Origin of the sequence: Serratia sp. ME47, assembly GCF_903970925.1 — a bacterium.
In the GTDB taxonomy this organism is placed as follows: Bacteria; Pseudomonadota; Gammaproteobacteria; order Enterobacterales; family Enterobacteriaceae; genus Serratia; species Serratia ureilytica.
The window spans coordinates 165,537-220,614 of record NZ_CAJCKE010000004.1 but is presented as its reverse complement, the minus strand read 5'-3'; the positions used below and the strand labels follow the sequence as shown (position 1 = coordinate 220,614).

At 58.8% G+C, this 55,078-nt stretch carries 60 protein-coding genes (2 of these 60 only partly in view); 35 read left to right on the top strand and 25 right to left on the bottom strand.

The genetic code is table 11. The annotated features are described in order from the left end of the window. The 4 genes in view from H7A77_RS06760 to H7A77_RS06745 are tightly spaced (at most 2 nt apart) and all read left to right on the top strand, a layout consistent with a single transcriptional unit that may run on beyond the window. On the top strand, positions 1–91 hold the final stretch of the coding sequence (locus H7A77_RS06760; RefSeq protein WP_033638023.1) for a helix-turn-helix transcriptional regulator. 227 nt of this gene lie to the left of the window's left edge; the window shows 91 of its 318 coding nt (coding positions 228–318); its start codon lies off the left edge, out of view; the stop codon is at positions 89–91. Next, the gene (locus H7A77_RS06755; protein WP_033642664.1) at positions 81–515 is read left to right on the top strand and encodes a YeeE/YedE family protein; all 435 of its coding nucleotides are present in this window, start codon (positions 81–83) and stop codon (positions 513–515) included. Before H7A77_RS06760 ends, H7A77_RS06755 begins: the two co-directional genes overlap by 11 nt. Before the next feature lie 2 nt (positions 516–517). Next, on the top strand, positions 518–946 hold the full coding sequence (locus tag H7A77_RS06750) for a YeeE/YedE family protein (RefSeq protein WP_033650730.1): 429 nt from the start codon (positions 518–520) through the stop codon (positions 944–946). Beyond that, positions 937–1,335, top strand: a complete 399-nt coding sequence (locus H7A77_RS06745) for a VOC family protein (protein WP_033642666.1) — start codon at positions 937–939, stop codon at positions 1,333–1,335. Before H7A77_RS06750 ends, H7A77_RS06745 begins: the two co-directional genes overlap by 10 nt. A gap of 49 nt (positions 1,336–1,384) precedes the next feature. Here the strand turns inward: H7A77_RS06745 and H7A77_RS06740 are convergent, their stop codons facing one another. The 4 genes from H7A77_RS06740 to H7A77_RS06725 form a co-directional block, all read right to left on the bottom strand. Next, the gene (locus tag H7A77_RS06740) at positions 1,385–2,938 is read right to left on the bottom strand and encodes a peptide MFS transporter (protein ID WP_042784184.1); all 1,554 of its coding nucleotides are present in this window, start codon (positions 2,936–2,938) and stop codon (positions 1,385–1,387) included. A gap of 474 nt (positions 2,939–3,412) precedes the next feature. Beyond that, positions 3,413–4,651 carry a multidrug efflux MFS transporter MdtG gene (mdtG, locus tag H7A77_RS06735; RefSeq protein ID WP_182073964.1) on the bottom strand — a complete coding sequence of 413 codons (1,239 nt, stop codon included), beginning with the start codon at positions 4,649–4,651 and terminating at the stop codon, positions 3,413–3,415. Between the two features lie 199 nt (positions 4,652–4,850). Further along, positions 4,851–5,135, bottom strand: a complete 285-nt coding sequence (locus tag H7A77_RS06730; RefSeq protein WP_033642669.1) for a YciI family protein — start codon at positions 5,133–5,135, stop codon at positions 4,851–4,853. 101 nt (positions 5,136–5,236) lie between these two features. After that, a complete protein-coding gene (locus H7A77_RS06725; protein ID WP_025159951.1) occupies positions 5,237–6,157 on the bottom strand; it encodes a Kdo(2)-lipid IV(A) acyltransferase in 921 nt (306 codons plus the stop codon). 406 nt (positions 6,158–6,563) lie between these two features. On the opposite strand from H7A77_RS06725, the gene H7A77_RS06720 reads away from it, so the two are divergent. Then, on the top strand, positions 6,564–7,631 hold the full coding sequence (locus tag H7A77_RS06720) for a rhodanese-related sulfurtransferase (protein WP_033638032.1): 1,068 nt from the start codon (positions 6,564–6,566) through the stop codon (positions 7,629–7,631). 43 nt (positions 7,632–7,674) lie between these two features. Here H7A77_RS06720 and H7A77_RS06715 read toward each other — a convergent pair whose 3' ends face one another. Both H7A77_RS06715 and H7A77_RS06710 read right to left on the bottom strand, forming a co-directional pair. Further along, positions 7,675–8,253 (bottom strand): YceI family protein, encoded by a 579-nt coding sequence (locus H7A77_RS06715; RefSeq protein ID WP_016928208.1) that lies wholly within the window; start codon positions 8,251–8,253, stop codon positions 7,675–7,677. A 23-nt stretch (positions 8,254–8,276) separates the two neighbouring features. Further along, the gene (locus tag H7A77_RS06710) at positions 8,277–8,831 is read right to left on the bottom strand and encodes a cytochrome b (protein ID WP_033642671.1); all 555 of its coding nucleotides are present in this window, start codon (positions 8,829–8,831) and stop codon (positions 8,277–8,279) included. A 442-nt stretch (positions 8,832–9,273) separates the two neighbouring features. Between H7A77_RS06710 and H7A77_RS06705 the strand changes: the two genes are divergently transcribed. Beyond that, positions 9,274–10,332 carry an AI-2E family transporter gene (locus tag H7A77_RS06705; protein ID WP_182073963.1) on the top strand — a complete coding sequence of 353 codons (1,059 nt, stop codon included), beginning with the start codon at positions 9,274–9,276 and terminating at the stop codon, positions 10,330–10,332. 294 nt (positions 10,333–10,626) lie between these two features. Here H7A77_RS06705 and H7A77_RS06700 read toward each other — a convergent pair whose 3' ends face one another. From H7A77_RS06700 to pyrC, 9 genes are all read right to left on the bottom strand, one after another. Further along, complete coding sequence (locus tag H7A77_RS06700; RefSeq protein WP_042784188.1) at positions 10,627–11,316, bottom strand: hypothetical protein; 690 nt, start codon at positions 11,314–11,316, stop codon at positions 10,627–10,629. A 394-nt stretch (positions 11,317–11,710) separates the two neighbouring features. Further along, positions 11,711–12,730, bottom strand: coding sequence for a zinc-dependent alcohol dehydrogenase family protein (locus H7A77_RS06695; RefSeq protein WP_182073962.1), 1,020 nt, complete (start codon positions 12,728–12,730; stop codon positions 11,711–11,713). A gap of 3 nt (positions 12,731–12,733) precedes the next feature. Then, positions 12,734–12,850: a DUF2770 family protein gene (locus tag H7A77_RS06690; protein WP_004927822.1), complete on the bottom strand. Its 117-nt coding sequence runs from the start codon at positions 12,848–12,850 to the stop codon at positions 12,734–12,736. Between the two features lie 122 nt (positions 12,851–12,972). Then, positions 12,973–13,599, bottom strand: a complete 627-nt coding sequence (locus H7A77_RS06685; RefSeq protein WP_089191509.1) for a LuxR C-terminal-related transcriptional regulator — start codon at positions 13,597–13,599, stop codon at positions 12,973–12,975. Between the two features lie 216 nt (positions 13,600–13,815). Then, a complete protein-coding gene (solA, locus tag H7A77_RS06680; protein WP_089191510.1) occupies positions 13,816–14,931 on the bottom strand; it encodes an N-methyl-L-tryptophan oxidase in 1,116 nt (371 codons plus the stop codon). 139 nt (positions 14,932–15,070) lie between these two features. Further along, complete coding sequence (gene bssS, locus H7A77_RS06675; protein WP_004927812.1) at positions 15,071–15,325, bottom strand: biofilm formation regulator BssS; 255 nt, start codon at positions 15,323–15,325, stop codon at positions 15,071–15,073. A 199-nt stretch (positions 15,326–15,524) separates the two neighbouring features. Beyond that, on the bottom strand, positions 15,525–15,806 hold the full coding sequence (locus tag H7A77_RS06670) for a hypothetical protein (protein ID WP_046686854.1): 282 nt from the start codon (positions 15,804–15,806) through the stop codon (positions 15,525–15,527). Positions 15,807–15,936: 130 nt separating this feature from the next. Next, a complete protein-coding gene (dinI, locus tag H7A77_RS06665; RefSeq protein ID WP_033650738.1) occupies positions 15,937–16,176 on the bottom strand; it encodes a DNA damage-inducible protein I in 240 nt (79 codons plus the stop codon). 75 nt (positions 16,177–16,251) lie between these two features. Beyond that, positions 16,252–17,298, bottom strand: coding sequence for a dihydroorotase (gene pyrC / locus H7A77_RS06660; RefSeq protein WP_033642678.1), 1,047 nt, complete (start codon positions 17,296–17,298; stop codon positions 16,252–16,254). Positions 17,299–17,511: 213 nt separating this feature from the next. On the opposite strand from pyrC, the gene H7A77_RS06655 reads away from it, so the two are divergent. Beyond that, positions 17,512–17,799 carry a putative quinol monooxygenase gene (locus H7A77_RS06655; RefSeq protein WP_025302406.1) on the top strand — a complete coding sequence of 96 codons (288 nt, stop codon included), beginning with the start codon at positions 17,512–17,514 and terminating at the stop codon, positions 17,797–17,799. 60 nt (positions 17,800–17,859) lie between these two features. On the opposite strand, the gene rne is transcribed toward H7A77_RS06655, so the two are convergent. Then, positions 17,860–21,228, bottom strand: coding sequence for a ribonuclease E (gene rne / locus H7A77_RS06650; RefSeq protein WP_072627827.1), 3,369 nt, complete (start codon positions 21,226–21,228; stop codon positions 17,860–17,862). Positions 21,229–21,780: 552 nt separating this feature from the next. On the opposite strand from rne, the gene rluC reads away from it, so the two are divergent. Further along, the gene (gene rluC / locus H7A77_RS06645) at positions 21,781–22,740 is read left to right on the top strand and encodes a 23S rRNA pseudouridine(955/2504/2580) synthase RluC (RefSeq protein WP_004927787.1); all 960 of its coding nucleotides are present in this window, start codon (positions 21,781–21,783) and stop codon (positions 22,738–22,740) included. Between the two features lie 6 nt (positions 22,741–22,746). Here the strand turns inward: rluC and H7A77_RS06640 are convergent, their stop codons facing one another. Next, a complete protein-coding gene (locus H7A77_RS06640; RefSeq protein WP_042784201.1) occupies positions 22,747–23,328 on the bottom strand; it encodes a nucleoside triphosphate pyrophosphatase in 582 nt (193 codons plus the stop codon). A gap of 141 nt (positions 23,329–23,469) precedes the next feature. Between H7A77_RS06640 and yceD the strand changes: the two genes are divergently transcribed. The 8 genes from yceD (at position 23,470) to fabF (ending at position 29,590) form a co-directional block, all read left to right on the top strand. Then, a complete protein-coding gene (yceD, locus tag H7A77_RS06635) occupies positions 23,470–23,991 on the top strand; it encodes a 23S rRNA accumulation protein YceD (protein WP_004927780.1) in 522 nt (173 codons plus the stop codon). A 16-nt stretch (positions 23,992–24,007) separates the two neighbouring features. Beyond that, entirely contained in the window at positions 24,008–24,175 is a 168-nt protein-coding gene (gene rpmF, locus H7A77_RS06630) for a 50S ribosomal protein L32 (RefSeq protein WP_004927778.1), read from the top strand. Positions 24,176–24,186: 11 nt separating this feature from the next. Next, the gene (plsX, locus tag H7A77_RS06625) at positions 24,187–25,221 is read left to right on the top strand and encodes a phosphate acyltransferase PlsX (protein ID WP_071841648.1); all 1,035 of its coding nucleotides are present in this window, start codon (positions 24,187–24,189) and stop codon (positions 25,219–25,221) included. A gap of 6 nt (positions 25,222–25,227) precedes the next feature. Then, positions 25,228–26,181 (top strand): beta-ketoacyl-ACP synthase III, encoded by a 954-nt coding sequence (locus tag H7A77_RS06620; protein ID WP_033642683.1) that lies wholly within the window; start codon positions 25,228–25,230, stop codon positions 26,179–26,181. An 18-nt stretch (positions 26,182–26,199) separates the two neighbouring features. Further along, positions 26,200–27,129: an ACP S-malonyltransferase gene (fabD, locus tag H7A77_RS06615; protein WP_182073961.1), complete on the top strand. Its 930-nt coding sequence runs from the start codon at positions 26,200–26,202 to the stop codon at positions 27,127–27,129. Positions 27,130–27,140: 11 nt separating this feature from the next. Then, positions 27,141–27,875, top strand: coding sequence for a 3-oxoacyl-ACP reductase FabG (gene fabG, locus H7A77_RS06610; protein ID WP_004928729.1), 735 nt, complete (start codon positions 27,141–27,143; stop codon positions 27,873–27,875). Positions 27,876–28,029: 154 nt separating this feature from the next. Beyond that, entirely contained in the window at positions 28,030–28,266 is a 237-nt protein-coding gene (acpP, locus tag H7A77_RS06605) for an acyl carrier protein (RefSeq protein WP_004719003.1), read from the top strand. Positions 28,267–28,348: 82 nt separating this feature from the next. Further along, a complete protein-coding gene (gene fabF, locus H7A77_RS06600) occupies positions 28,349–29,590 on the top strand; it encodes a beta-ketoacyl-ACP synthase II (protein ID WP_033642685.1) in 1,242 nt (413 codons plus the stop codon). 90 nt (positions 29,591–29,680) lie between these two features. On the opposite strand, the gene H7A77_RS06595 is transcribed toward fabF, so the two are convergent. Beyond that, positions 29,681–30,256, bottom strand: coding sequence for a hypothetical protein (locus H7A77_RS06595; RefSeq protein ID WP_197738901.1), 576 nt, complete (start codon positions 30,254–30,256; stop codon positions 29,681–29,683). Between the two features lie 139 nt (positions 30,257–30,395). Here H7A77_RS06595 and pabC point away from each other — a divergent pair, with 139 nt between their 5' ends. The 6 genes from pabC (at position 30,396) to ptsG (ending at position 36,441) form a co-directional block, all read left to right on the top strand. After that, positions 30,396–31,193: an aminodeoxychorismate lyase gene (gene pabC / locus H7A77_RS06590; RefSeq protein ID WP_033642686.1), complete on the top strand. Its 798-nt coding sequence runs from the start codon at positions 30,396–30,398 to the stop codon at positions 31,191–31,193. Positions 31,194–31,206: 13 nt separating this feature from the next. After that, positions 31,207–32,232, top strand: coding sequence for an endolytic transglycosylase MltG (gene mltG / locus H7A77_RS06585; RefSeq protein WP_042784205.1), 1,026 nt, complete (start codon positions 31,207–31,209; stop codon positions 32,230–32,232). Further along, positions 32,222–32,860, top strand: coding sequence for a dTMP kinase (gene tmk, locus H7A77_RS06580; protein WP_033642688.1), 639 nt, complete (start codon positions 32,222–32,224; stop codon positions 32,858–32,860). Before mltG ends, tmk begins: the two co-directional genes overlap by 11 nt. Beyond that, complete coding sequence (gene holB, locus H7A77_RS06575) at positions 32,860–33,867, top strand: DNA polymerase III subunit delta' (protein ID WP_182073960.1); 1,008 nt, start codon at positions 32,860–32,862, stop codon at positions 33,865–33,867. Before tmk ends, holB begins: the two co-directional genes overlap by 1 nt. A 19-nt stretch (positions 33,868–33,886) precedes the next feature. After that, positions 33,887–34,663, top strand: a complete 777-nt coding sequence (locus H7A77_RS06570) for a metal-dependent hydrolase (RefSeq protein WP_042784208.1) — start codon at positions 33,887–33,889, stop codon at positions 34,661–34,663. A 344-nt stretch (positions 34,664–35,007) separates the two neighbouring features. Further along, the gene (gene ptsG / locus H7A77_RS06565) at positions 35,008–36,441 is read left to right on the top strand and encodes a PTS glucose transporter subunit IIBC (RefSeq protein WP_016928184.1); all 1,434 of its coding nucleotides are present in this window, start codon (positions 35,008–35,010) and stop codon (positions 36,439–36,441) included. A gap of 56 nt (positions 36,442–36,497) precedes the next feature. On the opposite strand, the gene H7A77_RS06560 is transcribed toward ptsG, so the two are convergent. Both H7A77_RS06560 and mntR read right to left on the bottom strand, forming a co-directional pair. Then, positions 36,498–36,863, bottom strand: coding sequence for a DUF4180 domain-containing protein (locus H7A77_RS06560; protein WP_182073959.1), 366 nt, complete (start codon positions 36,861–36,863; stop codon positions 36,498–36,500). 14 nt (positions 36,864–36,877) lie between these two features. Continuing rightward, the gene (gene mntR / locus H7A77_RS06555; protein ID WP_016928182.1) at positions 36,878–37,348 is read right to left on the bottom strand and encodes a manganese-binding transcriptional regulator MntR; all 471 of its coding nucleotides are present in this window, start codon (positions 37,346–37,348) and stop codon (positions 36,878–36,880) included. Between the two features lie 230 nt (positions 37,349–37,578). Here mntR and H7A77_RS06550 point away from each other — a divergent pair, with 230 nt between their 5' ends. Continuing rightward, positions 37,579–38,883, top strand: a complete 1,305-nt coding sequence (locus H7A77_RS06550; RefSeq protein ID WP_172755740.1) for an Nramp family divalent metal transporter — start codon at positions 37,579–37,581, stop codon at positions 38,881–38,883. Positions 38,884–38,892: 9 nt separating this feature from the next. Here H7A77_RS06550 and H7A77_RS06545 read toward each other — a convergent pair whose 3' ends face one another. After that, entirely contained in the window at positions 38,893–39,798 is a 906-nt protein-coding gene (locus H7A77_RS06545) for a LysR family transcriptional regulator (protein WP_046686861.1), read from the bottom strand. 158 nt (positions 39,799–39,956) lie between these two features. On the opposite strand from H7A77_RS06545, the gene H7A77_RS06540 reads away from it, so the two are divergent. Further along, positions 39,957–40,475, top strand: a complete 519-nt coding sequence (locus H7A77_RS06540; protein ID WP_147837892.1) for a DUF4440 domain-containing protein — start codon at positions 39,957–39,959, stop codon at positions 40,473–40,475. A gap of 49 nt (positions 40,476–40,524) precedes the next feature. Here the strand turns inward: H7A77_RS06540 and H7A77_RS06535 are convergent, their stop codons facing one another. Then, positions 40,525–41,274 carry an SDR family oxidoreductase gene (locus tag H7A77_RS06535; RefSeq protein WP_182073958.1) on the bottom strand — a complete coding sequence of 250 codons (750 nt, stop codon included), beginning with the start codon at positions 41,272–41,274 and terminating at the stop codon, positions 40,525–40,527. A gap of 99 nt (positions 41,275–41,373) precedes the next feature. Between H7A77_RS06535 and H7A77_RS06530 the strand changes: the two genes are divergently transcribed. Further along, a complete protein-coding gene (locus tag H7A77_RS06530) occupies positions 41,374–41,751 on the top strand; it encodes a helix-turn-helix domain-containing protein (RefSeq protein WP_080280845.1) in 378 nt (125 codons plus the stop codon). Here H7A77_RS06530 and H7A77_RS06525 read toward each other — a convergent pair. Further along, the gene (locus H7A77_RS06525) at positions 41,748–42,653 is read right to left on the bottom strand and encodes a transporter substrate-binding domain-containing protein (RefSeq protein ID WP_033650750.1); all 906 of its coding nucleotides are present in this window, start codon (positions 42,651–42,653) and stop codon (positions 41,748–41,750) included. The genes H7A77_RS06530 and H7A77_RS06525 overlap by 4 nt on opposite strands. Positions 42,654–42,874: 221 nt before the next feature. On the opposite strand from H7A77_RS06525, the gene hinT reads away from it, so the two are divergent. From hinT to H7A77_RS06480, 9 genes are all read left to right on the top strand, one after another. Beyond that, the gene (hinT, locus tag H7A77_RS06520) at positions 42,875–43,225 is read left to right on the top strand and encodes a purine nucleoside phosphoramidase (protein WP_004928776.1); all 351 of its coding nucleotides are present in this window, start codon (positions 42,875–42,877) and stop codon (positions 43,223–43,225) included. An 11-nt stretch (positions 43,226–43,236) separates the two neighbouring features. Then, the gene (locus tag H7A77_RS06515) at positions 43,237–43,626 is read left to right on the top strand and encodes a YcfL family protein (protein ID WP_025302428.1); all 390 of its coding nucleotides are present in this window, start codon (positions 43,237–43,239) and stop codon (positions 43,624–43,626) included. Between the two features lie 26 nt (positions 43,627–43,652). Continuing rightward, positions 43,653–44,243, top strand: coding sequence for a penicillin-binding protein activator LpoB (lpoB, locus tag H7A77_RS06510; RefSeq protein ID WP_044031470.1), 591 nt, complete (start codon positions 43,653–43,655; stop codon positions 44,241–44,243). Beyond that, complete coding sequence (gene thiK / locus H7A77_RS06505; RefSeq protein WP_147837894.1) at positions 44,224–45,090, top strand: thiamine kinase; 867 nt, start codon at positions 44,224–44,226, stop codon at positions 45,088–45,090. The genes lpoB and thiK overlap by 20 nt, the downstream gene beginning before the upstream one ends. A 37-nt stretch (positions 45,091–45,127) precedes the next feature. Then, on the top strand, positions 45,128–46,147 hold the full coding sequence (nagZ, locus tag H7A77_RS06500) for a beta-N-acetylhexosaminidase (protein ID WP_182073957.1): 1,020 nt from the start codon (positions 45,128–45,130) through the stop codon (positions 46,145–46,147). Between the two features lie 79 nt (positions 46,148–46,226). Next, positions 46,227–46,769 carry an alpha/beta hydrolase YcfP gene (ycfP, locus tag H7A77_RS06495; protein WP_015377468.1) on the top strand — a complete coding sequence of 181 codons (543 nt, stop codon included), beginning with the start codon at positions 46,227–46,229 and terminating at the stop codon, positions 46,767–46,769. 332 nt (positions 46,770–47,101) lie between these two features. Next, positions 47,102–48,406: an NAD(P)/FAD-dependent oxidoreductase gene (locus H7A77_RS06490; protein WP_004928794.1), complete on the top strand. Its 1,305-nt coding sequence runs from the start codon at positions 47,102–47,104 to the stop codon at positions 48,404–48,406. A gap of 356 nt (positions 48,407–48,762) precedes the next feature. Then, the gene (locus H7A77_RS06485; RefSeq protein WP_004928798.1) at positions 48,763–49,299 is read left to right on the top strand and encodes a glycine zipper 2TM domain-containing protein; all 537 of its coding nucleotides are present in this window, start codon (positions 48,763–48,765) and stop codon (positions 49,297–49,299) included. A 265-nt stretch (positions 49,300–49,564) separates the two neighbouring features. Beyond that, the gene (locus H7A77_RS06480) at positions 49,565–50,044 is read left to right on the top strand and encodes an Rrf2 family transcriptional regulator (protein ID WP_033642703.1); all 480 of its coding nucleotides are present in this window, start codon (positions 49,565–49,567) and stop codon (positions 50,042–50,044) included. 65 nt (positions 50,045–50,109) lie between these two features. Here H7A77_RS06480 and sdeB read toward each other — a convergent pair whose 3' ends face one another. Both sdeB and sdeA read right to left on the bottom strand, forming a co-directional pair. Continuing rightward, positions 50,110–53,253 carry a multidrug efflux RND transporter permease subunit SdeB gene (gene sdeB, locus H7A77_RS06475; protein ID WP_164106086.1) on the bottom strand — a complete coding sequence of 1,048 codons (3,144 nt, stop codon included), beginning with the start codon at positions 53,251–53,253 and terminating at the stop codon, positions 50,110–50,112. Positions 53,254–53,277: 24 nt separating this feature from the next. Then, positions 53,278–54,465, bottom strand: coding sequence for a multidrug efflux RND transporter periplasmic adaptor subunit SdeA (sdeA, locus tag H7A77_RS06470; RefSeq protein WP_099782650.1), 1,188 nt, complete (start codon positions 54,463–54,465; stop codon positions 53,278–53,280). A 297-nt stretch (positions 54,466–54,762) separates the two neighbouring features. Here sdeA and H7A77_RS06465 point away from each other — a divergent pair, with 297 nt between their 5' ends. Further along, positions 54,763–55,078, top strand: the 5' portion of a protein-coding gene (locus tag H7A77_RS06465) for a helix-turn-helix domain-containing protein (protein ID WP_033642706.1). It continues 41 nt past the right edge of the window; the window shows 316 of its 357 coding nt (coding positions 1–316); it begins with the start codon at positions 54,763–54,765; the stop codon falls past the right edge of the window.

Genomic DNA, 55,078 nt, shown 5'->3' with positions numbered 1-55,078 from the left:
CTATGCGGTGGCCGATGCCAAAGCGCTGGCGCTGCTCCATACCCTGTATCAGCTTTATTGCCCACAACCGGAGAACCGCGATGACCATTGACTGGCAACACTTCACGCCTTATTCCGCGCTGGCGGGCGGGGCCATTATCGGCGGCGCGGTGGCGCTGCTGCTGCTGTTCAACGGCCGGATTGCCGGCATCAGCGGCATTACCGGCGGTGTATTGAGTGCCGGTGGCCAGGAGCGGGGCTGGCGCGCCGCATTTATTGGCGGGTTGCTGCTCTCTCCCTGGCTGTATGCTGCCGCTGCGGCTTTGCCGTCCGGTGAGATCGCGGTCGGCAACGGTGGGCTGGCGGCCGCAGGGCTGTTGGTGGGATTGGGCACTCGATTGGGCAGCGGTTGCACCAGCGGGCACGGCGTGTGCGGCGTCGCACGGTTGGCGCCGCGTTCGCTGGCCGCCACGGCGGTGTTTATGCTGCTGGGCTTTATGACCGTGTGGTTGATGCGCCACCTGGCGGGAGGTTGAGAATGCTTAAAACGCTGTTGGCGCTGCTGAGCGGCGTCATTTTCGGTCTGGGGCTGATCGTCGCCGGCATGGCCAATCCGGCCAAAGTGTTGGCGTTTCTCGACGTTACCGGCGCGTGGGATCCCTCGCTGGCGTTGGTGATGGCTGGTGCGATCGCGGTGGCGGCGCCGGCCTTCCTGTGGGCGAGGCGACGAGAGCGTAGCCTGTTGGGGGAAACGCTGCAGATCCCGGCCGCCGGGCGTCTGGATCGTCGTTTGCTGGCGGGCAGCGCGCTGTTCGGCATCGGCTGGGGCATCGCGGGTATTTGCCCCGGCCCAGCCTGGGTGTTGGCCGGGGCGGAGATAAGCCGGGTATGGCCGTTCCTGCTGGCAATGCTGGCGGGCATGGCGCTGTATGACGTTATCATGAGGAGGAGGAGGACATGTCGATAGCCAAAGCGGTGTTGCGCATCGCGCGCCCGACCGATCGGTTGCAAGAGATTGCTACGCTGTATTGCCGCGGGCTGGGGTTCGAAAAGCTGGGCGAGTTTGTCGATCATCAGGGGTTCGACGGCATGATGATCGGGCATCCGCAGCATGCCTACCATCTGGAGTTCACGCAGCATCGCGGGGTACGGGTCGGGCAGGCGCCGACGCAGGATCATCTGCTGGTATTTTATCTGCCGGATGAGAACGAATGGCGGGCCGCGTGTGAGCGGATGCGGGCGGCGGGATTCTTATCGGTCGCCGCCTATAATCCCTATTGGGATCGGGCGGGGCAAACCTTTGAAGATCCTGATGGCTACCGGGTGGTATTGCAACATCAGGCCTGGCAGGCATAAAAAAACCGGCGCATCGAGCGCCGGTTTGCGAGATAAAACGGGCTATCCGTCAGGCGTTGGTCGCCGGTTTTTGCGCGCTCTTGGACTGGGTATTTTCCAGCATGCGGCGAATCGGCACGATCAGCACGATAAGCACGGCGGCGCAGATCAGCAACGCGACTGAGCAGCGGGCGAACAGATTCGGCAGCATATCCAGTTGGTCGGCCTTGACGTGACCGCCGATCAGACCGGCTGCCAGGTTGCCCAACGCGCTGGCGCAGAACCACAGCCCCATCATCTGACCGCGCATTCTCTCCGGCGCCAGCAGCGTCATGGTGGCCAGCCCGATCGGGCTCAGGCACAGCTCACCCAGCGTCAGCATCAGGATACTGCCCACCAGCCACATCGGCGATACGCCGGCGCCGCCGTTGCTCAGCACATTCTGCGCGGCCAGCATCATCAGGCCAAAACCGCCGGCGGCGCACAGGATACCGATCACGAACTTGGTGATGCTGCTCGGACGCACGTTATTGCGTGCCAGTGCAGGCCAGGCCCAGCTGAAGACCGGTGCCAGCAGGATGATGAACAGGGCGTTGATCGACTGGAACCATACCGCCGGGATCTCGAAGTCGCCGATCATGCGATTGGTGTAATCGTTGGCGAACAGGTTAAACGAGGTCGGTTTCTGTTCAAACGCTGACCAGAAGAACGCGGCGGAGATCAGCAGGATGAAGCACACCAGCAGGCGTGCGCGCTCTTTGCGGCTCAGGCCGGCAAAGGCGAACAGATAGATGAAGTACAACGTGACCGACGCGGCGATCACGTACACCAGCACGCTGGCCACTTCGACCGGATTGATGACGATAGTGCCTTGGGCGATCAGCACGATGACCGCCACCAGGATGGCCGCCAACGCCAGCAACCAGGCGCCGACGCCTTTTTTCTTCGCGACCGGGCTGTTCCAGGTTGAGTCCAGGCCCACTTCGCGGTCATAGCGTTTCATCGCCGGGACGGCGAACACCCGGAAGATCACCAACGCCACCAGCATCCCGATACCGCCGATGCCGAAGCCCCAGTGCCAGCCGTGTGACTTGATCAGCCAGCCGGAGATCAGCGGGGCGATGAACGAACCGATGTTGATGCCCATGTAGAACAGCGAGAAACCGCCGTCGCGACGCGCATCGCCTTTCTTGTACAGCGTACCGACCATCACCGAGATACAGGTCTTGAACAGGCCGGAACCGAGCACGATGAACATCAGACCGATGAAGAACAGGTTGGTGCCCATCACTGCGGACAGCGCGATCGACAGGTGGCCGAGGGCGATCAGAATCGAACCGTACCAGACGGCCTTGCGTTGGCCGAGCCAGTTGTCCGCCAACCAGCCGCCCGGCAGCGCCGCCAGGTACATGCTGCCGGCGAAGATGCCGACGATCGCCGACGCGTTCTCGCGCGCCAGGCCCAGGCCGCCGTCGTACACCGTGGCGGCCATAAACAGGATCAGCAGCGGACGGATGCCATAGAACGAGAAGCGCTCCCACATTTCGGTGAAGAACAGAGAACCCAGCGGATAGGGATGGCCGAAGAAGGTCCGGCTTTCTGACTTATTGACAGAGGATTGCATAACGATTTCCCAATAAAAGGCGCTGCAAGGCTGCAGCCCGTACTGTGGTATGTATGTGTATTTAATGAAGGCGATCCGCCCAATGCGGATTACCCGACAAAACCGCGGCTGCAACGCTGATAAACCGTGGAAAGCGTGCTGACCTTTTCTTCACTTGGCCGATGGTTCACATCTGGCGTGATATTATTTAACCATTTGATAACTGGTCGTTGGTTTTGTCTAGTACCTGTATCCCATTTTTTAGACGAAAAGTCGACAAGCATCTCCTTTTCTGGTTTTTCTGTTGGTTGTGACAGGAATATGATTGACAGCGGGTTTTATGCACTGAAAGTTAATTATTTGTTGATAAACAAGATGTTGTATTAAGAAGGTTCTGAGTTAGGTGGAAATTCACCGGCGGCGAGAAAGCATTATTAAAAATAGGGGAAACGCGCCGTTGATCCGGCCAACGGCGGAAACTGGCGATAAATGCAGCTATTGCTCTTCCTGCAGCGTATCTTCCCGCATATAGCCCGGCCGTCGTCGCAGACACCACCAGGAATAGCCGGCGTTGAACAACACCACCAGCGCGGTGACGCCGAAGACCGCGCGAAAACCGTAACCGGCGGAGACTGCGGCGCCGAGCAGCGGGCCGCTGACGTTGCCGACGTCGCGGAACGACTGGTTATAGCTGAAAATACGGCCGGCCACCTGATTGGTGCAGTTATAAATCAACAGCGTCTGTACCGCCGGCAGCAACGCGCCGTCGGCTGCCCCCAGCAGAAAACGCAGCACCCCGAGTTGCCACGGCGTTTGCACGAACGCCATCGGGATCAGCAGCAGCACCGAAACGATCAGCATGAACACCAGTATGCGTTCCGGGCCGATGCGATCGCCCAGCTTGCCCAGCCGCGGGGCGCTCATCAATGCCGCGACACCGGGCACCGAGGCGATCAGCCCGCTGATAAACGCCAGATTGTGGGTGGCGCCGGCCAAATCGCGCACATACAGCGTCAGGATCGGCGCGATCGAACCGGTGGCGATCTGGATGATCATGGTGGTGACGAACAGGCTGAGCACCAGCTTCGGGTTTTTCAGCGAAGCGAACACCTGCTTTGCGTGCAGCATGTCGCGCTTTTGCACCGGGATGAATTGTTCTTTGACATACAGCAGCGTCAGCACGAAGCAGACGAACAGCACCGCGGCGGTGATATAAAACACCGGGCGCAGGCCGTATAAATCGGCCAGCAGTCCCCCGATCAGCGGGCCGATCAGCGCACCGCCGACGCCGCCGGTGGACAGGGTGCCGAGCGCCCAGCCGCTGCGGTTGCGCGGCACCTGGGTGGCGATCAGCGCGTTGGCGTTGGGAATGAACCCGCCGAGCAGCCCCAGCACCGCACGCAGCGCGAGAAACTGCCAGACCGTTTGCGCCATGCCCATCAGCGCCATGACGATCGCCATACCGAGCGCCGAACGCAGCAGCATCAGTTTGCGGCCGCGTCGATCGGCCAGGGCGCCCCAGAACGGTGCGGCGATAGCGGAAAACAGGAAGGTGATGCTGAACAGCAGACCGGACCACATGTTGAGCGCCTGATGGCCGGTAACGCCCAGCGTCTCTACGTACAGCGGCAGAAACGGCATCACCAGGCTGAAGGCGGCGCCGGTGAGAAAACATCCCAGCCAGGCGACGAAAAGATTGCGTTTCCAGTTAACGGGTTCTGCTGCCGAAGCCATAAATGTCCACTGCCGAAAGGTGACGCGTTTTGCCGGTGGCGAGATGATGGGGCAAAACGTGAAAGTTAGCGTGGTAAGTATGCGCCGCAGGCGCGGCGACGGCAAACGAGGGGACGCAGATAGGGCAAAAAATGAAATAAAGTTTTAAAAATGGCGTTTAAACCTTATTCCGCGCTTGGCGCGCGGAATTTACAGCGTTTTATAGTCCGGCCAGCGCCTCGAAACCGGCGGCGGTGGTGGTGGCGCTAAAGTCGGTGACCTCGTAGTGGGCCACGGCGTTGAACGGATCTTCGGCCAGGATGGCGTCCAGCCGAGCACGCTCAATGCCTTTGGCCAGGATCACGCCGCCGGTGCGGGGATTCTTGCGGCCGGAGGCGACGAAGGTGCCGTCCTGAAAATATTTCTTAAGCCAGGCGATGTGCCCGTCAAGGTGGCTGTCGACGTCGGCGATCGGGCGATGGTAGGTCAGGCTGACAATGTACATGGCGGCTCCAAGGGTGGCGGCAAAAGCATTACCATCCCACCCTCGCCGGCGATTCTCAAGGGGCGCGCAATAAAAAACCCGCCGGCGGCGGGTTTGCGTGATCAGTACAGCGAAGGCTCGCCTTCCGGGCGGGTCTTGAAGCGGCGGTGCAGCCACATGTATTGGTCCGGCGCCATCAGGATCTCTTTTTCCACCACTTTATTCATAAAGGCGGCGGCGTCGAGTTCGTTGTCCAGCGGGAAGTTTTCCACCGCCGGCTGCATGATCAGCTCATAGCCTTTGCCGTCCGGCAGGCGACGCGGGGTGAACGGAATGATCGCCGGTTTGCCCATCCGCACCAGCACGTAGCTGCCGGTGGTGGTGGCGGCTTTATCCACCGCGAACAGCGGCACGAAAACGCTGCTGCGCGGGCCGTAGTCGTGATCCGGCGCATACCAGATGATATCGCCCTGTTTCAGGGCGCGGATCATGCCTTTGACGTCTTTACGATCCAGCATCGATTTGTTGGAACGCATCCGGCCCCAGGTTTGCAGCCAGTCCATCAGCTTGTTGTCGTGCGGGCGGTAAACGCCGATGCCCGGGTTGTGAATGCCGAAGATGCGCGCGCCCAGCTCCAGCGTCAAAAAGTGCAGGCCAATCAGCAACACGCCCTGATGGTTGTCGCGCGCTTTTTGAATGTGCTCCAGGCCGCTGACCTTGAACCAGCGCTCGATGCGCCAGTTCGGCCAGAACCACGCCATGCCGGTTTCAAACAACCCCATGCCGACCGATTCGAAATTCTTTACCACCAGCGCATCGCGTTCAGCCTGCGGCATGTCGGGAAAACAGAGTTCGAGGTTACGTTGGGCGATAACGACGCGTCGCTTGAGAAAGCGCATGGAAAATCGCCCGATCGAGGTGCCGAGCCAGTAGATGACGGGATAAGGCAGCAACACCAGCAGATACAGCAAGCCGATGCCTACCCAGGTCAGCCAGTAGCGCGGGTGCAGTAAGGAGCGATTGAAAGTAGGAACTTGAGTCATGGGTTCTCTGTTTTAATACGGTTGTTTAAGTGTAATGACAGAGTCATAGCATGGTCTGACGGCCGGGTGGGCTCGGTCGCTAGGTTCGTTTCTGCCGATTGTTTGCGACTATTGTGGCATTTTTCTGACGATCCGGGAAAACACAACGCATTAAAATCCCTTTTTGGGCGTTAAATATGCATCGAATGCCGAATTTTTCCACAATGTTTCCTGCCAAAAGCCCATGGCGATATCCTTATCAGGAAGGTCAATACGGTGGCATCCGGGATGAGTGCGCGATGCAGGTATGCGTACGCGAGCGCCAGGGCTGCGCGGCGGCGGTTTTTCGGGTATGATGTGCGCCGCGCGCGGGCCGGCTGGCTGCGCGCGGTAATCAGTCACCTCCCGAAAGACAGGAAAGTACACCATGCCAGTGTTACATAACCGAATTTCTAATGAGGAACTGAAGGCGCGCATGCTGGCGGAAACCGAGCCGCGCACCACAGTTTCTTTTTACAAATACTTCTCCATCGACGATCCCAAGGCGTTTCGCGACAGCCTGTACGTTCAGTTCGAAAAACTGAAGGTGTTCGGCCGCATCTACGTGGCGAAAGAGGGCATCAACGCGCAGATCAGCGTGCCGCAGCATAACTTCGACGCGTTTAAAGCCGCGCTGTTCGCCTCGCACCCGGCGTTGGATCAGGTCCGCCTGAATATCGCGCTGGAAGACGACGGCAAGTCCTTCTGGGTGCTGCGCCTCAAGGTGCGCGAGCGCATCGTGGCTGACGGCATCGATGACGAGAGCTTCGATCCGAGCAACGTCGGTGAGTATCTGCAGGCCGATCGCGTCAATCAGATGATCGACGATCCGAATACGGTATTCGTCGATATGCGCAATCACTATGAGTACGAAGTCGGCCATTTCGAAAACGCCATCGAGGTGCCGTCGGATACCTTCCGCGATCAGCTGCCGATGGCGGTGGAGATGTTGCAGGACAGCAAAGACAAGAATATCGTCATGTACTGCACCGGCGGCATTCGCTGTGAAAAAGCCAGCGCCTATATGCTGCACAACGGCTTTAAAAACATCTACCACGTGGAAGGCGGGATTATCGAGTACACCCGCAAAGCGAAAGAACAGGGGTTGCCGCTGAAGTTTATCGGCAAAAACTTCGTGTTCGATGAGCGTATGGGGGAGCGCATTTCCGACGATGTGATCGCCAACTGCCACCAGTGCGGCGCGCCGTGCGATACCCATACCAACTGCAAGAACGACGGCTGCCATCTGCTGTTCATTCAGTGCCCGAGCTGCGCCGCCAAGTTTGAAGGATGCTGCAGCGAGATTTGCCGCGAAGAGCTGAAGCTGCCGCGCGAAGAGCAGCGCGCGCGCCGTGCCGGCCGCGAAAATGGCGTCAAGATTTTCAATAAATCGAAAGGATTATTGCAGACCACGATGCACATTCCGGCACCGGAAGAAGAAGGCCCAGCCCGCTGAGCCTGAGGAACCGACAAGCCCGGCCGCCAAGCCGGGCTTTTTTTTATTTCTCGCGCACGCCTTCTACGGAGATGATCAGCTCAACGTCTTGCGACGCCGGGCCCAGATCGGTGGTGATGCCAAAATCTTTCAGCTTGATCTTGCCGTTGGCTTCAAAGCCGGCGCGGTAGCCGCCCCACGGATCGTTGCCCTGGCCAATCAGTTTGGCATCGAGCGTAACCGGTTTGGTGACGCCGTTCAGCGTCAGGTTGCCGACCACCGCGTAACCGTCGCCGCTTTTCTTCACTTCGGTGGATTCAAACTTGGCTTGCTTGTTCTTCTCCACGTTGAGGAACTCGGCGCTGCGCAGGTGCTTGTCGCGCTCGGCGTGGTTGGTGTCGACGCTGGCGGTATTGATGGTCACGTTGACCTTGTCCTTGGACGGATCTTTCTCGTCGAAGGTGAAGCCGCCGTCGAAGTCTTTAAAGCTGCCGTACAGCCAGCTGTAGCCCAGGTGCTGGATGCGGAATTCGATAAAGGCGTGTTGGCCTTGTTTGTCGATCTTGTAGTCTGCCGCCAGTGCGGAACCGGCGCTCAGCAGCAGGGCGCCTGCGGTCAGGCCCAATACGGTCTTTTTCAACATAGCAATCTCCATAAATCCAAAGGTTAATCGGCGCTGCTACCCAGCATCCGTTTCAAAGTGACATCACGATCGATAAAGTGATGTTTAAGCGCGGCCAGCCCGTGCAGTACCGAGAGCACTACCACGGCCCAGGCCAGGTAAAGGTGTATGGCGCCGGCGGTGTCGGCCTGTTCCGCCATGCCGGTCACGGTGGCGGGCACGTTGAACCAGCCGAACACGCTGATCGGTTGGCCGTCTGCGGTGGAGATCAGATAGCCGCTGATCAGAATGCCGAACAACACGGCGTACAGCGCCAGATGTGCGAGGATGGCGCTGACGCGAGTGAGGCGGCCATAGCTGGCCAGCGGTTTGGGCGGCGGTGAGACAAAGCGCCAGACCACGCGGATCACCATCACAATGAACAGCAGCGTGCCGATGCTTTTGTGGATCTCCGGCGCCTGATGGTACCAGACGTCGTAATAGCCCAGCGTGACCATCCACAGGCCGAGTGCGAACATGCCGTACACCGTCAGCGCCACCAGCCAGTGGATCAACACTGACACATGGCCGAAACGATCGGCGGTATTTTTCCAGAGCATCCTGTTTCCTTCGATTACCGATTGGCTGGCTGCAATAATTAAACTTTAGGAAACATAAAATCAATAATAAATTTAACTATGTTACTACTTTGAAATATTAGTCAGTGAATTTGTTCGAGATGTTCGGAGTTAATCAGATAAATCGTTGGAGATAATATTATTTCGCTCACGAGAGGTTCATGCTAGTCATTGAAAAATGGGGCTATTATCTATTAATGTCAGCTTTTGTCATTTTACGTAAACCCCTCGTGAGTTGCCCGGCGAGATTATTTGTTGGCAAAGGTTATGCCTATTTATTGCGGCGCAGGGCAGGGCGGAAAGATTAACTTTGTCGAACGGTTGCGCTAAATCCCCTGCGGTGCAGCGGCGGATTTTGCTACCATTAGCGCCAAGAGCCGGCGCCCTGGCGCCGGTTAACCCAGTGAAATAACAAGGAAACGTCATGGGCCGAACCCGTGTGACCGACAGCAGCCTGCGTCTGGCCGTCCTGCTGGCGATGTTGGTGATCATTTTGGCCGGGGTGAAAGCCGCCGCCGACATTGTGGTGCCGTTTTTGCTGGCGGTATTTCTCGCCATGGTGCTGAATCCGCTGGTGGCGATGCTGGAGCGTAAACGGGTGCCGCGTATCGTCGGGGTGACGCTGCTGGTGACGGCGGTGATCGTGGTCGTGATGCTGTTTATCGGCATGCTGGGGGCTTCGCTGAACGAGTTCGCCCGTTCGCTGCCGCAGTACCGCGGCATGATGATCGAGAAGCTGCGCGAGCTGCAGCATTACGCCGACCGTTTCAATATCAGCCTTTCCAGCGAAGCGATGCTGCAGTATGTCGATCCCAGCGCGGCGATGAATCTGGTCACCCGCATGCTGGGGCACCTGTCTGGCGCGATGACCAACATCTTCCTGCTGCTGATGACCGTGGTGTTTATGCTGTTCGAAGTGCAGTTGCTGCCTTACAAGCTGCAGCAGGCGCTGGATAAGCCGAACGAGGGGCTCGCCGCGATGCGGCGGGCGCTGGACGGCGTGACGCGCTATCTGGTGATTAAAACCATCATCAGCCTGGCCACCGGGGTGATCGTCTGGATCTTCCTGGCGGCGGTCGGCGTGCGTTTTGCCTTTATCTGGGGGCTGCTGGCATTTCTGCTCAACTACATTCCCAACATTGGCTCGGTATTGGCCGCCATTCCGCCGCTGATTCAGGCGCTGTTGTTCAACGGGCTGGGCGATGCGCTGGTGGTGGCGGGCGGTTTTATCGCTGTCAACATGGTGATCGGTAATATCCTCGAACCACGAGTAATGGGGCGCGGGCTGGGGCTGTCGACGCTGGTGGTGTTCCTGTCACTGATCTTTTGGGGCTGGCTGCTCGGCCCGGTGGGCATGTTGCTGTCGGTGCCGCTGACGATCGTGGCGCGCATCGCGCTGGAGACTACCGAGGGCGGCTATCGGCTGGCGGTTATCCTGGGGGACGGCCGCCCGCCGCGCCAGCCTCCGGCGGCGCCGGAGTGAGGTAATTTCTTGTGGCCACGTTGAGCCGTGCGTTATTAATGAATTTTGAATAAGCCACCCAACGGTGGCTTAACGCTTCTACTGCTAATGCATACTGTGAACATTGGCCATTCAGTAAATACTACAGCCACTTAGACCACCTTACATAGGCGACACAAACGACAATGGCCCAGATGAGGGTGAGATAAAAACCAGTCTTTGGAAACACTGAAACGAGAATAACCCCGCCGACAATAATGAGTACGATAGGGATTAGGTAAGCGAACGAGTTACCCAGCCATTCAATCAACCACTTCATTTTGTGAGGATCTTGTTCATCAGGAAAATGATTTCCTCTTCATTATTAGATCCTGAATTAGTTAGGTAGATGATTTTTTTCATTTCTGGCTCGATCATAAAGTACAGCAATTCTAGGTTTTCTTTGTAGAGAGCAGAGTAATAGTTAGGATCTGAAAATTGAAGTTTTCTTGCGGAAATGGCGGCTGTTTGCATTTTTCCATAGAAACTTAAAACGCTTACGGCAACTAAACTACTTTTATTGATGATGTTAATATGTGATTCTTTGAAGTCGTGGGATTCAGTAATTAGTTTTGCGATCGTATACGCAACTGACAATTTAGAAAACTTTTCTGATGCATGGTTAGCAAGTTTTTCAGTGATAGCTTGCATAATTTTATGCTGACCTGGGGCACTGATCCTACTAAGCTTAATATTAAAATAGATTTCCACCATATCCAGTACTACGTCTTTTCGCTGGTACACCTGCCGAATTGATAACAACATGCGGGTATCTTCTTGCCTCAACTGCTTACATACGTCTTTGTAGTCATCAAACAGACAGGAACCATACCAACTTGCTCGCTCGGCACCAGACCTAAAACTCTGTACAGTACTGGTAGTGTCTTTCTTGAGTTGTCCAAGGGACCTCTCAATACTTAGGGCAATGGCTCGGTCTGCCTGCATCTTTAACTTGAGATAGGACATGCGTTATCATTTCCTTTGATGTAGAATCCATTAGGCGATTATATATTGAACAGTAAATAATGCAAGGATGACCAATGAAGAGAGTAATTGCATATATCGTATTGACTCTGATCTACTTTGTCGTACTGGCTGAAGTGGTTTTCAGGCGTCTATCAGAGGATACGTACTTAAAGGTGGCGAAGATCTCAAACCCACTAGGTTTAATGAGCTCATCGTTTGACTCTCTAATTGTCATGCTCATTTTATTATCGATCGTTATTTCTTGGGTAACGATGCGTCTTATCTCAAAGCGTAGAGATTGATAACTTAATAATGTCCGGCGCCCTAATAAAAGGGTATCTCAGGACTAATGAATTAGTATTACCGGAAAAATTACCTTTTCCTCCATTGCATTTTATTTATTGGGAACCCCGTTGAATAATAGTTCATCCACCGCAATCGTCTCCGATGTCGTCGGCGTAAGGAATATTTTGCCATTCACGCCGGGCTGGGCGGCGTGGTGCAGCGCCGCTGCGTACTGACGCAAAGGATAAATCGCGGCAGGCGGGCGCAGCGCCAGCTGGCCGCGTCGCAGCAGCAGGAATAACTGATAAAACGCCGTCTGCCATTGCGCCGGCGCTGCCTGTGCGTTCCATTTGCGCAAGTGGAACAGCGAAGCGCGCAGCTTTAACTCGTCCACCACGCGCCGCCAGTCTACCTGGCGGCCGCTCAGCAGGCCCAGCGCCACAAAATCGCCGCCGGTGCGAACCGCCCGCGCCAACTGCAATCCGTCTTCTCCGCCAATGCAGTCGATGGCCGCACGGGCGCCAAAATTCGTCATTTCCGCCAGCTGCGGCGCTTCGATAACGCGCCAGGCGCCGGCGGCCAGCAACGCCTGGCGATGAGCGACGTTGCGCGCCACGACCGCCAGACGAATGCCGCGCAGCGCCGTCAGCTGCGCCAGCAGCAGGCTGACAGCGGAGCCGCCGCCGTTGAGCAGCAGTACGTCGCCGGCGCTGAGCGGCAGCCATTGGGTCAACAGCACCCAGCAGGTGAGCGGGTTGATATAGATTTGCGCTGCGCAGGCGTCGTCGATGTCGTCCGGCACCCAGACCACCCGATCTTCAGGCAGCGTGACGAACGTTTGCCAACTGCCGTTACCCGCTACCGCCAGCGCGCGTCGGCCCGTTGAATGCCCATTCTGCGGATTGACGACGACGCCCACGCCTTCATATCCCGGCACCTGAGGAAGGGCGATGCGGTGCGCGTATTGGCCGTGGATCGGGATCAGATCGGAAGGGTTGATCGGGGCATAGCGCATCTGCAATAACCGCTGTCCGGGGCGCAGCAACGGTCTGCTCGTCTGCTGCAATTCCAGCACCTGGGCGGGATCGCCGAAGCGGTTGAAGCTCAATCGGGGAAATAACGGCGGCATGGCTTACATGACGAAAAAGAAATAGACATCCAACGCCAGCAGCACCAGCCACAGACAAAGGTACAGCACCAGATGCTCACGCACATTGTTGACGATAGCCGCCAGTATTCGGTTTAACATTTCAGCCGCCTGAAGAGAAGGACCCTTGATTATAGTCCTTTTCTCGGCGTCATTTATAGCGCGCCGCGCGTGAGTGGCGGGAAAGTGGCGATAAAAAAGCCTGCGTTATCGCAGGCTTGAGGTTACACGGCCAACAGCGCCAGCGGCGTTGAATTCGCCGGCGTGCTCGGCGGGTAGAAATAGCGCAGCACGTTATACAGCGAGTAAAACTCCAGCCGGTTGCGCGCGTTGATCTTTTCCGTGATGTGACGCTTGTGCACATAGACCGTATGGGAGCTGATCTGCAGTTTTTTCGCAATGCGGTAGTTAGGCATCTCTGCCATCCAATACTTCATTACCGTCAGCTCCTGCGGGCTGAACAGGGAACGCTCTTCGCCGTCATCGGCCAGCGCCAGCGGATCCTCGCGCAGTGTGCGTAAGGTGAGCGGCAGAATGCTTTTATTGAACAGAAAAGCGTTATCGGCGATGCGCATTGGCGCTTCGCTGTAAGGGTAAGGTGTATCGAGATAGATAAACAGCAAGGCGGACTGGCTGGCTTCCATAAAGGCCTGCAGTTGCGCGTCCGCTTCGTTATAGCGGCATTGGTTGCTGAGGTTCACCAGAATGTGGCTCGGCTGAAAGCTGGCCAACAGCGATGTAGCGTATTCAATGCTGTGGCAGCACTTGATCGTCGTGATCCCACTATCAGCAAAGTAGCTGGCTATACCGACCCGGGTGAAGCAGCATTCGTCCACGACAAGTAGTTTCATGGTGACGTCCTTGTTGAAAGCCGATGGAGCATATCTTCTGTAAAATAGGACTTACACTGCAAGTGTTCAATTCGGAAATTCAACTGCTGAATATAAGAAATTTCCGTTATCAGGATTTTTACTTGGTATTTAAAAGAGTTAGCAGGTTAACAAATTGTAACCGCCAAATTTCGCTGTCCAGTGCCTGAGGGGGACTTGGACAGCGAAATCCTTCGCTCAGCTAAATCGTTTCAGACCAAAGCTTGAGACGTCAACCGGCGGCGCTTTGTCCTGCGCGAACAGCGCGGCGATCTCGCCCAGAGCGCTGGCGAACTTGAAGCCGTGGCCGCTCAATCCGCTGATGACCATCAGGCGATCGCAATCCGGCAGGGTATCGATAATAAAGTCTTCGTCGGGGCTCATATCATAGCTGCAGGCTTCGCCGTGTAAACATACGCCTACACCCGGCAAAAATTGCCGCAGGAAGGAGAAAACTTCCGTGCCGTCGCTGGCGTAGCTGCCGAAGGGTTTGCGCTGCTCGGGGGCATCCATCGGCTGGCCGCCGTCGTGTTTGCCCACTTTCAGACCGTCGTTATCCGCCGGAAAACCGTAATAGTGCGTGCCGTCTTGCGCTTCGACGGTAAAGGCCGGGAAACGATTGTTCACGCTGTAGCGGCCATCTGCCTGATGCCAGGAGAAGACTTTGCGCAGCGGTGCGATCGGCAGTTGCGGCAACAGCGCTTTGACCCAGGTGCCGGCGGCGATCACCGCTTTTCGCGCCGTGAAACGCCCTTCGTCGGTGATGACCTCAACGCCGCCATCGATGGGTTCTACCGCGTTGACCGGGCAGTTGAACAGCTGGCTGCAGCCAGCTTCTTTCGCCAGCTTGATCAGGCTGGTTATCGCCAGCTCGGCACGCAGGAACCCCGCGTCTGGCTCGAATACGCCGACATAACCTTCCGGTGCTCGAAATTCCGGCCAGCGCTGATTGATCTGTTCGGCGCTGAGGGTTTGCGCGTTCAGGCGGAATTTTTGCGCGCTGAGCTGCGCATTGCGAATGAATTCGGAGTGCTGTGGCCCCAGGTTGAGCACGCCGCACGACTGGAACAGTTCCTCGCCGGATTGTTGAATCAGCGCATTCCACAGCGCCTGCGCGCGCAGCACCAGCGGCACGTACTTTTCGCCTTCGCCGTATGCGTGACGGATAATGCGGGTATCGCCGTGATGGCTGCCGTTTCGGTGCGGAGGGATAGCGCTGTCGATCATCAGCACTTTCAAGCCGGCCCGCGTGGCATAATAGCCTGCCGCCGCGCCGACGGAACCGCTGCCCACCACAATCAAATCATATTCCACGTGCCAACCCTCTCTGATAGCGATTTCTTATGCCCCCATGATAAAAGGTTGGCGGACGCAATGCACTGATTGAACGGCGAAAGGCGAAGAAAAGGCGCCGGGAAAGGTCGCGGCGCCTTAGGGGGTAGGAGACGATGAATCAATGTTTTCTGCGATCAAGATCCTGGTAATCCGTAGCTTCAATCTTGGCGATGCCGGCCTCTAAGATATTGATTAATTGACGGGCGACATCTGTGGTCAGCCAAAGCGTTCGGTCTACTTGGGCTTCTTCGGGCGTTTGGTCTAGTGAAGACAGGTAATGAAGGCGTATCATCATGGCGTCGTAAACGTCGACAGTACTGATATCCCAACCGACAAGCGGGTGCGTCTGAATTACTTCATCATTTCTGTCCATAAAGACCCCTTATTGAGTAGTAACTACCGTGAGTGACTAACGAGGATCAATGCGGCTCATCATCATGAGAGCAATTACAGTATACGCATCCGCTTTCATCGGTGGAGGGGTTGTCACCTAAAATTGCAAAATAAATATTTATTTGAACAATTATTCTACAAATTCGGGTGCGAACGCGCGATGAGTAAAGCCTGCGGCGTTATTCCGCGCCGCCGGTGGGTGGGGCGGAGCCGTGCAGACATTTTTCCAGTTCTTCTGCCAAGTGCGCGAAATGTTTCTGCGTTTCGGCGTCGCGATTCTGGCTTTGCGATTCCAGCCTCAGGCTGTGGATCAGCCGTTGGTTGGCTTTGTCATCCAGGCTGAAGGCCAGGTAAGAGAAGGCCACTTCCAGTACGTTCAAGCGTCTTTTTTGATCGGCAATCAGCGCCAGCAATTCGCCAAACGTCATTGCGTCTTCGGATTTCACCTTGTCCGGGGCCATGCTTACTCCTTTGCGTTAAATACAGCGCTGAGGCGGATTTGGTTCCAGAGTAAGGGTAAGCGATGAATGGGCAGGGCGCCAGAAACAAAAAAGCCGGAGAGCGACCCCCGGCAAAAACAGCATTGCAGTGTTATTCTGCGCTGAACCACTCGTCCGCGCTTTCCCAGGTTTCCTGAAGGATTTCCTCAATCAGATCCCGGTCGGTTTTGGCGCCCCCCAGCACGGAGAGCCCGTTGGCGCCGGCATAACGGACGTGCACGACGGCGCCTGGAAACTGGCGATTGACCCGTTTGCCCAGCTCGCCGGTCAGCGCCTCAATGGCGCCCGACGGCAGCGGCCGGGTTTTATCTATAGTGACTTCAACACGCATAATTGCCCCCGAAGCGATTTACTGTTTATTTATACAGTTAACCGTAAGCGAGGGCAAGAGGGCGAAGCAAAAATATCAGCCTTTCAGCGACCAGTTCAGGGTTTCGCCGGCCAGGAATGGGATCACGGATTCATTGCCCAGGGCGATCTCTTCCGGCTGGGTGGTCGGCACGCGCTGCAGTTCGATGAAATCTTCGTTGATCGGCAGGCCATAGAAGCGTGGGCCGTTGAGCGAGCAGAAGGCCTCGAAGTGCTCCAGCGCGCCGAGCTGTTCGAAGACGGCAGCGTAAGCCGGGATCGCATTCGGCGCATTGAAGCAGCCAGCGCAGCCGCAGCTGGACTCTTTGCGATGCTTGAGGTGCGGCGCCGAGTCGGTGCCGAGGAAGAAACGGTCCGAGCCGCTGGCCACCGCCTGACGCAGCGCTTCCTGATGGACGTTGCGCTTGAGGATCGGCAGGCAGAACAGGTGTGGGCGAATGCCGCCGACCAGCATGTGGTTGCGGTTGAACATCAGGTGCTGCGGGGTGATGGTGGCGCCGAGGAAACGGTTGCCTGCCTGCACGTACTGCGCCGCTTCTTTGGTGGTGATGTGTTCGAAGACGATTTTCAGTTCCGGGAAGTGACGGCGGATAGGCTCCATCACCTGTTCGATAAAGCGCGCCTCGCGGTCGAAAATATCGACGGCAGGATCGGTCACTTCACCGTGGATCAGCAGCGGCATGCCGATTTTTTGCATTTGCTCGAACAGCGGGTAAATGCCGGTCACGTCGCTGACGCCGTGGCTGGAGTTGGTGGTGGCGTTGGCCGGATACAGCTTGGCGGCGGTAAACACCCCTTGCTCGAAACCGCTGACCAGTTCACTGGCCGCCAGAGAGTTGGTCAGGTAACAGGTCATCAGCGGAGTGAAGTTGTGACCCTGCGGCACTGCCGCCAGAATCCGATCGCGGTAGGCGCGCGCGGCGGCCACGGTCGTCACGGGCGGAACCAGGTTCGGCATCACGATCGCCCGGCCAAATACCTGGCTGGTATAGGGCACCACCGTTTTCAGCATCTCATCGTCACGCAGGTGGATATGCCAGTCGTCTGGGCGGCGGATTTTCAGAACTTGAGGTTGTGCGGTCATCTAGCTAGGCTCCGGCGGTCAAATACGTCTAATGAAAAGCGAATAATGGGTTTATTCACGCCGGGGTGTAAGGATAAGCGGAAAGTGCCGCAGATGCATCTGTTTGTTGGCGACAAGTTGAAATCAACGGCGCAGCAGGCGCATAGTGACAAGGATTTCAACGATGCCGACGCCAATAGCGTCGACTTTCATCAAGTGGAAAGGGAGAAAACAATGGAAGTACGCGTTATCGCCACCCTGCAAGCGAAAGCGGGATTTGAGGCCGCAGTCAGTGAAGCGGTGCACGACATTCTCGAGCCGAGCCGCCAGGAGCTGGGTAACCTGCAATATGATTTGCATCGCGATCTGGAAAAACCGGGCACCTTCGTGTTCTTTGAGCGTTGGGCCAGCAGCGAAGCGCTGGATAAGCATAATGAGACGGCGCATTTTCAGCAGTTCGTCAGTCGACTTGACGGCAAGTTGGATGTTCTGGACATCAAAAAACTGAAAAAGATCGCCTGAGCTTTTTGCAGGCAAGAAAAAACCCGCCGTCGGCGGGTTTTTTTAGGTGTGCAGATTAACTTATTCGTTAACCGGCTGCGGCTTGGTGGCCGGCGCGGTGGCCTGGCTCACTGCCGAGTGACCACCGGCTGAACCTTTGCCTTCAAAGTTGAAGGAAGGGCGCTGCCAGTCGCTGTGCTTGCGTTCTTCCGGCACGTAGGCCGGCGCAGGCGCTTTGGTCATCGGCGCAGTGGCGATGTGTTTGTACAGCGCGTCCTGCACGGCTTTCACCGGCGCCGGCTGCTGAGCAACCGCAGGCGCAGGTTCGGCGGCCGTTGGTTCCGGCGCTTTTTCTACCGGAGCGGCTGCCGCTGCAGGTGCGGCTTCTACCACTGGCGCTTCTTCCGCCGGCGCGGCTTCTACCGGTGCAGTTTCGACCACAGGCTCGTCTTCCGCTGGCTTAGCTTCAACCACTGGCTCTGCCGCTACGGTTTCAGCTACCGGCTCAGCTTCCACTGCAGGAGCAGTCTCTTCCGCTTTCGGTTCTTCAATCGCAACCGTTGCCGGGGCGGTTTCCACCGGCGCCGGGGTTTCCTCGGCCGGGGTGGCAACAACCGGCGCTACGACTGCCGCTTCTTCCGTTACGGTGACGGCGGCAGTTTCAACGGCGGCTTCTGGTGCCGGTTCGTTGACGCTGGCCGCGGCCTGAGTTTCTTCCACGGCAACGCTGTGCTGTTCAACCGCTGCGGCGACAACCGGCGCCTGCTCTACGGCTTCGGTTTGCACTTCGGCATCTTCAACCTGAGCGACCGGGTAGCTTACCCAGACTTTGCCTGATGCCATTTCCGGAGAAGCGAACGCGCCCACCAACGGCATTGGGGATTGCAGAGGGTAACGCTCGTCGCGGTAACGACGGCGACGCTGGCCGCTGACGCGCAGGTGACGTGGTGAACGACGGGAACGACGCGGCATGCCTTCGCCGTTGCCGCGGTTTTCGCCCTGGGCATCGTCTTCCGCCTGAGCGGCAACGGTTTCCGGCAGCAGCTTCACGCTGTCGTCGGCGGTTGGCTGCGCATCTTCGGCTTTCGCTACCGGCGCTTTCGGCGCCAACAGCTCTTCCGCTGCGCGCTGCAACTCTTCTTCCGCGGACAGGATGCGCACTTTCTGCGTCAGAGGGCGGCGCTGACGGCGCTGCATGTTCTGCTGCTGGCGTTCTTCCTGCTCTTCGTCGGTGCTCTCGACCGCGTCAACGCTTTCCAGCGCTTTCACTTCCTGCTGAGCCTGACGTTTCTCTTCCTGACGGCGACGCTGGCGTTCAGCACGCTGTTCACGGCGCTGCTGCTGATCTTCGCGCGGCGCTTTAGCGCTTTCTTCCGAGGCAGTTTCCTCCGCTACCGGCGCGTTCTGCTGCTGGTTGCGACGGTTACGGCGCTGCTCATCGCGGGATTCACGCGATTCACGGCCTTCACGGTTCTCACGCGGTTCACGGTTGTCGCGTTCGCGATTGTCACGGCCTTCACCGCGCTCTTTACGTTCGCCGCGTTCCGGACGATCGCCACGGTCGCTACGCTCACCGCGCTCTTTACGGCCGGTGCCTTGACGGCGCTGACCGCGACGATCCTGACGACGGTTTTCACCGTTGCCTTCCGCCTTCGGCGTTTCGGCCGGTTTGGCTTCTTCGACGGCAGGTTGTTCTTCACCGGCGAACAGGCTCTTCAAACCACCGAACAGGCGGCCCAGGAAGCCCGGCTTGGCGGCGGCCGGCGCTGCGGCTTTAGCCTTGGCGGCTGCAGCGACAGGTTTGGCAACGGCGACGGGTTCTTCAGCCGGCGGCGGCACATCGGCGGACAGGGAGAAGGAAGCCAGGGCCGGTTGCTCCGGACGCTTGCGTTCCATCGGCGCATCTTCCAGCGGACGCTCCATGTCTTCTTCGTGCAGTTTCGGCAGCAGGTAGCTGAGGGTAGAGGTTTCCTCGCCCTTGCGTACGCGCAGCACCGAGTAGTGCGGGGTTTGCATTTCATCGTTCGGCACGATGACGGCTTTCACGCCACCCTGACGTTTTTCGATCGCGCTGACGGATTCACGCTTTTCGTTCAGCAGGTACGAAGCGACCTGAACCGGTACGATAGCGTGAACTTCTTTGGTGTTTTCCTTCAGCGCTTCTTCTTCGATCAGGCGCAGGATGGACAGCGCCAGCGATTCGTTGTCGCGGATGGTGCCGGTGCCGTTACAGCGTGGGCACACGTGGTGGCTGGATTCACCCAGCGACGGGCTGAGGCGCTGACGCGACATTTCCAGCAGGCCGAAACGGGAGATGCGGCCGATTTGGATGCGCGCGCGGTCTTGACGCACGGCGTCGCGCAAGCGGTTTTCCACTTCGCGCTGGTGGCGTACCGGCGTCATGTCGATGAAGTCGATGACGATCAGGCCGCCGAGATCGCGCAGGCGCAGCTGGCGAGCGATTTCGTCCGCCGCTTCCAGGTTGGTGTTGAACGCCGTCTCTTCGATGTCGCCGCCGCGGGTTGCGCGTGCGGAGTTGATGTCGATGGCGGTCAGCGCTTCGGTGCTGTCGATGACGATCGAGCCGCCGGACGGCAGGCGCACTTCGCGCTGGAAGGCGGATTCGATCTGCGATTCGATCTGATAGTGGCTGAACAGAGGAATTTCACCGCTGTACAGTTTGATTTTGCTGCTGAAATCCGGGCGGCCCAGCGCGGCGATGTGCTCTTTGGCAAGATCGAGAATTTTCGGGTTGTCGATCAGGATTTCGCCGATGTCCGGGCGCAGGTAATCGCGGAAGGCGCGCACGATAACGTTGCTTTCCTGGTGGATCAGGAACGGCGCAGGGCGGCCTTCGGCGGCTTTTTTGATCGCTTCCCAGTGCTTCAGGCGGAAGGAGAGATCCCACTGCAGCGCGTCGGCGGATTTGCCTACGCCCGCGGTGCGAACGATCAGGCCCATGCCGTCCGGCAGTTGCAGCGAAGAGAGCGCTTCTTTCAGCTCGGTGCGATCGTCACCCTCGATGCGGCGAGAAATACCGCCGGCGCGCGGGTTGTTCGGCATCAGCACCAGATAGCTGCCCGCCAGGCTGATGAAGGTGGTCAAGGCGGCGCCTTTGTTGCCACGTTCTTCTTTGTCTACCTGAACGATGACTTCCTGGCCTTCGCGCAGCACATCTTTGATGTTCGGGCGGCCATGGGAAGAGTAATTGCTAGGGAAGTATTCGCGGGCGATTTCTTTAAGAGGGAGGAAACCATGTCGTTCTGCGCCGTAGTCCACGAACGCTGCTTCAAGACTTGGTTCAATGCGGGTGATTTTGCCTTTGTAAATATTCGCTTTTTTCTGCTCATGACCCGGACTTTCGATATCCAAATCATACAGCCGCTGTCCATCTACGAGGGCAACACGCAACTCTTCCTGCTGAGTTGCGTTAATCAACATTCTTTTCATCTTAACTTACTCGTTATTTTTACATTATCGACAAAGCTGCGGGCAAAATAACCTCATGGCCGGAGTTAAACCGAAAGCCCCGTGTCTTCTCGCAAAGCCGTCAACCTCACGGTTGTCGCCTGCATAGGGGCGCATTATCTCGGTAAGCCTGCTTTTCTTTGTGAAAGACAGCACTTTTACTAGGGGAATAGCCTCTGATTTACGTCGACAGATCTGATTCCATTTGCCGGCCAAGCTGCAACCCGCAGCCCGCTAATTGTTTGATTTCGCATTACGTCTTACGCCATTGCTGCGTTTTTGCGCGATCAGACAAATTTTATAATTCCACCGTTTTCCCTGTTTAACGAGAATCAACGCGGAAAGTGACTGCATTATTCCACTGCTGATGCCGTTATAGCAAGGTGACTTTTCCTTAACTGCGGAAGAAATCGCAAACGTTCAAATCGGCTTGCTGCCTTATTGTCCGCTGGGGTTTCGCCCGCCGTCAGAGAGACAGTTAAGCACAGAAAAAGATGTGGCGCTATTCACGCGCTCTATTTAGAATCCCGCACCATGAAAACGAACAATCCAGCAGTACAATTCATCACGATTTCCGACGACGAAGCCGGTCAGAGAATCGACAACTTTCTGCTCGCTCGCCTGAAAGGCGTGCCGAAGAGCATGATTTATCGCATCGTGCGCAAAGGCGAGGTGCGGGTTAATAAAGGGCGCATCAAGGTCGAATACAAATTGGCGGCCGGCGACGTGGTGCGCGTGCCGCCGGTGCGCGTGGCCGAGCGCGAAGAGGCGCCGGTGTCGGCGAAGCTGGATAAGGTGGCGGCGCTGGCCGACTGCATTCTGTATGAAGATGACCACCTGCTGATTCTCAACAAGCCTTCCGGCACCGCGGTGCACGGCGGCAGCGGCCTGAGCTTCGGCGTGATTGAAGGGCTGCGGGCGCTGCGCCCTGAGGCCCGTTTCCTGGAGCTGGTGCATCGGCTCGATCGCGATACCTCCGGCGTGCTGTTGGTTGCCAAGAAGCGTTCCGCGCTGCGTTCGCTGCATGAGCAACTGCGGCTGAAGGGCATGCAGAAGGATTATCTGGCGCTGGTGCGCGGCCAGTGGCAGTCCCACTGCAAGGCCGTACAGGCGCCGCTGCTGAAAAACATTCTGCAAAGCGGCGAACGTATCGTGCGCGTCAACAGCGAAGGCAAGCCTTCGGAAACCCGCTTCAAGGTGGAAGAGCGTTACGAATTCGCCACCCTGGTGAAGGCCAGCCCAATCACCGGGCGTACCCACCAGATCCGCGTGCACACCCTGCATGCCGGGCATCCGATCGCCTTTGACGATCGCTACGGCGACCGCGAGTTCGATCGTCAACTGGCGGGTACCGGCCTGAAGCGTCTGTTCCTGCACGCCGCGGCGCTGCGCTTCGAGCATCCGGCCACCGGCGAAACGATGCGTATCGAAGCGCCGATGGACGAAGAGCTGCGTCACTGCCTGCAAGTGCTGCGCCGGCAGGCCGCCAAATAATCCGCGTCACACCAGCGGGTTGATGCCTTCAGCCCGCAACATCTCCAACAGCGCGATCAACGGCAGGCCGATCAGGGCGTTCGGATCCCGGCCTTCCAGCCTGTCGAACAACGCGATCCCCAACCCCTCGCTCTTGAAACTGCCCGCGCAGTTCAGCGGTTGCTCCAGACGCACATAGGCGGCGATCTCCGCTTCGTTCAGCGCGCGAAAATGCACGTGGAAAGGCTCGCATAGGGCCTGCAACTGTTTGCTGCGGCCGTTGTACAGCGCCAGGCCGGTATAGAAGGTCACGGCCTGGCCGCTTGCCTGGCGCAGCTGCGCGCGGGCGTTTTCCTCGGTATGGGGCTTGCCGGTGATGCTGCCATCGATCACGCAGACCTGATCGGAACCGATGATCAGATGCTCGGGGTAGGCGAGGGCCAGCGCCTGGGCCTTCGCTGCCGCCAGGCGTAGCACCAGCGCTTCCGCGCCTTCGCCCGGCAGCGGGGTTTCATCCACCTCCGGCGCGGCGCAGTCGAACGGCAGCTGCAGTTTCTCCAGCAGCATTTTTCGATAGGGGGAGGTGGAGGCTAAAAGCAATCTCTGCATAATTTTTTTCGCAAACCGTAGCGTAAATGGGTACGGCATTTTAAACTGTCGGCCGCTGTGGAAGCGAATATTGGTGAAAGGAGCCGTTTTACGGCCTTTTTCTTTGACTCTATGTCGTTACAAAGTTAATATGCGCGCCCTATGCAAAAGGTAAAATTACCCTTGACCATTGATGCGGTACGTACCGCTCAGAAACGCCTGGACTATGCTGGTGTCTATGCGCCTGAGCAGGTTACTCGTGTTGCCGACTCCGTGGTCAGTGTGGACAGTGATGTTGAGGTGTCGTTGTCGTTTAATATCGACAATCAACGCCTCGCGGTGATAACAGGGCATGCGGACGTCACGGTAACGTTGATGTGCCAACGCTGTGGAGTCCCGTTCGAACATCAGGTTCACACAACATATTGTTTTAGCCCGGTCGTCAATGATGAGCAGGCTGAGGCATTACCGGAAGCGTACGAACCGATCGAAGTTGACGAGTTTGGCGAAGTCGATCTGTTGGCAATGATTGAAGACGAAATTATTCTTTCACTGCCTGTCGTTCCGGTACATGAATCTGAACACTGTGAAGTGTCCGAAGCGGACATGGTATTTGGCCAACTGCCTCCCGAGGCGGAGAAACCGAATCCGTTTGCCGTATTAGCCAGTTTAAAGCGTAAGTAATTGAGGAGTAAGGTCCATGGCCGTACAACAGAATAAACCAACCCGTTCCAAGCGTGGCATGCGTCGTTCTCACGATGCTCTGACCACGACTACTCTGTCTGTAGACAAAGTATCCGGTGAAACTCACCGTCGTCACCACATCACTGCCGACGGTTTCTACCGCGGTCGCAAGGTTATCGGCTAAGTAGCGATACCTTGACTCGTCTAACCCTGGCGTTAGATGCAATGGGCGGGGACTTCGGTCCCTGCGTCACAGTGCCTGCTTCGTTGCAGGCACTGGCCTCTAATTTACAGCTTCATCTCTTGCTGGTCGGTAATCCCGACGCCATCTCCCCTTTGCTTGCCCACGCCGATCCGGTTCTTCTGGAGCGTCTGCAAGTCGTGCCCGCCGAGTCTGTGATCGCCGGCGACGCCAAACCTTCACAAGCGATACGCGCCAGCCGCGGCACGTCGATGCGCATTGCGCTCGAACAGCTCAGCAGCGGCAACGCGCAGGGCTGCGTCAGCGCCGGCAATACCGGCGCACTGATGGGATTGGCGAAGCTATTGGTCAAGCCATTGGAGGGCATTGAGCGCCCGGCGCTGATGACGGTGATCCCGAACCAGCAGCGCAGCAAAACCGTGGTGCTGGATCTGGGCGCTAACGTCGAGTGCGACAGCACCATGCTGGTGCAGTTTGCCGTGATGGGCGCGGTGATGGCGGAAGAGGTGATCGGCATTGCGCAACCGCGGGTGGCGCTGCTGAATATCGGCGAAGAAGAGACCAAAGGCCTGGATAATATCCGGGAAGCGGCCGCTGTGCTAAAAAATACTCCGGCAATCAACTATATTGGTTACCTGGAAGGAAACGAACTGCTCACCGGTAAGACCGATGTGTTGGTCTGCGACGGCTTCGTGGGCAACGTCACGCTGAAAACCATGGAAGGGGTGGTCAGGGTGTTCTTATCGCTGCTGAAATCGTCCGGCGATGGAAACAAGCGAGCCTGGTGGCTGAAATTGTTGGGCCGTTGGTTGCAAAAACGGGTGGTCAAGCGGTTCGGCCACCTGAACCCCGACCAGTATAATGGCGCATGTCTGTTAGGATTGCGCAGCACCGTAGTCAAGAGCCACGGCGCTGCGAACCCTCACGCGTTTGCAGTCGCAATCGAACAGGCTGTGCAGGCGGTGCAGCGGCAAGTCCCGGAAAGGATTGCTGCGCGCCTTGAGGCTGTATTACCTAAGAGTGACTGATCGTACATGTATACAAAGATTCTCGGTACGGGGAGTTATTTGCCCGTACAAGTGCGCACCAATGCTGATTTGGAAAAAATGGTGGATACCTCTGACGAGTGGATCGTCACGCGTACCGGTATTCGCGAACGTCGCATCGCCGCTGCGGATGAAACCGTCGCGACGATGAGCTTCCAGGCCGCTGAGAAAGCTCTGGAAATGGCAGGTGTGGCTAAAGAAGACATTGGGCTTATCGTCGTGGCGACCACCACGACGACTCACGCGTTCCCGAGTGCGGCGTGCCTGGTGCAGCAAATGCTCGGCATCAAAGACTGCGCGGCGTTCGATCTGGCTGCGGCCTGCGCCGGCTTTACTTATGCGCTCAGCGTGGCCGATCAGTACGTGAAAAACGGCGCGGTCAAACATGCGCTGGTTATCGGCGCGGACGTCTTGTCGCGCACGCTGGATCCTGAAGATCGCGGCACCATCATTCTATTTGGCGATGGCGCAGGGGCGGTGGTGCTGGGGGCTTCTGAAGAGCAGGGCATTCTGTCTACCCACCTGCATGCCGACGGCAGCTACGGCAGCCTGCTGACGCTGCCTTACAAGGATCGTCAGAATCAAGACAAGCCGGCCTATGTCACCATGGCGGGCAATGAAGTCTTCAAGGTTGCGGTCACCGAACTGGCGCGCATCGTCGATGAGACGTTGCAGGCCAACAACATGGACCGCAGCGAGCTGGATTGGCTGGTGCCGCACCAGGCCAACCTGCGCATCATCAGCGCAACGGCGAAAAAACTGGGCATGGGGATGGACAAAGTGGTGGTGACGCTCGATCGTCACGGCAACACCTCTGCCGCCTCGGTGCCTTCCGCACTGGACGAAGCCGTGCGAGACGGGCGAATTCAGCGTGGCCAGCTGGTGCTGCTGGAAGCCTTCGGCGGCGGCTTTACCTGGGGCTCGGCGCTGGTTCGTTTCTGATTTGAACAGGAATAAAAAATGACGCGATTTGCTTTTGTTTTCCCGGGCCAGGGGTCACAGGCCGTTGGCATGCTGGCCGAATTGGCCGCACAGTTCCCGATCGTCGAAGAGACTTTCGGCGAGGCCTCTTCCGCGCTGGGTTACGATCTGTGGCAGCTGGTGCAGCAAGGCCCGGCGGAAGAGCTGAACAAGACCTGGCAGACCCAACCGGCTCTGCTGGCGGCTTCCGTGGCGATTTTCCGCGTGTGGCAGCAGCAGGGCGGTAAAGCGCCCGCATTGATGGCGGGCCACAGCCTGGGCGAATACTCGGCGCTGGTCTGCGCCGGCGTGCTGGACTTCAAGGCGGCGATCCGCCTGGTCGAGCTGCGCGGCAAGCTGATGCAGGAAGCGGTGCCGGAAGGCACCGGCGCTATGTACGCCATCATCGGCCTGGACAACGACGCGATCGCCAAGGCGTGCGAAGAGTCCGCGCAGGGACAGGTGGTTTCTCCGGTCAACTTCAACTCGCCGGGCCAGGTGGTTATCGCCGGCAATAAAGAAGCGGTTGAACGTGCAGGCGCCGCCTGTAAAGCGGCGGGCGCCAAACGTGCGCTGCCGCTGCCGGTGAGCGTGCCTTCGCACTGCGCGCTGATGAAACCGGCCGCCGACAAGTTGGCCGTGGCGCTGAAGGACATCACCTTCAACGCGCCGCAGGTGCCGGTGGTGAACAACGTCGACGTACGCACCGAAAACGATCCTGAAGCGATCCGCAGTGCGCTGGTGCGTCAGCTGTACAGCCCGGTGCGTTGGACCGAGAGCGTTGAATTTATCGCAGCACAGGGAGTGACGTCGCTGCTGGAAGTGGGGCCGGGCAAAGTGCTGACCGGTCTCACTAAACGTATTGTTGACACCCTGACGGCTGCGGCGGTGAACGACACCGCCAGCCTGTCGGCGGCGCTTGAACAATAAAGAGGAAAATGATGAGCTTCGAAGGTAAAATCGTTCTGGTCACCGGCGCGAGCCGCGGTATTGGCCGAGCTATTGCAGAAACGTTTGTGGCCCGCGGCGCCAAAGTGATCGGCACCGCGACCAGCGAGAGCGGCGCTGAAGCGATCAGCGGCTACCTGGGCGCAAACGGCAAAGGGTTTATGTTGAACGTTGTTGATGCGCAATCTATCGACAGCGTGCTGGCATCGATTCGCGCCGAATTTGGCGAAATCGACATTTTAGTGAATAATGCCGGCATTACGCGTGATAACCTGCTGATGCGTATGAAGGATGATGAGTGGGAGGATATCCTCGACACTAACCTGACTTCCGTATTCCGCCTGTCAAAAGCGGTAATGCGCGCTATGATGAAAAAGCGGTTTGGCCGTATCATCACCATCGGTTCCGTTGTCGGCACCATGGGGAACGCAGGGCAGGCGAACTACGCGGCGGCTAAAGCCGGTCTGATTGGTTTTAGCAAATCTTTGGCACGTGAAGTTGCTTCTCGTGGCATTACGGTCAACGTCGTGGCACCTGGCTTTATTGAGACGGACATGACACGGGCGTTGACAGATGATCAACGCGCAGGCATTTTGTCATCAGTTCCAGCCAACCGGCTGGGCGATGCTAAAGAAATCGCCAGCGCTGTTGCATTTTTGGCCTCTGATGAGGCCGGCTATATCACCGGTGAAACGTTACATGTCAATGGCGGCATGTACATGATTTAAAAAATGTGAAAACCATTTGCGTTATTTGAGGCAAAAACCGCAAAATAGCGTAAAATCGTGGTTTGACCAGCCGGGATTTAGTTGCATCTTTTTCAGCATTTTATACACTACGAAAACCATCGCGAAAGCGAGTTTTGATAGGAAATTTAAGAGTATGAGCACTATCGAAGAACGCGTTAAGAAAATCATTGTTGAGCAACTGGGTGTTAAACAGGAAGAAGTTTTGAACAACGCTTCTTTCGTTGAAGATCTGGGCGCTGATTCTCTTGACACCGTTGAGCTGGTAATGGCACTGGAAGAAGAATTCGACACCGAGATTCCAGACGAAGAAGCTGAGAAGATCACTACTGTTCAGGCAGCTATTGATTTCATCAACGCTAGCCAGCAGTAAGAGAACATATCTAGGCGGTCGTTCGACCGCCTAAGTTTTTTCTATCCCTAGTGTCATATTTTTCCCTCCCTGGAGGACAAACGTGTCTAAGCGTCGAGTAGTTGTGACCGGACTGGGCATGTTGTCTCCTGTCGGCAATACGGTAGAGTCCACGTGGAACGCTCTTCTTGCCGGTCAGAGTGGCATCAGCCTGATCGACCATTTCGATACCACTGCCTATGCGACCAAGTTTGCTGGCCTGGTAAAGAATTTTAATTCTGAGGATTTCATCTCTCGCAAAGATGCGCGCAAGATGGACGCCTTTATCCAGTACGGTATCGCTGCCGGCATGCAAGCCATGCAGGATGCAGGTCTGGACATCACCGAGGCTAACGCCAGCCGCATTGGAGCCGCGATCGGTTCCGGCATCGGCGGCCTGGGTTTGATTGAAGAAAACCACAGTTCACTGGTTAACGGTGGCCCACGGAAAATCAGTCCGTTCTTCGTGCCTTCCACCATTGTGAATATGATTGCAGGTCACCTGACAATCATGTACGGCATGCGTGGCCCAAGCATTTCCATCGCCACCGCCTGTACTTCAGGTGTACACAACATCGGCCATGCCGCGCGTATCATTGCTTACAATGATGCGGACGTGATGCTGGCCGGTGGGGCAGAGAAAGCCAGCACCCCATTGGGCGTCGGCGGCTTTGGCGCAGCGCGCGCCCTGTCCACCCGTAATGACAACCCGCAGGCGGCGAGCCGTCCGTGGGATAAAGACCGCGACGGCTTCGTGCTGGGCGACGGCGCCGGCATGATGGTGCTGGAAGAGTACGAACACGCGAAAAAACGCGGCGCGAAAATCTACGCCGAAGTGGTTGGCTTTGGGATGAGCAGCGATGCTTATCACATGACGTCACCACCGGAAAACGGCGCTGGCGCTGCGTTGGCGATGGAAAATGCCCTGCTTGACGCCGGTGTGACCCCGTCACAAATCGGTTACATCAACGCACACGGCACCTCTACGCCGGCGGGCGACCAGGCGGAAGCGCAGGCGGTGAAATCTGTGTTCGGCGCTGATGCCCAGCGCGTGCTGGTGAGCTCGACCAAATCGATGACCGGCCACCTGTTGGGTGCGGCGGGCGCGATCGAGTCCATCTTTACCGTGCTGGCGCTGCGCGATCAGGCGGTACCGCCGACCATCAACCTGGATAACCCGGATGAAGGTTGCGATCTGGACTTCGTGCCTCACGAAGCGCGCCAGGTCAGCGATATGGAGTACACCCTGTGTAACTCTTTCGGCTTCGGCGGCACCAATGGCTCGCTGATCTTCCGCCGAGTGTAACTCGCGCGGTTTTTCGCTGATGAAAAGCCCGGTTTTTTAACCGGGCTTTTTTACGCGTACAATTTGACGGAGAGGGGCATCTGCAGGGGGCTATTTTATATTTTTCGCCGCTTGCAACACGGATTGATTGCCAAGTGTAGCCTGCCACATCTCGAATTGAGTACGCCATTCTTCGAAGGGGGCGCCCAGTGAGCGCGGGTCGCCACTCATGGAATAAGCCATGCCCTCAATCAGCCATGAAGGCTTGGTCAACATGGCGAGATTACCGAAGGATTCTGCCTGCCGATAGTGGATCATTTCATGCGTTAAGTAGAACGCTGTCCAACCGCGTGGTGCAACAATCAGACCGAGATCACCAATCGCAGCGGCGGCCCGTTTTCCCATGCCGAACATCTCGGCGCAGGCTGCAGCGCTGCAGAACACGACTCGAGGGCTGCCGATAAATGGTCCGACGGCGTTACTGGCGTGCGCATAGCCGGTTCGATAAAGCTTTTGAGCATCTACTAATTTTGCGACATCATCCGTGCAGAGGGTTGCTGTTGGGCATGTTATTCCCGGCAGCAATGAGGGGAAGGCAACGCGCAGCGGCTTTATGGTCAGCAGCCCGGCAGTTATCAGAATGGTAAATAAAATTATAATTATTGATAATATTTTTTTGTATTTCATGCGGATAGCCTAATTTTTCCAATGAGCTACCATAACACCAGCCGAGCTGGATGATAAGTGGTCATATTGAGCGCTTTTGCATTAACGGCCGCCTGCTATTCTGCGAGCGTAATGAAATCACCCGGCAACAGGAGGAAGCATGTACTGGATTAACGGACAACGCCACGATGCGCTGGCGCCGAGCGATCGTGGCCTGCAGTTCGGCGACGGCTGCTTTACTACCGCCCGGGTTATCGACGGTAAAATCGAGCTGCTGCCCTGGCATCTGGAGCGGCTGCAGCAGGCGGCCCAACGGCTGATGCTGCCCGCCACCGATTGGCCGGCTTTCGAGCGCGAGATGGCGCAGGCGGCAGAATCAATTTCGCTCGGCGTGGTCAAAGCGATACTGACGCGCGGCAGCGGTGGACGAGGCTACAGCCCGACGGGGTGCGAAAACCCGACGCGCATCGTCGCCCGCAGCAGCTACCCTGCGCACTATTTGCAGTGGCGCGAGCAGGGCATCACGCTTGCGCTCAGCCCGGTGGCGCTGGCGCGCAATCCGCTGCTGGCGGGGTTGAAGCATTTGAACCGCCTGGAGCAGGTGCTGATCCGCGCGCATCTTGACCAGACGGCCGCCGACGAGGCGCTGGTGCTTGACACTGCCGGTATGCTGGTGGAATGCTGTGCGGCTAATTTGTTCTGGCGTAAGGGAAAAGCGGTGTTTACCCCTGACCTGAGCCAGGCGGGCGTCGCGGGCCTGATGCGGCGACGGGTGATCGCACTGCTGGCGGGATCGGAATACCGTCTGCACTGCGTCAGCGAGCCGCTGGAGACGCTGGCCGATGCCGACGAAGTCCTGGTGAGCAACGCGCTGATGCCGCTGCTGCCGGTAAACGTTGCTCAATCATGGCGTTATCATTCGCGCCAGCTGTATGATTTTTTGCGTCCACACTGTTAACCATGGCTGATTGATGAAGAAAAGAAAGCTGAAGGTCCTGTCTGTTATTGTTGTTCTGGCATTGGCGCTGCTGTTTTGGGGCTACCAGAAGATCGAACGCTTTGCCGATACGCCGCTGGCTATCCAGCAAGAGACTATCTTCAAACTGCCTGCCGGCACCGGCCGGGTGGCGCTGGAAGGGTTACTGGTACGCGATAAACTGGTGCGCAGCGGCCGCTGGTTCCAGTGGCTGCTGAAACTGGAACCGGAGCTGGCGGAGTTCAAGGCCGGAACCTACCGGTTCACGCCGGGCATGACGGTGCGCCAGATGCTGAAACTGTTGGCCAGCGGTAAAGAGGCGCAGTTCACCGCGCGCTTTATCGAAGGCTCACGCCTGCGTGACTGGCAGCAGGTGCTCCAGCAGTCCAAATACCTGAAACACACCCTGGCGGGCAAAAGTGACGCGGAGATCGCCGCCGCGCTCGGCATTGCTGCAGGAGAAACCCCGGAAGGGCGGCTGTACCCGGATACCTACCAGTATACCGCCGGCATGAGCGACATCGCGCTGCTCAAACGTGCCCACGTCCGCATGAACAAAGCGCTGCAGGCCGCCTGGGACGGCCGCGACACCAGTCTGCCGTACAAAACGCCGGAAGAGCTGCTGACCATGGCATCGATCGTCGAGAAAGAGACCGCCGTGCCGGAAGAGCGCAGCAAGGTGGCGTCGGTGTTCGTCAACCGTTTGCGTCTCGGCATGCGTCTGCAGACCGATCCGACGGTGATCTACGGCATGGGCGAGAGCTATAATGGCAACATCACGCGCAAGGATCTGGAGACGCCGACGCCTTACAACACCTATGTGATCGCCGGCCTGCCGCCAACGCCGATCGCCATGCCGGGCGAGGCCTCGCTGCGAGCGGCCGCCAATCCGGCCAAAACGCCATATCTCTATTTTGTCGCCGACGGCAAGGGTGGGCATACCTTCACCACCAATCTGGCGAGCCATAACCAGGCGGTGCGCGTGTACCGCCAGGCGTTAAAGGAAAAGAATGAAAAGTAAATTCGTTGTAATCGAAGGGCTGGAAGGCGCGGGCAAAACCACCGCGCGCGACACGGTAGTCAATGTGCTGCGTGAACATGGCATCAACGACATCGTCTTCACCCGTGAACCCGGCGGCACGCCGTTGGCGGAGAAGCTGCGCGACCTGTTCAAGCGCGGCATCGACGGCGAATTGCCGACCATCAAGGCCGAAGTCTTGATGCTGTACGCTGCGCGCGTGCAGTTGGTGGAAACCGTGATCAAACCCGCCCTGGCGCGTGGCGCCTGGGTGGTGGGCGATCGCCACGATCTCTCTTCACAAGCCTATCAGGGCGGCGGCCGTGGCGTGGATCCGCAGCTGATGACCTCGCTGCGCGACACCGTGCTGGGGGATTTTCACCCGGATCTGACGGTCTATCTCGATCTGCCTCCGCTGGTCGGCCTGCAACGCGCGCAGGCGCGCGGTCAGTTGGATCGCATCGAGCAGGAGGCGCTGCCATTCTTCGAACGCACCCGCGCTCGCTATCTCGAACTGGCGGCGCAGGACGAAACGATCGTCACCGTCGACGCCGCCCAGCCGCTGGAGCAGGTGACTGCGGCGATCCGCGACTGCGTCAGCCACTGGCTGCGGCAGCAGGAAGGCGCATAATGAACTGGTACCCGTGGCTGAATGGCCCTTATCGCCAGCTGATTGGGCAGTACGCCGACGGCCGTGGCCATCATGCGCTGCTGCTGCATGCGGCGGCGGGCAATGGTGACGATGCGTTGGCCTACGGCCTGAGCCGTTGGTTGATCTGCCAACAGCGCAACGGCGAAAAAAGCTGCGGCGAGTGCCACAGCTGCCGGCTGATGCTGGCGGGCAATCACCCGGATTATCACGTGCTGGCGCCGGAAAAGGGCAAGAGCAGCCTGGGCATCGAACCCATCCGCCAGGTGATTGAAACGCTGTACGCCCACGCGCAACAGGGCGGCGCCAAGGTGATTTGGCTGCCGCAGGCGGAACAGCTGACCGAGGCGGCGGCCAACGCGCTGTTGAAAACGCTGGAGGAGCCGCCGGAGAAAACCTATTTTCTGCTGGGTTGCCGTGAGCCGTCGCGGCTGATGGCGACGCTGCGCAGCCGCTGCCTGTACTGGCATTTGGCCAGTCCGGATGAGCAGCTCAGCCTGCAGTGGTTGGGCCGGCAGGCGGCGGGCTCTCAGACAGACCGAGTCACGGCGCTGCGCCTGCACGACGGCGCGCCCCTGGCCGCCGAGCAGTTGTTGCAACCGCAGCAGTGGCAACAGCGCGGCGCCCTGTGCGCCGCATTGAGCGCCGCGCTGCCGCAACGCGATATGCTGTCGCTGTTGCCGGTGTTAAACCATGAAGATGTCGCCGAACGCCTGCATTGGCTGTGCGCGTTATTGGTGGACGCAATGAAGTGGCAACAGAGCGCGTATCACTATGTATTGAATCAGGATCAGCAGCCGCTGGTGCATCAGCTGGCCAGCCTGCTGAGCAGCGCTTCGCTGCAACAGATTGTGCAGCAGTGGCTGAACTGCCGTCATCAGCTGCTCAGCGTAGTGGGCGTCAACCGCGAGTTGCTGCTGACCGAACAGTTACTTCGCTGGGAACAGATGCTTGGCGCCGCCGGCTATTCCCAACCTTATTCGCTGTAAAGTAAAAGAGTTAAAAATTATGTTGTTAGTCGATTCTCATTGCCACCTTGACGGCCTGGATTACCAAACGCTGCACCAGAATGTGGACGACGCGCTGGCCAAGGCCAAGGCGCGCGACGTCGGCTATGTGCTGGCGGTCGCCACCACGTTGCCGGGTTACCGTTCCATGACCGAATTGATCGGCGAGCGCAACGATGTGGCTTTCTCCTGCGGGGTGCATCCGCTTAATCTGGAAGAGGGCTATGATTACGCCGAGCTGCGTCGCCTGGCGGCGGCGGAACAGGTGGTGGCGCTGGGAGAGACCGGGCTCGATTACTTCTACCAGAAAGACAACCTTGAGCTGCAGCAGGACTCTTTCCGCGAACATATCCGCATTGGCCGTGATCTGAACAAGCCGGTGATCGTCCACACCCGCGAGGCGCGCGCGGACACGCTGGCGATCCTGCGTGAAGAGAACGCGCAAGACTGCGGTGGCGTGCTGCACTGCTTCACAGAAGATCTGGCCACGGCCGAAGCCTTGCTGGATCTGGGCTTCTACATCTCCTTCTCCGGCATCGTCACCTTCCGCAATGCCGAACAGCTGCGCGAAGTGGCACGCTACGTGCCGCTGGATCGCATGCTGGTGGAAACCGACTCGCCTTATCTGGCGCCGGTGCCGCATCGCGGCAAAGAAAACCAACCCGCCTATGTGCGTGATGTGGCTGAATACATGGCGGTATTGAAGGGCGTCAGCCTGGAACAGCTGGCCGAAGCGACCACCGCCAACTTTTCACGCTTATTTCACCTCGAACTGTGATCTTTGACCTAGGCTATAGCGGTAGGTCATTGTCTGCGTAATTTTTTTTTAAGCTCGTAATTAATCACTGAAACGGGTAAGGTTCGCTCCCGTTTCAGGGTGATTGGCGCGCGTTTTTTGCTCTGTTTTGCCAAACAAACGCCGGTTTATGCAAAGTTGCCGCGGCTCGATCATCGAAACGTGATTGTCATCAAACATTGCGCAGGCTATTTATTTTACTCTGCGTAATAAATTCAAGGGGTGCTCAGACACCCTGAATTGCAGGGGTTTTTCTCCCCCCCTTGCAGCGCGACCAATCGCGACAAGAAGTAGCAAAGCATTATTACTCAGGAGCACACTCAACTATGTTCAAGAACGCATTTGCAAACCTGCAAAAAGTAGGTAAATCGCTCATGCTGCCGGTGTCCGTGTTGCCTATCGCAGGTATCCTGCTGGGCGTCGGTTCCGCCAACTTTAGCTGGCTACCTGCGGTAGTCTCCCACGTGATGGCGGAAGCGGGCGGTTCGGTCTTCGCCAACATGCCGCTGATTTTCGCCATCGGCGTCGCCTTGGGCTTCACCAACAACGACGGCGTTTCCGCGCTGGCGGCGGTGGTGGCTTACGGCATCATGGTGAAAACCATGGCGGTGGTTGCGCCGCTGGTGCTGCACTTGCCGGCTGAAGAGATTGCGGCCAAACACCTGGCGGATACCGGTGTGCTCGGGGGGATTATCTCCGGCGCCATCGCGGCCTATATGTTTAACCGCTTCTTCCGCATTCAACTGCCGGAATACCTGGGCTTCTTTGCCGGTAAGCGTTTCGTGCCGATCATTTCCGGTCTGGCGGCGATCGTTCTGGGCGTAGTGCTGTCCTTCATCTGGCCGCCGATCGGTACGGCTATCCAGACCTTCTCGCAGTGGGCGGCTTATCAGAACCCGGTCGTGGCCTTCGGCATCTACGGCGTGGTTGAGCGTGCACTGGTGCCGTTCGGTCTGCACCACATCTGGAACGTCCCGTTCCAAATGCAAATTGGCGAGTTCACCAACGCGGCGGGCCAGGTATTCCACGGTGATATCCCTCGCTATATGGCGGGCGACCCGACCGCGGGCAAACTGTCCGGCGGCTTCCTGTTCAAAATGTACGGTCTGCCTGCTGCGGCCATCGCCATCTGGCACTCGGCCAAGCCGGAAAACCGCGCGAAAGTCGGCGGCATCATGATCTCCGCCGCGCTGACCTCGTTCCTGACCGGTATCACCGAGCCGATCGAGTTCTCCTTCATGTTCGTCGCGCCGATTCTGTACGTGATCCACGCTATCCTGGCCGGCCTGGCGTTCCCAATCTGCATCCTGTTGGGCATGCGTGACGGCACCAGCTTCTCGCACGGCCTGATCGACTTTATCGTACTGAGCGGCAACAGCAGCAAAATCTGGCTGTTCCCAATCGTCGGTATCGTCTACGGTCTGGTGTACTACACCATCTTCCGCGTGCTGATCGCCAAGCTGGATCTGAAAACGCCGGGCCGTGAAGACACCGCTGCCGAGCAGACTGCGCAGGGCGGTTCCGAAATGTCCGCAGCGCTGGTTCAGGCCTTCGGCGGTAAAGAAAACATCACAAACCTGGATGCTTGCATCACCCGTCTGCGCGTCAGCGTGGCCGACGTGTCCAAAGTCGACCAGGCGGGCCTGAAGAAACTGGGCGCAGCCGGCGTAGTCGTCGCTGGCTCCGGCGTGCAGGCCATCTTCGGCACCAAGTCCGACAACCTGAAAACCGATATGGACGAATACATCCGTAATCACTGATTCAGGCAGGGGAGTTATCAAGGGAGGCGAAAGCCTCCCTTTTTTATTGCCTGCCGTCAGGCGCCAAGGCGCTGTTCGAGCTCGGCGAGAGAAGGGAGGAACCAGACCTGTTCGCCGCGGTTGGCTTCGCGCACGAAATCTTGCAGCGCGTTGCTTTTCGCCAGCCAGGGGGTGATATCGCCTAGCAGCGCCACGCGCAGGCGGTAGTTGATAAATTTCTGCAATACGGCGCCGGCAATGCCGCTTCTGAGCTGGAAAAAGGCGGCGTCGAGGCGGTTGACGGGGAGGGCAATCATCCCGGCCTCGTGTTCAAAGGCGGGCGCGATAAACAGGCTGACGTCGTTTTCGTCTTTCAACATCGGCCCGGCTTCGGCGAAAACCACCAGGCGCAGATCATGGATTTGCTGCACGGCGTAGCTCATCGGTGCTCCGGGAGTCAGGGTTTGGCATGTTTTTGCAGGTAATGCTCGAACACCGCCAGCGTTTCGTCCGAGATATGGTGTTCAATCCCTTCGCTGTCCAGCTCGGCGGTTTCGCTCGGCACCCCGAGGCACATCAGCAGATCGACCACGATGCGGTGACGGCGGCGCACCTTCTGCGCCAGCTGCTCGCCTTCCTCGGTTAAAAACACCCCGCGATAAGGGCGCGACTCCACCAGCCCGGCGCTTTTGAGCCGCGCGATATTTTTGATCGCCGTCGGGTGAGAGACGCCGAAGCGGCGCGCGATATCGGTGGTTCTGGCTTCGCGGGTGCTTTGCAGCAAATCGGCGATCAGCTCAACGTAATCTTCGATCAGCGCATTGGACTGCGCTTCGCGGGCGCGGCTAAAACGCAGGGCGTGCTCGGCCTCGTCCGGCATGTCGGTCTGGGCGTGGCGGTCGGCGTTATCTGGCGCGCGGGTAACCATAGCGTGGGGCGTCCTGTAAGCATAAAAATGGCGTCTCCCGGCAATGCGGGGAGGGTTGCCCTAAGTTAGTCCAAATAGCACACATTATCAATTCGATGCCATGCATTGTGGTAGTTAGAAATATCTCTACACAAAGCCCATTAATTTCGCCTGTTGCATAAAGTGTAGCCGATGCTACATTGTCAGCATGATCGGTGGAAAAATAACCAGTAAAAGATTAAGGGTACTTCATGCGAGACGCGGCAACCCCCCCATCGTTAACCGAACGGACCAACATCGCGATTGGCGCCGCCCTTGCCGGGCGCAAGCGCGGCGCCTTCACGCCGCTGCTGTTCGCCGGTCCGGCGGTGATTGCCTCTATCGCCTATATGGATCCCGGTAATTTCGCCACCAACATCCAGGCCGGGGCGAAATACGGCTACAGCCTGCTGTGGGTGGTGGTGATGGCCAACCTGATCGCCATGTTGTTTCAGGCGCTGTCGGCCAAGCTGGGCATCGTCACCAACCGCAATCTGGCGGAAATGTGCCGTGACCAGTTTTCACGGCCGGTGGTGATCGGCATGTGGCTGCTCAGCGAAGTGGCGGCGATGGCCACCGATCTGGCGGAGTTTCTCGGCGGGGCGATCGCGCTGGCGCTGCTGTTCCATATGCCGCTGCTGGCGGGGATGGGGGTGACGGCGGTGATCACTTATGCGCTGCTGATGGTGGAGAAAAAAGGTTTCCGCCCGGTCGAGCTGATGATTGGCGGCCTGGTGGGCATCATCGCGCTGTGCTACCTGGTGGAAATGTTCATCGTGCCGGTGGATTGGCAGGCGGCCGGCATCGGTATGGTGACGCCGCAGTTGCCGGATGCGCAGGCGCTGACCATCGCCGTCGGCATTATCGGCGCCACCGTAATGCCGCACGCCATTTTCCTGCACTCGGGGCTGACCCAGCACCGCAGCCCGGCCAGCGACAACGGCGAGCGGCGCAAGCTGCTGCGTTTTTCCAATATTGAAGTGGTGATCGCGCTGGCCCTTGCCGGGCTGGTGAATATTGCGATGGTGATCATGGCCTCGAGCGCCTTCCACGCCGGTAACAGCGACGTGGCCGAAATCGGCACCGCCTACCATACGCTGACGCCGCTGTTCGGCGCGGCGGCGGCCGGCATTTTCCTGGCTTCGCTGATCGCCTCCGGCATTTCCAGCTCGGTGGTGGGCACCATGGCCGGGCAAATGATCATGCAGGGCTTCGTCGGTTTCCGTATCCCGGTGTGGGTGCGCCGTCTGGTCACCATGGTGCCGGCGTTCATCGTGGTGGCGATGGGCGTCAACGCCACCGACGCGCTGGTCTACAGCCAGGTGGTGCTGAGCCTGGCGCTGCCGGCGCCGATGATTGCGCTGGTAATGTTCACTCGCCGCCGCGACATCATGGGCGAGTTCGCCAACGGCCGCTGGACCAGCCTGGCGGCGGTGGTCGGCACGGTGGTGATTGTGCTGCTCAACGTGGTGTTGCTGCTGCAGACTTTCGGTGTCGATATCCCCGGGTTGGGATGAGCTGCGCGGTCAGTGCCCGGCGGATTTACCGGCGAACAGTTCGCTGATGAAGTCGACGAAAACCCGAATTTTATGGCTGCGATCCCGCAGGCGCGGATAGAGAATATTGATTGGCGCCCCAAGGGGCGCCCACTCCTGCAGTATCGGTTCCAGTTCGCCCGCCTTCAGATAGTTTTCCAGCGTGCAGTCCAGCAAGTAAACCAGGCCGAGATGGTTCCTGGCCACCTCACACAGCGATTGTGAATGGTTGAAGCTCAACAGCGGGCTGGGCGCCAGACGGTAGCGCTCGTCATCACGAATGAACTGCCAGTCGTCCGCCGCCGCCGCGCCTGAACGGATAAATCCCAGCCGCTGATGGCGTTGCAACTGCTCCGGGTGTTCCGGCCGGCCGTGGCGCGCAAAATAATCGGGAGACGCACAGCACAGATAACGGGGTTGCAGCAATGGGCGGCTGACCATCTCGGGGATGTTGCCGGCGCCGATGCGAATAAACACGTCGGCGCGATCTTCCGCCGGATTGACCAAGCGATCGCTGACCGACACGCTGAGCTGCAACTCTGGGTATTGCGCCAAAAAAGCCGGGAGCGCCGGGGCGATATGCATGCTGCTGAGCATCGAGGCTATCTCGACCCGCAGCGGTCCTCGTGGTTGTTCAAAATCGCACGACATGTCGTTTTTCAGCCGGTCAAACTGCTGCAGAATTTCTTGCGCGGTGCGATAGCAACGCTCCCCGGCGCTGGTCAGCGAGAAGCGCCGGGTTGAACGCTTGAACAGGCGTTGCCCGAACTGTTTTTCAAGCTGATTGATGCTGTATGTGACGCTGGCCGGGGAGAGCCCCATTTTGGTTGCCGCTTGGCTGAACCCCTCCATTTCCACCACCTGGCAGAATACGCGCAGCGCGTGCAGTTCATTCATGTTAACGGCTTCCATTATTTAAATTATTAAAAGAGTATTTTTAAATATGTCGGCTGTCAATTTAACGCGGCATTGGATAATTTATTTCCAGCGTTTTTATTTATCTGAAATCGCATCCTGTATTGCCATTATGAAATAACGCCTGAGAGGATATTTATATGAAAAAATTAACTGCCGTATTGTTATTGGCGGGCGTGGGCTTGTGCGGCCAAAGTTATGCCGCAAGCAGCGAGGCCGCATCGCAAAGTTACAGGGTTTCCGCTGAGGCGAGCGTCGCGGCCGAGCAGAAGGCGGTGTATAACCTGATAAGCCGCTACCAGGCAGCGCTTAACGCCGGCGATACGCAAACAATTTTGTCACTTTTTGCCCCGGAAAGTTACTCGCAATGGAACGAAAAACCGACGGCGGACAGCAATGAAAAACGCCGACAACAATATGATAATTTATTTAAAAACGAGAAATTTGAAACCGAGTTTGCTTATGACAGCATCAGTGTGAACGGGAATATGGCCTATGTGCGCACGCACCATCATCGCGGCGCGACGGTAACCCGAATAAGCGACGGAGCCACCTTGATCGATTTAAACCGTGAAGTATTTGTATTGGAGAAACAGCAGGGCCAGTGGAAGATCGTGGTCTACACCTTCAATACCAACCCGATTCAAGGGGTGAGTTGAGTGACACTGACAAAGGCCGCGCAAGCGGCCTTAGTGTGTCGCGCGACGGCTAAAGATTCCCCACGCCGCCGTCCATCTGCAGCTCCGCGCCGACCATAAAGGCCGACTCATCCGCCGCCAGAAACACCGCCGCTTTGGCCAGCTCCAATGCGCTGCCCATGCGGCCGATCGGCACCAGCGCGCGGATATCGTCGCGCAAGGCCCGCTCATCCGCTTCCGCCAGCCCCAGTTTTCCCAGCGCCGGGGTTTCGGTCGGGCCGGGGCTGAGGCCGTTGACGCGAATGCCGCGCGCGTGCAGCTCGCCGGAGAGCGTTCTGGCCAAAGACAACAAACCGGCTTTGCTGGCGGCGTAGGCGCTGCTCTGCGGCAGGCCGATATGGGCGCTGACCGAACCGCACAGGATCACCGAAGAAGGGTTGGCCAGCAGCGGCAGCAGCGCCTGGATCAGAAAGAACGGCCCCTTCAGGTTGATGTCCATCAGCCGCTGGTAGCTCTGCTCATCCCACTCCTGCAGCGGGCGATGCGTGACGTCGCCGGCGTTAACGTACAGCACGTCCAGCCGCGGCCACCGTTGCTCCAACTGCTGCGCCAGCGCGCGCTGCTGTGGGATATCGCCGGCGTCGCTCAGCAGCAGCAGCGCGTTGCCCGCCAATGCCTGGCCCGCCGCGTCCAGGGCGCGTTGGCTGCGGCCGGTGATCGCCACCGTTGCGCCCTCGGCGATGAACTGGCGGGCGGTTTCCAGCCCGATGCCGCTGGTGCCGCCGGTAATCAATGTGTATTTGCCTTGCAGTCGTGACATAACCGATTCCTCTTTAGCGTCTGTTGCGGCATTATTTGCGCTATAGTTCCTTTTGCATAGTAGGCACCTTTTGGATACTAAAGGACGAGGAGGGATGAAATGACGGCGCAAGCGCCCTTAACGACGGAAAATAATTTGTCGGCGCTGCCGACGGCGGGCGAACCCTGCCCGATGGTGGACTTCGTCAATCTGGTGTCGGGCAAATGGGCGATACCCATCCTGTACCGGCTGATCACAATCGATGGCCCGGTGCGATTCAGCGAGCTGCAGCGAGCGGTGGCGCCCATCGCGCAAAAAGAGCTGACGCGCCAGCTGCGGCTGTTCGAACAACGCGGTCTGGTGACGCGGCAGGTGTATCCCGAAGTGCCGCCGCGAGTGGAGTATCAGGTCACCGCGCTGGGCAAATCGCTGCGGCCGACGCTGGACTCGCTGGCCGAGTGGATGCGTCGGCATGCCCCGCAGCTGATCGGCGGTTAGTCGCCGATGCCCGGCGGGTTGATGGTTGAACGCTCGACCTTTTCGTCGCCTTCGCCCCAGCGTTCCAGCACCTGCGCGTATTCGCCGCTGACGATCGCGCCATTGATCGCGGCGTTGACGGCGTTCACCAATCCGTTGCCTTTTTTGGTGGTGACCGCGACGTAGGCCACGTTGGGGCCGATGCCGACCATTTTGGTTTTGCCGGTCAGCGCCGCCTTGTAGGCGCCGGTGGAGTGGGGGCCGAAGAACGCATCGGCGCGCCCGGACTGAATGCTGAGGTTGGTGGCGGCGTCGTCGGTCACGTAGATCGGCTGTACCGGCGGCAGCCCGGCGGCGCGATTCTGCTTATCCCATCCCAGCAGAATGTTTTCCTGATTGGTGCCGGATCCGACGATGATCCGCAGCCCGGCCACATCCTGCGGGCGGTTGATCGCGGTGATGTGGCTGGTGGATTTGACGTAAAAGCCCAGCGTGTCCACCCGGTAGGTGGCGAAATCGAATTTGGTTTTACGCTGTTTGGTGACGGCGATGTTGAAGATCGCCGCATCGTATTTGCCCGCGCTGATGCCCAGCGGCCAATCTTCCCAAGAGGTTGGCACCAGATTCAGCTCCAGCCCGAGGCTGTCGGCCACCAGGCGGGCGATGTCCGGATCGCTGCCGATCAGCGTTTTATTGTCTTCGGCGAACAGCGCCAGCGGCGGGGAGTTCTCGAATGCTACCGCCACCGTCAGCTTGCCGGGCACCGCGAAGTGAAAGTTCGCCGGGATCAGCGCGATAGCGGCGGGATTTTTCTCCGCGCGTATCGGCTCTCGGTTAGCCTGCAGGTCGATACCGCCCGTCGTGGCCGCCTGCACGGCAGCGCTCAGCAACAGCGCGCACAGCGCCGCAATCTTCAGTGGCATAGTGCCCTCTATCCTTTGTTAATCATGGGGTTACTATTGGCGGCGGCGCGGGGCAAGTAAAGCAACAATAGTGAATAACCAAAGTGAAAAGATGCACAAGCGGGGCGACGGCCTGCGCGAATCTGCAGCACTCGACGTGGAAAGTGCGCAATCAGGTTGAAAGCAGTAGAATTTGTCACTCATACTGCGTACAGCTAATTGTGTAAAACAAGGAACGCCAGATGGCCGAAGAAACGATTTTCAGTAAAATTATCCGCCGCGAAATCCCTGCTGATGTGGTTTACCAGGATGAACTGGTCACCGCTTTCCGTGACATCTCCCCCCAGGCGCCCACCCATGTGCTGATCGTTCCCAACGTGCTGATCCCAACCGTCAACGACGTGACCGTTGAGCATGAGGCCGCGTTGGGCCGCATGATCACCGCCGCGGCAAAAATCGCCGAACAGGAAGGCATCGCCGAGGACGGCTACCGCCTGATCGTCAACTGCAACCGCCACGCCGGTCAGGAGGTCTATCATATTCATATGCACCTGGTCGGTGGCCGCTCGCTGGGGCCGCTGCTGTCACGTTAAGCGAGGAAATCATGCGCGGTAAAAAAACTCTGCGTTGTCTGATGGCGTTGGCGCTGCCCGCCGCATTGCTGATGGGGTGCAGTTCGCCATCCGGCATTGCGGTTAACCGGGGGCAAACGGTGGTGATGGATCCTTCGGTGCTGACCGCCGGCATTTTTGCCGATACGCCCTCTGTCTCGAACGCTTCCGGGCGGGTGATGGCGACTTCGGTGCTCAATAACAGCCAACCGACGCCGGTCACCGTGCATTATCGTTTCTATTGGTACGACGCGCAGGGGCTGGATATTCGCCCCTTCGAGAAACCGCGTGAGATCGTCGTGGCGCCTAACTCGGACGCCAAAATCTACTCGATTAACGGTAATCTGGAAGCTAAAAGCGCGCGTCTGTATCTGTACCTGTAAGCGCTTGCCAGGTTTGGAGAAAAAGCATGAAAAAGTACGTCTTAGTGGCGCTGGCCGCATTCACCCTGAGCGGCTGTCTGTCGCGCCCGCCTGAGCCGGATCAGCCGTTGCCGCCGGTCACCGCCGAACCGGAACAGCCAACGCCGCCGGTCGAGCAGCCGCAGCCGCCAACCACCGAGCCGGTGCCGCAGCCGCCGAAAATCCAGCAGCTTGACTGGCTGGGCAGCGTTCAACCGCTGGTGAATCAGATGCTGAAGGCCGATGGCGTCACGGCCGGCAGCGTGCTGCTGCTGGACAGCGTCAAGAATAACACCAACGGCTCGCTGCAGATGGGCAAAGCCACCGCGGCGCTGTATAAGGCGCTGGCGTCGAACTCCACCTTCAGCGTGGTGCCGGAAGCGAAGCTGACGAGCGCCAGACAAACGCTGGGCCTGTCGGCGGATGACAGCTTCGGCTCGCGCAGCAAGGCGATTGGCCTGGCGCGCATCGTCGGCGCGCAGTACGTGTTGTACAGCGACGTCAGCGGCGACGTGAAGTCACCGGCGTTGGATATGCAGCTGATGCTGGTGCAAACCGGCGAGATCGTCTGGTCGGGCAATGGCGCCGTTAAACGCTGAGGCCGCGCTGCGACAATTGATGGAAACCAGACTGCCGGCGGTGAATACCGCCGGTTGTCATTTCAGCCCGGTGCAGGGGCTGACCGGCGAGAGCTGGCGCATCGACGGATCGGGCATTACGCTGCTGGCGCGGCAAAACAGCGCGGAGAAACGCGCGCTGGGCGTGAGCAGACGGCGGGAAGCGCAGGTCTTGCGTCGCTGCGCGTCGGGGCTGGGACCACGGGTTTTCGCGCAGAATAATCAGTGGCTTGTCCTCGAATGGCTCGAAGGTGACATCGTCACAGAAGCTGAGTTTGACATGCTGAATCAACGCGGCGAGCTGGCGGCGATGGCGACGACGCTGCACCGGCGGCCGCTCAGCGGTTACCGGCTGGATCTGCGGCGGCAGTTCCTCCGCTACTGGCAGCAGCTGGATACGCGGCGTTTAACCCCCGCCTGGCTGCGTTGGCAGCGTCATTTCTTACGCTGCGAGCCGCCGCGGCCATTACGCCTGGCACCGCTGCACATGGACATCCACCCGGGCAATTTGCTCGCGACCGGCGAGGGGCTGCGGCTTATCGACTGGGAGTATGCCGCCGACGGCGATGTGGCGTTGGATATCGCCGCGCTGTTTCGCGGCAACGGCTGGGCGGCTGAGCCGCAGCAGCGCTTTTTGCAGCACTACGCGCGTCAGGGCTATCACGACGTCGCCCGGCTGCAGGCGCAGGTGCAGCGCTGGCTGCCGTGGGTGGATTATCTGATGCTGCTGTGGTTTGAAGTGCGCTGGCAGCAGAGCGGCGACGTTGAATTTTTGCGCTGGGGCGCGGCGCTGCGCCGGCAATTCTGTTTATCATCATCCGAATTCTGAACGAACAATATGAAGTGAGGTGCCCGTGGGCCCAGTAATGTTAGATGTCGCCGGCTACGAGCTGGATGCAGAAGAACGCGAGATTCTGAAACACCCGCTGGTTGGCGGATTGATCCTGTTTACCCGCAATTTCCACGATGCGGAGCAGCTGCGTGAGCTGGTGCGCCAGATCCGTGCCGCTTCGCACGATCGGCTGGTGGTGGCCGTGGATCAGGAGGGCGGGCGCGTGCAGCGCTTCCGCGAAGGCTTCACCCGCTTGCCGGCGGCGCAATCGTTCGCCGCCTTGAACGATGCGCAAGAAGGCGGTCGCCTGGCGCAGGAGGCCGGCTGGCTGATGGCGGCGGAGATGATCGCGCAGGATATCGACATCAGCTTTGCGCCGGTGCTGGACATCGGCCATGCCAGCGCGGCGATCGGCGAGCGTTCGTTCCACAGCGATCCGCAGCAGGCGTTGGTGATGGCGGAACGCTTTATCCTCGGCATGCACAGCGCCGGCATGAAAACCACCGGTAAGCACTTCCCGGGGCACGGCGCCGTCAGCGCCGATTCGCACAAGGAAACCCCGCGCGATCCGCGGCCGCTGGCGCAGATCCGCGAGCATGACATGGCGATCTTCCGCGAGCTGATCAATCGTCAATTGCTGGACGCCGTCATGCCGGCTCACGTCATCTATACTGAAGCGGACCCGCGTCCGGCCAGCGGCTCGCCGTACTGGCTGCAGCAGATCCTGCGTCAGGAGCTGGGTTTCGACGGCGTGATTTTCTCCGACGATCTGTCGATGGAAGGCGCCGCCATCATGGGCAGCTATGCCGAACGCGGCCAGGCGGCGCTGGATGCCGGTTGCGACATGATCCTGGTGTGCAACCACCGCGAAGGCGCGATCAGCGTGTTGGATAACCTGTCCCCGGTCAAAGCAGAGAAGGTGAAGCGGTTATATCATCGCGGTCAGTTCACCCGTCAGGAACTGCGCGACTCCGAGCGCTGGCAGCAGGCGCACAAGGCGCTCAGCGCGCTGAGCGAACGCTGGGAGGAGCACAAGCAGCGTTCGCAAGGGTAAATCCAGGCGCCGCATCGCGGCGCAGAGCGGAAATGATGAGGGCCGCGCCCGCGGCCCTTGGCTTGTTGCGAGGATCCACATGATTATCTATTTGCACGGCTTCGATTCCACCAGCCCCGGCAATCATGAAAAGGTGTTACAGCTGCAGTTTATCGATCCGGATGTGCGCTTTATCAGCTACAGCACGCTGCACCCGCGTCACGACATGCAGCATCTGTTGAAAGAGGTGGACAAGGCGGTGCAGCAGGGCGGCGATGCGCACCCGTTGATCTGTGGGGTCGGCCTCGGCGGCTTCTGGGCGGAGCGCATCGGCTTCCTGTGCGGCATTCGCCAGGCGATGTTCAATCCCAACCTGTACCCGGAAGAGCACATGCACGGCAAGATAGACCGGCCGGAAGAGTATCGCGATATCGCCACCAAGTGCGTGGAGGATTTCCGCGAGAAAAACCGCGATCGCTGTCTGGTGGTGCTGTCGCGCCACGACGAGGTGCTGGATAACCGGCGCAGCGCCGAATTGCTGCATCACTACTACGAGATCGTGTGGGATGAACAGCAGACGCACAAGTTCAAAAACATCTCGCCGCATCTGCAGCGGCTCAAGGCGTTCAAGGCGCTGGGTTAACAGTTTCATAACGCTGCCGCGAGCCGCGCTCCCCGTTTTTCACCGACGGAAAGTGCGGCTTTTTTGTGCGCCAAAGCCAGATTTTGCGTGGCAATCGGCAAAATTTAAAACTGTGACTTAGCGCTAACTATTTGAATCGCAATCCCCAAAAAATGCCCTCGTCCAGCCTTTAACCAAAAAAAATTGATGTACGTCAATTTTGGTATGACCAAATAACCTCACATGCTATTCTGGCTGCAGAGAGCCGATTTATTTTACGCGAACCCTATGTATTCTAAGGATATTATTTATTTACCCTGGGATAACAAATGGTTCACATTTAGGGGGTTATTTTGACAACGCCAAAGAAGAAAATCGTTATTGTCGGCGGCGGCGCCGGTGGTCTGGAGCTGGCGACCAGCCTGGGCCATAAACTTGGCCGTAAGAACAAAGCCGAGATCACGCTGGTGGATCGCAACCACAGCCATTTGTGGAAACCGCTGTTGCACGAAGTGGCGACCGGCTCCCTCGATGACGGCGTGGATGCGCTCAGCTACCTGGCGCACGCGCGCAATCACCATTTCAGTTTCCAGCTGGGGTCGTTGACCAACATCAACCGCGAGACGCAAACGCTGCAGCTGGCGCAGATCTGCGACGAGCAGGGCGGCGAGCTGGTGCCGGCGCGTGAACTGCCGTACGACATCCTGGTGATGGCGCTGGGCAGCACCTCAAACGATTTCGGTACGCCGGGCGTGAAAGAGCACTGCATCTTCCTGGATAACCCGCATCAGGCACGTCGTTTCCACAACGAAATGCTTAACCTGTTCCTGAAGTTCTCGGCGCAGCCGGGGCAAAAAGAGCGGGTCAACATCGCCATCGTCGGCGGCGGTGCCACCGGCGTTGAACTGTCCGCCGAACTGCACAACGCGGTGAAACAGCTGCACAGCTACGGTTTTGAAGGCCTGGACAACAGCGCGCTCAACGTGACGCTGGTCGAAGCCGGCGAGCGCATTCTGCCGGCGCTGCCGCCGCGCATTTCCGCTGCGGCGCACCAGGAGCTGATCAAGCTGGGCGTGCGCGTGCTGACCAACACCATGGTGACCAGCGCGGACGCCAAAGGCCTGAATACCAAGGGCGGCGAGTTCATCGACGCCGATCTGATGGTGTGGGCGGCAGGCATCAAAGCGCCGGACTTTATGAAGGACATCGGCGGCCTGGAAACTAACCGCATCAACCAGTTGGTGGTGGAGCCGACGCTGCAGACCACGCGCGATCCGAACATCTTCGCCATCGGCGACTGCGCCTCTTGCCCGAAAGAGGGCGGCGGTTTCGTGCCGCCACGCGCCCAGTCGGCGCACCAGATGGCCTCACGCTGCGCCACTAATATCCTGGCGCTGATGAACGGCCAGACGCTGAAGCCTTACGTGTACAAAGACCACGGTTCGCTGGTGTCGTTGTCGCGCTTCAGCACCGTCGGCAGCCTGATGGGCAACCTGATGCGCGGCTCGATGATGGTGGAAGGGCGCATTGCGCGTTTCGTCTATATCTCGCTGTACCGCATGCACCAGGTGGCGCTGCACGGCTACATCAAAACCGGCCTGATGATGCTGGTGGGCGGCATTAACCGGGTGATCCGCCCGCGCCTGAAGATGCACTGATCCCGCCGTTGTCGATCAACCCGCGCCGGTTCGCCCGCGCGGGTTTTTTTATGGCGGCGCGAGGCTAACGGCGGCGGTTGCTTGATTCTTCAGCATAAGCTGTCGCCGACATGGGTAAAATTCTTAAGATTCCTCCTAAACAACGGCAAAACGGCCGTTTTCCCGCATTTTTGGTCCCCTTGTCTTATTGCGAGCCCTCAAATCATTGTGCAGACTTTACCTCGTTTACAGACGGCGCGTCGCGCACGCCGTAAACCGGGATACCGCAAGCCGCCCATGCGCAAAATAATAAGCGCGGTGCCATGCCGGTAACAGACCCGGAAAAAATGCGTGGTAACACTTTCAGGAGGTTTCCTGTGAACAAGTCAATGTTAGCCGGTGTTGGGATTGGCATCGCTGCCGCTCTGGGGATTGCCGCGGTAGCCAGCCTGGACGTCTTTTCTGCCGGTCCGCAATATGCGCAGGTGCTCGCCGCAACGCCGATTAAAGAAACCATCAAAACGCCGCGTCAGGAATGCCGCAACGTCACCGTCACGCACCGTGCACCGGTGCAGGATGAAAACCGCATCGCCGGTTCTGTGCTGGGCGCAGTGGCGGGCGGCGTGATCGGCCACCAGTTCGGCGGCGGTCGCGGACGCGACGTGGCGACCGTGGTGGGCGCTCTGGGCGGCGGCTACGCCGGTAACCAGGTGCAAGGGGCGATGCAGAATAACGACGTCACCACCAGCGTTCAGCAGCGTTGCAAAACGGTCTACGACAAGTCTCAGAAAATGCTGGGCTATGACGTGACCTACAAGATCGGCAATCAGCAGGGCAAGATCCGCATGGATCACGATCCGGGCACCCAAATCCCGTTGGACAAAAACGGCCAGCTGGTGCTGAACAGAGCCTGATCGACGCATTCGAATTAAACCCGCGGGCAGTGTTAGTTCTGATCGTTTAACTCGGTTAAGCGAGCGGCGTTAACATTGACGCGGGTTTCTGCTTTTTGTCTGCCCGCAAATTCGACGATCGTTCTAATGTCTGCGTGCGATATCACTGGGCAAAACTTCAAAAAAGCCCCCGCGTTTGTTATATTATTGTGCGATTAAGCGGTGTGTTCGGCGCTAATCGCCGCACCGGCCAAACCCGAGTATTTCGTCTCGCAGAGATAACGACATGTTAGATTTTCGCTTTCCGACAGCGTTGCAAATGGTCCTTAGCGTCGCCGTAGCTGAGAAGCAGGGCATGCGTTCGACGAGCGCCACGCTCGCCGCCACTCTGGAAGCTAACCCGAGCTTTATCCGCAAACTGATGGTGCCGCTGACCAAAGACGGCATCATCGTTTCCACCCTGGGCCGAAACGGCTCTATCCACCTCGGCCGCCCGGCGGAAGAGATTACCCTGCGGGATATCTACCTGGCGGTGATCGACGACAAGCGCATCTGGGCCTCACGCCCTGAAGTGCCGGCCCGTTGCCTGGTGAGCGCCAACGCCTGTTGGTATTTTAAATCGGTGGTGAACGAGGCCGAGCAGGCTTCGCTCGCGGTGCTGGCGCGCCACACCGTGGCTGACTCGCTGGCCGAACTGGAGCGGGGCGACAAGCGCGCCTGTGCGGAATACGCCGCCGCGCAAGAGGCCGAAACCGCCGATAAATAATCGCGGTTCTGATGCATAAAGAAAGGTCGGGCAATGCCCGACCTTTTTGCATGTTAAGACGAGGATTACGCCGTCTGCGTCTGCGTTTTGCGTGCCACCAGGCGACGCAGGGTGACGTAGAACACCGGCGTCAGGAACAGCCCGAACAGGGTGACCCCCAGCATGCCGGAGAACACCGTGATGCCGGTGACGCCGCGCACTTCGGCGCCGGCGCCGTGGCCGAGGATCAGCGGGATGGTGCCGGCGATGAAGGCGATGGAGGTCATCACGATCGGTCGCAACCGCAGGCGACAGGCTTCCAGTGCCGCCTCGACGATGCCTTTGCCCTGCATTTCCAGCTCGCGGGCGAACTCGACGATCAGAATAGCGTTCTTGCAGGCCAGCCCCATCAGAACGACCAACCCGACCTGCACGAACACGTTGTTGTCGCCGCCGGTCAACCACACGCCGAACAGCGCCGACAGCATGGTCATCGGCACGATCAGGATCACCGCCAGCGGCAGCGTCCAGCTTTCATACAGCGCCGCCAGCGCGAGGAACGCCAGCAGCACCGCGACCGGGAACACCACCAGCGCGGCGTTGCCCTGGGTCGATTGCTGGTAGCTCAGATCGGTCCACTGGATGTTCATGCCGTTCGGCAACAGCTTGCCGGCCATTTGCGTCAGCGCGCTCATTGCCTGGGTAGAGGAGAGGACGCGCGGATCGGCGTCGCCGATCAGGTCCGCCGCCGGGAAACCGTTGTAGCGGATCACCGGATCCGGGCCGTAGGTCGTGCCGATGCTGACCATACTGCCGATCGGCACCATTTCGCCTTTGTCGTTGCGGGTACGCAGGTTGGCGATGTCTTCCACGCTGTCGCGGAACTGGCCGTCGGCCTGCGCCATCACCTTCCAGGTGCGGCCGTAACGGTTAAAGTCGTTGATGTAAGACGAACCGAGGTAGGTTTGCAGCGTGCTGAACAGCGCATTGAGCGGCACCCCCTGGGCCTTGGCCTTGTCGCGATCGATTTTGGCGTCCAGCTGCGGCACGTTGGCCTGATAAGAGGAGATCGGGAAGCCCATGCCCGGCGTTTGCATAATGGCGCCGGACATCGTGTTGATCGCGGTCTGCAGCGCGCCGTAACCCAGCCCGCCGCGATCCTGCACGTACAGCGAATAGCCGGAACCCTGGCCGATGCCGAGGATCGGCGGCGGCATGATCGAGAAGGCGAAACCTTCCTGGATCTGTGAAATGCGCGCGTTGATCTCGGCGTTGATCTGCGCCGCGGTGCGGGTACGGGTGCTCAATGACTCCAGCGCGAAGAACACCGTGCCGGTATTCGGCGTATTGGTGAACTGCAGCGCGTTCAGGCCGGGGAAGGCCACCGCATCGGTGACGCCGTCCACGCTCAGGCCGATGGCGCTCATCTTGCGGATCACCGCATCGGTGCGCTCCAGCGAGGCGCCTTCCGGCATCTTCACGCCGCCAATCAGATACAGCTTGTCCTGCGTCGGGATAAAGCCGCCGGGCACGGTCTTGAACATCACCCCGGCGGCGACCAGCAGCAGCAGGTAGACGACGAACACTGCACCGCGTCGGCCCAGCACGCGGGAGACCCCGTGCTGATAACGCTGCGAGCCGCTGGCGAAGAAGCGGTTGAACGGCCGGAACAGCCAGCCGAACAGCCGGTCGATCAGGCGCGACGGCAGATCTTTCGGTGCGCCGTGCGGCTTCAGCAAGCGCGCCGCCAACGCCGGTGACAGGGTCAGTGAGTTGATGGCGGAGATCACCGTCGAGATGGCGATGGTGACGGCGAACTGTTTGTAGAACTGGCCGGTAACGCCGGAGAGGAACGCCATCGGCACAAACACCGCGCACAGCACCACGGCGATGGCGATGATCGGGCCGGAGACCTCGCGCATCGCCTGGTGCGCCGCCGCCAGCGGCGACAGCCCCTCTTCGATGTTGCGCTCGACGTTCTCCACCACCACGATGGCGTCATCCACCACGATGCCGATCGCCAGCACCAGCCCGAACAGGCTAAGGGTGTTGAGCGAGAAGCCGAGCAGATACAGCGCGGCGAAGGTACCGACCACGGAGATCGGCACCGCCAACAGGGGAATGATCGAGGCGCGCCAGGTCTGCAGGAACAGAATGACCACCAGCACTACCAGGATCACCGCTTCCAGCAGGGTGTCCACCACCGCGCGGATCGAATCGCGCACGAACACCGTCGGATCGTACGGCGATTTCCAGCTCATGCCGTCCGGGAAGCGGGTCGCCAGCTCGGCCATCTTGCCGCGCACCGCATCCGACAGCTCGATGGCGTTGGCGCCCGGCGACTGGAAGATGCCGATGCCGACCGCATCCTTGTTATTGAGCTGGGCGCGCAGCGCGTAGCTGCCGGAACCCATTTCGATGCGCGCCACGTCGCGCAGCCGCACGATCTCGCCGTTATCGCCGCTCTTGAGAATGATGTTGCCGAACTCTTCTTCGGTTTGCAGGCGGCCCCGGGCGTTGATCGACAGCAGATAGTCGCTGCGCGTCGGCATCGGCTCCGCACCGAGCTGGCCGGCGGAGACCTGCACGTTCTGCTCCTGCATGGCGCTCACCACTTCGGAGGCGGTCAGCCCGCGCGCGGCGACCTTGTTCGGATCGAGCCAGATACGCATTGCGTATTCGCCGGCGCCGAAGATCTGCACCTGGCCGACGCCCGGCAGGCGAGCCAGTTCATCCTTGACCTTCAGGGTGGCGTAGTTGCGCAGGTACAGCGAGTCGTACTTGCCGGAAGGCGATACCAGATGCACCACCAGCGTCAGCGCCGGAGACTGTTTCTGGGTAGTGATGCCCTGGCGGCGCACATCCTCCGGCAGACGCGCTTCGGCCTGCGCCACGCGGTTTTGCACCTGCACCTGCGCCTGATCGGGATCGGTGCCCGGGCGGAAGGTGACGGTGGTCACCAGCACGCCGTCGGAGCCGGCGACCGATTTCATGTACATCATGTTTTCGACGCCGTTGATCGCTTCTTCCAGCGGCGTCGCCACCGTTTCAGCAATCTCTTTCGGGTTGGCGCCCGGGTATTCGGCGCGCACCTGCACGCTGGGCGGCACCACGTCCGGGTACTCGCTGATCGGCAGCAGCGGAATGGCGATCACCCCGGCGACAAAAATCAGTATCGACAGCACCGCGGCGAAGATCGGCCGGTCGATGAAAAAACGGGAAAAGTCCATGGGTCAGAGTTCTCTGCTGGGAGCTTAGTTAAGGGCGGAGGCGGTGGTGGTCATGGCGACGCTTTTCGCGTCGACCGGCATGCCCGGCATAAACACTTTCTGCATGCCGTCGACGATCACCCGATCGCCGTTCACCAGGCCTTTTTGCACAATGCGCAATCCTTCGGCCATCCGGCCCACGTCGATGTCGCGGCGCTGCGCCTTGCCGTCTTTATCGACGATGTAAACGAACTTGCGGTTCTGATCGGTCATCACCGCTTTGTCGTCGATCAGCATGGCGTTGAACTCGGCGCTGCCGGGCATCTGCACGCGGGCGAACAGCCCCGGTGTGAAGCGGCGATCGCGGTTGTCGAGCAGGGCGCGCATGCGGATGGTGCCGGTACCGGCGTTCAACTGGTTGTCGGTGAAGTCCACCAGCCCCTGATGCGGAGTGCCGTCTTCGCCCACCAGGCCCACCTTCACCGGCAGGCGCGCGTCGTGTCGGCCCTGCTGCTGATAGCGCAGGAAGGTCGCCTCATCCACGTCGAAATAGACGTAAACCTTATCGAGCGATACCAGCGTCGTCAGCACGCTGGCGCTGTCGCCGGCGGTGACCAGGTTGCCGGCGGTGATCATCGCGCGGCTGGCGCGCCCGTCGATCGGGGCGGTGACGCGGGTAAAGTCGAGATTAAGCTGCGCCATATCGAGCTGGGCCTGCGCCGCCAGCACGTTGCTTTGCGCCTGCGCGGCGGACGAACGGCGCTGTTCCCACACCTCTTGCGAGATGGCCTGAGTGCCGATCAGTTTCTCGGTTCGCGAAGATTCGCTGCGCGCGAGGGCTGCCTGATTGCGCGCCCGCACCAGCTCCGCCTGCGCCTGTTCGCGCGCGGCGCGGTAGGTGCGATCGTCAATGGTGAACAGCACCTGGCCTTTCTTCACCTCGTCGCCTTCGGTGTAGTTGACCCGCTCGATGTAGCCGGAAACTCGCGGGCGCAGCTGTACGCTTTGCACCGCTTCGACCCGGCCATTGAACGCATCCCACTGGCTGATCGGTTTGACCACCACGCTGGCGGCGCTGACCACCGGCGGCGGTGGCGGGGCGTTATGCGCGACGCTGTTGTCACACCCGGCGAGCAGGGCGGCCAGCAGCGCCACCCCGGAGAGCCGCTGGCCCAGAGCGAAGGCGCGCGTGCGGCCGCCGGCGTTGAACGATGAGTTTGGTTGATTTGGCATTATTTTTATTCCGATAAGTAAGCGCTGTCTGGCCCCATACCCAGCCCTGTTTTCCGGGCTTTTCCCTTCATGCCGGCGTTCGGCGGAAGGGGCGCCGCGCTTTGTCATGGCGCAACGTTAGGTTTTGAAACATATTGGTGTCACATTAATGTATCAATATCGGTTACATTAATTGGGTGGAGTATAGAGGCGGCTTTCTGGTAAATGCAATAATAAAAATTGCATTTAAAGCGAAACTGTTGCAACGTATGCGCACTGGGCAGAGGGGGACCCTGCCGACATGATGGGAGCATCAGCATGAACACGACGGGTTTCATTACCGATTTGAAGACGTGGATCGACAACAATCTGGAAGAAAAACTGGATATCAACACCGTAGCGGACCGCGCGGGCTACTCCAAATGGCATCTGCAGCGCATGTTCAAGCGTCAGACCGGCTATGCGTTGGGGGAGTATATCCGCATGCAAAAACTGAAGGTGTCGGCGGAGCGCCTGGCCAACAGCGGCGAACCGATCGTCAGCGTGGCGATCTCGCTCGGCTTCGACTCACAGCAGTCGTTCAACCGCAGTTTCAAACGCCAGTTCGGCCAAACGCCGGGGGACTGGCGCCGCG

What these genes read in the sequence shown, in the direction of transcription:
- pabC (WP_033642686.1), top strand. Translation starts at nt 30,396, where the DNA reads ATGTACTGGATTAACGGACAACGCCACGATGCGCTGGCGCCGAGCGAT.
- H7A77_RS06745 (WP_033642666.1), top strand. Translation starts at nt 937, where the DNA reads ATGTCGATAGCCAAAGCGGTGTTGCGCATCGCGCGCCCGACCGATCGG.
- sdeB (WP_164106086.1), bottom strand. Translation starts at nt 53,253, where the DNA reads ATGGACTTTTCCCGTTTTTTCATCGACCGGCCGATCTTCGCCGCGGTG.
- sdeA (WP_099782650.1), bottom strand. Translation starts at nt 54,465, where the DNA reads ATGCCAAATCAACCAAACTCATCGTTCAACGCCGGCGGCCGCACGCGC.
- H7A77_RS06730 (WP_033642669.1), bottom strand. Translation starts at nt 5,135, where the DNA reads ATGTACATTGTCAGCCTGACCTACCATCGCCCGATCGCCGACGTCGAC.
- H7A77_RS06530 (WP_080280845.1), top strand. Translation starts at nt 41,374, where the DNA reads ATGACGGCGCAAGCGCCCTTAACGACGGAAAATAATTTGTCGGCGCTG.
- hinT (WP_004928776.1), top strand. Translation starts at nt 42,875, where the DNA reads ATGGCCGAAGAAACGATTTTCAGTAAAATTATCCGCCGCGAAATCCCT.
- H7A77_RS06725 (WP_025159951.1), bottom strand. Translation starts at nt 6,157, where the DNA reads ATGACTCAAGTTCCTACTTTCAATCGCTCCTTACTGCACCCGCGCTAC.
- H7A77_RS06655 (WP_025302406.1), top strand. Translation starts at nt 17,512, where the DNA reads ATGGAAGTACGCGTTATCGCCACCCTGCAAGCGAAAGCGGGATTTGAG.
- H7A77_RS06545 (WP_046686861.1), bottom strand. Translation starts at nt 39,798, where the DNA reads ATGAATGAACTGCACGCGCTGCGCGTATTCTGCCAGGTGGTGGAAATG.
- mdtG (WP_182073964.1), bottom strand. Translation starts at nt 4,651, where the DNA reads ATGGCTTCGGCAGCAGAACCCGTTAACTGGAAACGCAATCTTTTCGTC.
- H7A77_RS06535 (WP_182073958.1), bottom strand. Translation starts at nt 41,274, where the DNA reads ATGTCACGACTGCAAGGCAAATACACATTGATTACCGGCGGCACCAGC.
- fabG (WP_004928729.1), top strand. Translation starts at nt 27,141, where the DNA reads ATGAGCTTCGAAGGTAAAATCGTTCTGGTCACCGGCGCGAGCCGCGGT.
- pyrC (WP_033642678.1), bottom strand. Translation starts at nt 17,298, where the DNA reads ATGACCGCACAACCTCAAGTTCTGAAAATCCGCCGCCCAGACGACTGG.
- dinI (WP_033650738.1), bottom strand. Translation starts at nt 16,176, where the DNA reads ATGCGTGTTGAAGTCACTATAGATAAAACCCGGCCGCTGCCGTCGGGC.
- H7A77_RS06515 (WP_025302428.1), top strand. Translation starts at nt 43,237, where the DNA reads ATGCGCGGTAAAAAAACTCTGCGTTGTCTGATGGCGTTGGCGCTGCCC.
- H7A77_RS06670 (WP_046686854.1), bottom strand. Translation starts at nt 15,806, where the DNA reads ATGGCCCCGGACAAGGTGAAATCCGAAGACGCAATGACGTTTGGCGAA.
- H7A77_RS06710 (WP_033642671.1), bottom strand. Translation starts at nt 8,831, where the DNA reads ATGCTCTGGAAAAATACCGCCGATCGTTTCGGCCATGTGTCAGTGTTG.
- H7A77_RS06715 (WP_016928208.1), bottom strand. Translation starts at nt 8,253, where the DNA reads ATGTTGAAAAAGACCGTATTGGGCCTGACCGCAGGCGCCCTGCTGCTG.
- H7A77_RS06550 (WP_172755740.1), top strand. Translation starts at nt 37,579, where the DNA reads ATGCGAGACGCGGCAACCCCCCCATCGTTAACCGAACGGACCAACATC.
- H7A77_RS06700 (WP_042784188.1), bottom strand. Translation starts at nt 11,316, where the DNA reads ATGTCCTATCTCAAGTTAAAGATGCAGGCAGACCGAGCCATTGCCCTA.
- H7A77_RS06620 (WP_033642683.1), top strand. Translation starts at nt 25,228, where the DNA reads ATGTATACAAAGATTCTCGGTACGGGGAGTTATTTGCCCGTACAAGTG.
- thiK (WP_147837894.1), top strand. Translation starts at nt 44,224, where the DNA reads ATGGCGCCGTTAAACGCTGAGGCCGCGCTGCGACAATTGATGGAAACC.
- rpmF (WP_004927778.1), top strand. Translation starts at nt 24,008, where the DNA reads ATGGCCGTACAACAGAATAAACCAACCCGTTCCAAGCGTGGCATGCGT.
- tmk (WP_033642688.1), top strand. Translation starts at nt 32,222, where the DNA reads ATGAAAAGTAAATTCGTTGTAATCGAAGGGCTGGAAGGCGCGGGCAAA.
- H7A77_RS06755 (WP_033642664.1), top strand. Translation starts at nt 81, where the DNA reads ATGACCATTGACTGGCAACACTTCACGCCTTATTCCGCGCTGGCGGGC.
- H7A77_RS06740 (WP_042784184.1), bottom strand. Translation starts at nt 2,938, where the DNA reads ATGCAATCCTCTGTCAATAAGTCAGAAAGCCGGACCTTCTTCGGCCAT.
- bssS (WP_004927812.1), bottom strand. Translation starts at nt 15,325, where the DNA reads ATGGACAGAAATGATGAAGTAATTCAGACGCACCCGCTTGTCGGTTGG.
- H7A77_RS06480 (WP_033642703.1), top strand. Translation starts at nt 49,565, where the DNA reads ATGTTAGATTTTCGCTTTCCGACAGCGTTGCAAATGGTCCTTAGCGTC.
- ycfP (WP_015377468.1), top strand. Translation starts at nt 46,227, where the DNA reads ATGATTATCTATTTGCACGGCTTCGATTCCACCAGCCCCGGCAATCAT.
- H7A77_RS06525 (WP_033650750.1), bottom strand. Translation starts at nt 42,653, where the DNA reads ATGCCACTGAAGATTGCGGCGCTGTGCGCGCTGTTGCTGAGCGCTGCC.
- nagZ (WP_182073957.1), top strand. Translation starts at nt 45,128, where the DNA reads ATGTTAGATGTCGCCGGCTACGAGCTGGATGCAGAAGAACGCGAGATT.
- H7A77_RS06595 (WP_197738901.1), bottom strand. Translation starts at nt 30,256, where the DNA reads ATGAAATACAAAAAAATATTATCAATAATTATAATTTTATTTACCATT.
- yceD (WP_004927780.1), top strand. Translation starts at nt 23,470, where the DNA reads ATGCAAAAGGTAAAATTACCCTTGACCATTGATGCGGTACGTACCGCT.
- acpP (WP_004719003.1), top strand. Translation starts at nt 28,030, where the DNA reads ATGAGCACTATCGAAGAACGCGTTAAGAAAATCATTGTTGAGCAACTG.
- H7A77_RS06705 (WP_182073963.1), top strand. Translation starts at nt 9,274, where the DNA reads ATGGGCCGAACCCGTGTGACCGACAGCAGCCTGCGTCTGGCCGTCCTG.
- H7A77_RS06560 (WP_182073959.1), bottom strand. Translation starts at nt 36,863, where the DNA reads ATGAGCTACGCCGTGCAGCAAATCCATGATCTGCGCCTGGTGGTTTTC.
- rne (WP_072627827.1), bottom strand. Translation starts at nt 21,228, where the DNA reads ATGAAAAGAATGTTGATTAACGCAACTCAGCAGGAAGAGTTGCGTGTT.
- rluC (WP_004927787.1), top strand. Translation starts at nt 21,781, where the DNA reads ATGAAAACGAACAATCCAGCAGTACAATTCATCACGATTTCCGACGAC.
- fabD (WP_182073961.1), top strand. Translation starts at nt 26,200, where the DNA reads ATGACGCGATTTGCTTTTGTTTTCCCGGGCCAGGGGTCACAGGCCGTT.
- H7A77_RS06695 (WP_182073962.1), bottom strand. Translation starts at nt 12,730, where the DNA reads ATGCCGCCGTTATTTCCCCGATTGAGCTTCAACCGCTTCGGCGATCCC.
- holB (WP_182073960.1), top strand. Translation starts at nt 32,860, where the DNA reads ATGAACTGGTACCCGTGGCTGAATGGCCCTTATCGCCAGCTGATTGGG.
- H7A77_RS06720 (WP_033638032.1), top strand. Translation starts at nt 6,564, where the DNA reads ATGCCAGTGTTACATAACCGAATTTCTAATGAGGAACTGAAGGCGCGC.
- H7A77_RS06750 (WP_033650730.1), top strand. Translation starts at nt 518, where the DNA reads ATGCTTAAAACGCTGTTGGCGCTGCTGAGCGGCGTCATTTTCGGTCTG.
- ptsG (WP_016928184.1), top strand. Translation starts at nt 35,008, where the DNA reads ATGTTCAAGAACGCATTTGCAAACCTGCAAAAAGTAGGTAAATCGCTC.
- H7A77_RS06690 (WP_004927822.1), bottom strand. Translation starts at nt 12,850, where the DNA reads ATGTTAAACCGAATACTGGCGGCTATCGTCAACAATGTGCGTGAGCAT.
- lpoB (WP_044031470.1), top strand. Translation starts at nt 43,653, where the DNA reads ATGAAAAAGTACGTCTTAGTGGCGCTGGCCGCATTCACCCTGAGCGGC.
- H7A77_RS06570 (WP_042784208.1), top strand. Translation starts at nt 33,887, where the DNA reads ATGTTGTTAGTCGATTCTCATTGCCACCTTGACGGCCTGGATTACCAA.
- H7A77_RS06685 (WP_089191509.1), bottom strand. Translation starts at nt 13,599, where the DNA reads ATGAAACTACTTGTCGTGGACGAATGCTGCTTCACCCGGGTCGGTATA.
- H7A77_RS06540 (WP_147837892.1), top strand. Translation starts at nt 39,957, where the DNA reads ATGAAAAAATTAACTGCCGTATTGTTATTGGCGGGCGTGGGCTTGTGC.
- mntR (WP_016928182.1), bottom strand. Translation starts at nt 37,348, where the DNA reads ATGGTTACCCGCGCGCCAGATAACGCCGACCGCCACGCCCAGACCGAC.
- mltG (WP_042784205.1), top strand. Translation starts at nt 31,207, where the DNA reads ATGAAGAAAAGAAAGCTGAAGGTCCTGTCTGTTATTGTTGTTCTGGCA.
- H7A77_RS06640 (WP_042784201.1), bottom strand. Translation starts at nt 23,328, where the DNA reads ATGCAGAGATTGCTTTTAGCCTCCACCTCCCCCTATCGAAAAATGCTG.